We start from the raw sequence: 55,333 nt of genomic DNA on the forward strand, positions 1-55,333 counted from the left end.
CTTTTTATATACTCAGAAACCCACAAACAGCTCTGTTCAGGATCATTAGCGACTCTCTTAACTCTGCCACAGAGCAAAAGATCTTTGTCCTTGTCTATATTTTTCATCATTTTTGCCAATACATTATTGCTATTAAATAGATCGCCAGAACCCTGAAAATTAATATAATCACCAGTCGCCAATTTAATGCCCTTGTTAAAAGCATCGCTAATACCTGTATCTTTTTCACTTAGCATCTGAGCTATCGACAATGCGTATTTTTTGAGTATACTTGAGGTCTCATCAGTAGATTCACAGTCAACAACAATTAATTCTTTATTTTCATAATCCTGTTCAATAAAACTGATGATAGTTTGTTCAAGCTCAACCGAACAATTACACGTAGCAATAATGATACTTACCTTTGGGCTACTCATATACGTAGATAATTTATCAGACATACTTAAATATGCCTTTATTATAAAATTTCATTTTTATCAATATCAAGCCAGACAACAGGCTAAGTGAAAAGAAAAATGTAATATACCAAACATTAAAATTAAGTTTTTCTAACACAATGTACGCAATATTATTGGTATAGGGGTGGAAAATAAATAATAACATCGTATATTTCCCTAATGGACTTAAAGCATTCAACATTGAGGTGTTTTTTAACAATAAACAGAGCGAGCCTATAAACGCTGTAGCCCAAACAAAATTCACAGGGATATAGCTATAATTTTTATTCGCTATATCTAGACTGGGAAAACCATACAAAACAAAAACACCCAAAGCAAGCAATGGAAAAACATTTAGCCATTTGCTATTTTGGTAATAATTAAAATAAATATAACCCAAAAGAATCCAGAGCATTGCATTACAGGCATTATCTATTGCAAAGGGTAAGTCAATATAAAAACTAGCAGAAAACAAACTCATGCTAAGAATAAACACGTAAAGTATTTTATGCGTTATTTTGTAAAGAACCAATACGAATAATCTTGAAAAAAATAGTGCCGGCAAAAACCACAAAACTAAGCCATAATGATTCATAAGACCACTCATATCCATAGAAAACAAAATACCCTTTATTTCTATAAACACATCTAATTCTTCTCTATGTAAAATCAACCTTTTCAATATTTCAACAGCTAGGCCAATTAATGAAAAAATAAAATAAGGGATCATTAGGCGCTTAAAATCTTTCCTAGCTGCCTCCTGCAAAGGCCGTTCTAGCTTAAGAAAAAAACCAGAAATCATAAAAAACAAAGGCATGTGCCAGGAAAAGATAAATTGACCAAAAGGTGATGCTATATGACCCAATATAACAGAAAAGATAGCAACAACTTTTAATGTCTCCCCCCAGAGTAATTTTCTCTTTAGTTTCATGATAAAAATCTATTACGTGCCCAAGTGCATTGATTTTTTCCAAAAAACAAGTTCAGTTTTAAATATCTAATACATAATGAATAAAAATAGTCAAACCGGTCTTTAAAAAAAAAGTTTTTTGTAGTCTTTAAAGTTTTAATTTCTTCTAAAATAATTCTTTTATCATAACCTTGCACACTAAATACACTATCCTCTAAATCTAAAATATATTCTTGATTACCCATAAAGCTCCGCCATTTTTAGGAGCTTTCCATTCATAGGTGGCGTTTTCATCGCCACGCATAAAAACCTTGGCATCATGTCTTTTAAGTTAAAGCGTCTATTAAACCGATAACAAAATTCAGCAAGATACCGAGGTAAATGTTTTGAGTTAATGGAATGATAGCTTCCCTTCATAGAGTTTTTAATATTACCTATCATAGTGTTAACCCAGATAAACTCAATTTTATCAACACTTGCCGCACCACCACCCGTGACGATTGGAACATGCTTACAGTCAGCTTCTTTAACCGCAGGAAAACAATTTAACCCATCTGAGTAAACAGTACTTCCAGGTGTTAAATGAGTTTGTGCCCATCGTTTTATTTCACTGGATTTAAACCCTTTAAGCACATTTAAATTCATTGCAATCGGGTGTCCATCTTCATTAGTAGAAACGGCTGCAACGAACGGTGTTTTATTTTCTGAACCACGACCTCTGGAGCCGCCTCTGTGCTCACCACCCCAGTAGGCATCATCAATTTGAATGATGCCTGATAAAGGTTTACTGTCATCACGTTCTTTCATAACCTGCATGATCTTTTGTTTCATACTCCAGGCTGTATTGTAGCTTACCTTAAGCTGTCTCTTTAATTCTAATGCTGAAACCGCTGTCTTCAATTGAGTCATAAGATGAATCGCTAAAAACCACTTAGATAAAGGCAGTTTGGTACTATCAAATATTGTCCCACAGGTTGCTGATGTCTGATGATGACAATGGTGGCACTGATAAAGATGGCGATGTTCTAGAGTGCAATAAGTCTTATTGCCACACTCTGGGCAAACAAATCCATCAGGAAATTTCCATTTAAATAAGGCTTGTCGGCACTGTTTGTCAGTGCCATAATCATTAAAAAGCTCAAATAAACTATAACCTTCTTGAAACTGAATTTTATTTTTTGACATCATTCTACTCCACACATAATCTATACTTTAATTATAGTATAATTATAGTATAATTATAGTATAATTATAGTATAATTATAGTATAATTATAGTATAATTATCGAAATATGGCGGAGCTTTGTGGGTAATCAAGAATATATTTATAAGCCACTTTTTTTCTAAAAGTCGAATCAAATGTATTTTTCCACTTATGCAAAGATTTTTCACTGATAAAGCTTTGTTCTCCTGTAGTGTCACCTATTAAAATATTGCCTTCCGTATTTTGATGAGAAAAATCATCTAGCATGGATATATCAAATTTAATTTCTAAATATTCACAAATTTCTTTAGTAATTTTTTTTGGATCCTTTACAAAATCCTCATATCGGAGTGCATAAGATTTATTCTTAAGTAGCTCATAGCCTTCTGATAGCAATCTAGGGCCTTGCTTTAAGTCCCGTTCAAAAGCATAAAGATATTTTAGGTTTCCTTTACTCCAAGTATTCATCATAGAGCTCATTATGTGTACAGGATTTCGAAATAAAAAAATAAATTTAGCATCGGGAAAAACCTCATGGATTTCTGGTATAATATTGTAATATCTAGGAGTTTTATCTAAAAAATATTTTTCATTTTTTGAACATTGCTTCTCATAGAGCCCCCCTAGAAATTCACCCAATGCATCATAGTAATCACTTCTTTTATTTTCTAAACCATTGATAAATTCATTCACTGCTGAGTATGAAATTTGGTGACCATATTCAGCCAACACGCCTATCTCCCTATGAGCATAGAGATGAGGAAGTAAAAGCCAGGGTTCTGCTGTACTAGCAATAGCATGATGACTCATTAACACTTTTTGTAAGAGGGTAGACCCTGAACGAGGTAATGAAAATAGAAAAATAGGTAACTCCATTATTTTTCTCTTTTAGTTGTTATTTTTAGAAATTGAATACATTGGTTGGAAAAATATGACATTAATTTTCTCACATGATTTACAAGTAAAAAACAGAATCTATAATAAATTTTATAAAGATGGAAATATAAAAATAATCCATGTAGAGCTTATAAATTCTATTTTAATAATTTACATATAGCTTGCTCAATTATTATTTTCTAAAGTTAATAAAAAACATAGGATTAATTGCTTCCATCATCATTAACGTGCTTGATCGCAGTGGTTTCCATAGAAAAGAAAAAAGCCAAACACTTAGTGATTGGGTTAAAAGTGTCGCTATAGCCGCTCCATCAATACCATAAAGTGGAATTAAAATATAATTCATTATAACATTTAATGTCACCGATATGATAATGCTATAAAGTCGATATTTTTGTAAATTTTCACATATTAACCATATACCTCTAACCATTCCATGTGATATTGCAATTCCACTCCATATGTTATAAACCAAGGCACTATATGCACCTTCATAAACTTCACCAAACAGCAATACAATAAAACCTTCTCCAAAGAAAAGAACAACAATGCCTATAAAAATTCCCATCCAAAACATAAGTGAATAGAGCTGCATTAATCTAAAATAATATAATTTATTATTGGTTTCTCTAAGACTTACAAGGTAAGGCATGAATGTACTTATCATTATTCCAGGTATAAACAACCAGAATTCCGATAACCTTACTGCGACGCTATAAATACCCACCTGTTCAGCATCAAGCATACTTCCAATCATAACTTGATCAATCTTCATATAAATAGCAATAAGAAATGAGGCTAACGCTAATGTCCACGATAACTTTATGAGCCTTATAGCTATTTTTTTACTAAAACGCCAATCAAGGATTTTTCCACCTCTATTAATAAAAATCATTAATAGAAAAAGTCCCGATAATAAAAAATCTATAAGATATGCAACAGCAAAATAGACAATAGAATATTCATAAACAATAAAATAAATTTTCAAAAACAAACTTAATATAAATGCACTATCCCTTGTAATAACTACATACTTTGAAAGAATGCGTGCTTGATAATAAAAATCAATAACATCTAAAGTTTGAAAAATAAAACCCAAACTTATAATAACAATAACAACCTTTGTGACACTATCCATATCTACAAAGCACAAAGAAATTATAATGCTTAAAACCGCAATAACCGAGCCAAAAAACTTCAATAAAAAAGCAGTACCAAGTAAAAAATTTGTTAACTTTGGTTTTTTAACAATTTCTCTAACAACTATTTGGTTAAGACCAAGTTTTACAAAAAGTAAAAAAAGTGTTGTATATGCAATAGCATAGTTCAGCACCCCAAAATCATATGGTCCCAAATACCTCGCAATCCATATACCGACTATTAATCCACCCCAAAATCTTATAACTTTGTCAATAAATAGCCATGATAGATTATTTAATAATTGTTTTTTCATAAAATATTAATGAATTGAGATATCAATTTCTTTATAATTAACATTTTTTCATCACAGATTAAATTCCATAAAAATGTTCTCATTTTTCTAAATACACCTATCTTAGTAAGTCATAGCCAAATTTTTCAATCTCCAATGCATATAAATTTCGAACAATCTGTTCAGTCTCATTATCATAATAATCCTGAATTTTAACATTGTGATGCCTGATTCCTTTCTTGAACTCTGGGATTCGTGAAGGTTCAAACGGTATTGAAAGGTCGTTACAGACATCTCTTACACCCTTATGTAGATTCTCAAACCGAATAAAGTAATTAATACAGTATTCTCCATCAATCAAATACTTATCCCTATCAATAATTTTACCTCCTTTACGAATCCAACACCTAAACCTTTCAACTTCAGTATTACCTGATATTCGATCGATTGCCCCTCCACGGTCTAATGTTTTTTTAACAAAAGCCCTAAATCGTCTAATAGAATTGTAATTTTCTTTTCTATTTTCAAACATAAAAAATCCCGATATTAATTTATCAAATGGATTTCTAACCACAGTAAATTTAAAATAACTATCCCAAGTTTCTCGGCCTAATAAATCACGTATTTTTTCAGCTGACATATGATTGTACCATATTGAGTCATCCTCTCTGGAACCGCGATGTCCTATAATTCCTGTTTCCGAAATATATTCATCACGAGCATGTAATTCATGCCAATCTCCATCAGGCATACAATATTTCTCAAAGTAAGATTCAATAGATGTTCCTGCTGTTTTAACAGTTTTTGTAAAAATGAATTTTTTTCTATGACTAATGAGCATATATTACCAACCTTAACTTTTATAATTTGCTTTATTAGAATTTATCATAACAATTATTTTTCCTCTCAGCATGAGTAATTTTTTACTCTAATTAAACTACAATATTTGAGAATTCAAACAAAATAAATATTTTTGTCGAGCTAAGTAAATATTATCAAATTCATTCCCAGCAAGGATTCTATTTGTAATATATATTTAATTCGAACACATCAAAAACAGTAGAAAGAACATAAAAGAAAAACTAAATACCTATCATAGGTAGGTACTTAAGAAAAATACCTTTATTTTTCATGTAAATACTACCTGATTTGGAACAAAATTCAGCAAGATATTTTAATATTACCTATCATAGTGTTAACCCAGATAAACTAAACTCAATTTTATCAACACTTGCCGCACCACCACCCGTGACGATTGGAACATGCTTACAGTCAGCTTCTTTAACCGCAGGAAAACAATTTAACCCATCTGAGTAAACAGTACTTCCAGGTGTTAAATGAGTTTGTGCCCATCGTTTTATTTCACTGGATTTAAACCCTTTAAGCACATTTAAATTCATTGCAATCGGGTGTCCATCTTCATTAGTAGAAACGGCTGCAACGAACGGTGTTTTATTTTCTGAACCACGACCTCTGGAGCCGCCTCTGTGCTCACCACCCCAGTAGGCATCATCAATTTGAATGATGCCTGATAAAGGATTTACTGTCATCACGTTCTTTCATAACCTGCATGATCTTTTGTTTCATACTCCAGGCTGTATTGTAGCTTACCTTAAGCTGTCTCTTTAATTCTAATGCTGAAACCGCTGTCTTCAATTGAGTCATAAGATGAATCGCTAAAAACCACTTAGATAAAGGCAGTTTGGTACTATCAAATATTGTCCCACAGGTTGCTGATGTCTGATGATGACAATGGTGGCACTGATAAAGATGGCGATGTTCTAGAGTGCAATAAGTCTTATTGCCACACTCTGGGCAAACAAATCCATCAGGAAATTTCCATTTAAATAAGGCTTGTCGGCACTGTTTGTCAGTGCCATAATCATTAAAAAGCTCAAATAAACTATAACCTTCTTGAAACTGAATTTTATTTTTTTGACATCATTCTACTCCACACATAATCTATACTTTAATTATAGTATAATTATAGTATAATTATAGTATAATTATCGAAATATGGCGGAGCTTTGTGGGTAATCAAGTATATATTTAATTCGAACACATCAAAAACAGTAGAAAGAACATAAAAGAAAAACTAAATACCTATCATAGGTAGGTACTTAAGAAAAATACCTTTATTTTTCATGTAAATACTACCTGATTTGTTATCACAATTGATATAAAATGCTGGCTCCAATGCATATTGTAAAATGCCTGATTGCCGATCACGTTTAGGATGTGCTCGCTGGGCATTTTCTTTTAAAAATTCACACGCTTCAGTCATTTGATTCACTAAACCTTTTCTGCGTTGCTGAACAATCGCTTCTAATAAACCATACCACCAGCTTACCGTTGTTTTGGATACAATCATGGTCGACATTTCGACTTTAAATATCAATTCAATACAACCACTAAGAAATCGTTTTAATGTCGTTGCTATTAAACTGCCCCAAATAAGTGATTCCTGTAAGGTCGCACTTTGCGTATTAAATCCATGCAAGCTATTATGGGATTTACATTCCTTAAAAAGTATCTCAACTTGCCAACGCATACGGTAAATATTACTAATATCCTGCATTGAAAACTCATCTCGTTTTAAATTAGTGATGAGATAAGTGTGCCGCTTTTCTTTCAAACTCCAATAAGCAACCAGCCTGACAATTTCCCTTTGATTTCAACATCCATATCTACTGCTTGTCTTTTGGGTAATCGCTTTTGCAATACCGATAACTTAGGTGATTTTTTATTAATCAGTTGTCTACTATCTTCTTGGATAGCACTATGGATAAGTACTCGTTTCAAGCCTTTAGCTCTTAAAACATAGTAACCACCTGCTTCATCGAGCTCCAATATAAAATCACCAGAATAGTAACCTCGATCAGCCAAAAATAAATTCCCCTTGAGTTCCTTAACAGTTGGGAGCTCTCCACGCTCTGAAAAAGTATCCGGTGTGATGCTGGCACTTTCAAATCCACCATTTTTAAATTAATGGTGGCATGCAATTCAACAGAAGCGGGGCTGATTTTTGTAAATCGACCAGGCCAAATATTACTTAAACAATCTTTGACTGAAAAAGAACTGCCATCTTGAATAAACACTTTATTAAATTTAGAAAAATGTCCTTTTGGTACTGCAGAACATTATTGATGTGTCAACACTTTTCCGGACAGTTTTCTAAATATTTTTTGGCTGTACGATAGAGCCGTTCCATTCACACAAGGTATTTTCACAACGGTAATGATCCTGTTACAATATCTTCACGGCACAGGCTGAGGAGCCGATGGCCGTCAACGGTAATGGGCGGCATTTATGTCGCCTTTTACCCCTCTTCAATCAATCGATTTAAGCTATTTCCTGCTGTATTTCATAATCGACTGGTGACAAATAATCATTAGCCGAATGAAGTCGCTCCCGATTATAAAATACCTCAATATATTCAAATATTGCCTGCTTTGCTTCTACTCTGGTTTTGAATCGACAATGGTGCGTCAATTCAGTTTTCAAACTATGAAAGAAGCTCTCTGATACAGCATTGTCCCAGCAATTTCCTTTGCGGCTCATAGACTGAATTATGTTATGATCCGACAATATTTTTCTATGACTATCAGAGGCATATTGGCTACCTCGGTCAGTATGCCAAAGCAATCCATCCATTGGTTTACGCTTCCATATGGCCATCAGTAAAGCATCATTGACTAGCTTGGCTTTCATTCGCTCATCCATCGACCAGCCAACAATTTGCCTAGAGAATAAGTCAATGACAACCGCTAAATATAACCAGCCTTCCTTGGTGGCAATATAGGTAATATCACCCACATAGTAGCGATCAGGTTGAGAGACAGTAAACTCTCTTTCCAGTAAATTTGGAGATATACGCTTATTATGCTTGGAATTAGTCGTCGCTTTAAAGCGTCTCTTCGTTTTACAAAACAAACCGGCTTTTTTCATTAATCGACCAATTCTCCGGCGGCTTATATGAACGCCTTTTTCAGCCAGTTTTCTTTTTTAAGACGACGGGTTCCATAAGTCTTGCGACTGTCTTCAAACAGTTTTTTAGCTGCTCAGTAAGCGCTTCATTTTCTTTCTCTCTATCCGTTTTAGGAGAGCTAACCCAATCATAATAGCAACTACGGGAAACATCCATAAAACGGCACAGAATCGTTACCGGGTAATCTTTAGCCTGATCAGTTATCCATGCGTACTTCACAAAGTTTCCCTTGCAAAGTACGCTGTGGCCTTTTTAATAAATCACGCTCCTGAATCACTTTTGCCAATTCTTTTTCAGACGTTTTACTTCATCATAAATGTGTTCATCACTTCTATTGGCTACCGTCTTCACCGGTTTGGAATATTTACTGATCCAGGTATGTAGAGTATTTACATTAACACCTAGCTCCCTGGCAGTCTGAGAAACGGGTACCGTCTCATTAGCTAATTTGAGAAAGCTGATCCGGGTTTAATTTTTATTATTATAGCTTTTATTCGTCATTCATTTTAGGTCATTTTTATCTTTTAGTTATTTTAAGATGTTAGGTCGCATTATGATGATGTTCATTTTTTTTCTAATTATAGAGATTATATTCACTTGCTCTTCTCTACTCAAACCTGGGTACAAAGGCAGTGCTAAAATTCTTGAAGCAATAGTTTGAGAATTGATCATCTTTTCTGCATCGATAATATAAGGAAGGGTATCAAGTGATGGATAAAAATAGCGTCTGGGATATATCCCATTCTCATGTAATGCACTCTGAACATCTAGTGTCTGTTGCTCTGACTTAAACAAGGCAGGAAAATAACTATAGTTTTTACTACTATGTAAATTATCTATTGGCAAAGTTAAAATATCACACAAAGAAGACTCATAAAAATCATAAATTACTTTACAATCATGAAGAACTTTATCCATATCGTTCAAAACACATAAGCCCATCGCTGCCTCAAACTCGTTCATTTTAGCATTGGTTCCCAAGGCTTTAACAGAGTCACGACCATCGATGCCAAAATTAATGAGATATCGTGCCTCTTCTACCAAAGAATCATCATTAATGATTAAGGCTCCACCTTCAATTGTATGAAATAGCTTGGTCGCATGAAAGCTTAAGGTCGATACATCACCATGATTCAAAAGGCTTTCCCCCTTGTATTGCACACCAAAAGCATGGGCAGCATCATAAATGACTTTTAAATTATTTTTTTCTGCGATTGCCTGTATTCTGTCAACTTCACAGGCGTTACCAAACACATGCACAGGGACAATTGCACTCGTTTTATCTGTAATCCGATCCTCAATATTATCTGGATTAAGCGTTAAAGTCTTGGGATCGATGTCTGCAAAAATGGGCTTTAATGCATTTGAAACCAAAGAACTGGTCGTAGCAACAAAGGAAAAGGGAGTCGTTATTACTTCGCCATCAAGTTTAAGCAAGCGGTAGGCTATTTCAAGCGCAATTGTACCATTGGCAACAAGGACTATATTTTTTATACCTAAATAATCTGCGAGACGTGCTTCTAGTTCTCTAACTAGCATACCATTATTAGTCACCCAGCCACTTTCGAAAATTTGATCGACATAAGCTAAATATTTCGCTTTATCCGGCATGTAGGTTTTTGTGACGTTAATCATTTATTACAAGCCTCAGTACAAATTGTTTTACAATACATTCGGTGCAATTTCTATGCGTTCCTTTTTATTACACATTTAAATTCTTCCTGTGCTGATGTGATTCATTCCCTTGAAGCTATTCTTTTAATATTACCCAAGATAGCAATTTTAACATGCTACTTAGCGCATTGCGCCAATCAAGCGTTGAAATATTCAGTTTTTTTACAAATATTTCTCCTTCCCTATATATTTGCTATTTTATTGATTATTAATAGCCTGTAGCATCGTGTTCAGATCAGCTTTCCAGTTAGCAGGGCTGATATTGAAATGCTTTTGCAGCTTTTCACCATTGAGTTTTGAGTTTGCTGGGCGTTTGACTGGCGTTGGAAATTCTGACGATGGGATGGGCTTTAATTTCATTGTTTTTGTGATGCACCCTATGTCATTTGCTTGCTGAAAAATCGCCTGAGCAAATTCAAACCACGTCACCCCCGGATCGCTTTGAAAATTATAAACACCCCAAGGGCATTGGCTGGCATTGAAATGCTGGGACTGCAAAATATCGAGTAAACAGGTGCTGATTGACTTTGCGGAGGTGGGAGCGCCAAATTGATCAGCAACGATACTGAGCTCATCTCTTTGCTCTGCTAGCCTTAGCATGGTTTTAACAAAATTATTACCCTGCTCTCCAAACACCCAACTGACACGTAAAATAATGTGTTTTGGGCAAATTTGTTCAATTTTTTGATCCCCTTTCAGTTTGGAAGCGCCGTATACACCCGTTGGCTTGGGTTGATCGGTTTCAATATAGGCTGATTTTTTTTCACCATCATACACATAGTCGGTGGAGATATGCAGTAAGGGGATGTCCAATTTTTTGCACACCAGTGCCAGATTCTCGCTGCCCTGAGCATTCACGGCATAGGCCAAGTCGCGTTCAGTTTCTGCCTTATCCACTGCGGTATAGGCGGCAGCATTGATGATTACATCAGGCTTGAGCGCAGAAACGGTTTTTTCTACTTGTTCAAAATTGGAAATATCCAGTTCTTTTGAGCCAAAGGCATGAATCTCATGACCTCGATCAGTGGCCTGGGTCACTAATTCTGTACCCACCTGGCCTTTAGCACCGGTAATTAAGAGTTTGTTGCTTATCATTATTGGCATACTCATGAAATTGATTATTAATATCCTGACGTGTTTTTAGGGAAATTGCAAAACTCGATGCATTGAGGGTAATATTTCTTAATTTTAATGTGAAACATTTTGTGTTTTATATATTTGGTTGTATAGCACTCAGATATATTATCTTATATGGCTTATTTTATGTTAGCACGAAGTATTACAAAAAAATTAGAACTCGCACTTAAAATATCACCGGTCATTTTATTGAGCGGTGCTCGACAAATTGGCAAGTCAACCTTATCCCTATCATTATTTAAAAACTACCTAACCTTTGATGATGGAGAACTAAAGCTTCAGGCAAAAGAAAATCCAAAAGGTTTTTTAAGAATGATCGATAAGCCCATTTGTCTGGATGAAATACAAAAAGCCCCCTTATTACTGGAATATATTAAAATTAATGTGGATCAAAACCGTACAAATGGTGACTTTCTACTCACTGGTTCCGCTAATATTCTGGACAACAAGGAAGTCAAAGATACCCTGGCGGGCAGAATTATCGAGTTGGTGCTCTACCCCTTAAGTGTCAAGGAAAAAAATAAGCGGGAAAATGACAACATTGTTGATAATTTGTTTAAGCATGAATTTAGAGTAGACACTTATGATTATTATGATCAGCTAATTCAGCATATCTTATCCGGTGGCTATCCCGAAATGCTAAAACTTCAGGCGGGCATGGAAAAGTCATTATGGTTCAGCTCATATATTTCTACTTATATTGAAAGAGATGCGAGAGATCTAGGAGAAATTCGCGACATTGATAGCTTTATAAAATTTGTTAATGTGCTTTCTACCCGAAGCGCCTGTATTTTAAATAAATCAAATTTGAGCACGCAAATCGGAATAACCAATAAAACAACGAAAAACTATCTGGCTATTTTACAACGCATTTATCAGGGGTTTTTAGTCAAACCTTATTTTGAAAGCATCGGCAAGCAATTTATTAAAAGCCCTAAGTTTTATCTGGGCGACACAGGCTTATTAACTCATTTTGTGAAGATTGAAACAAAAAAAGAGTTACTTAACTCCCACTATTGTGGTGCTGTATTTGAGACCTTTGTCATGACTGAGTTACAAAAACACCTCAGTTATAGCCACCATGAATATGACTTGTACCACTACCGTACCAATGACGCCAAAGAAATTGATTTTCAAAATAACAGCAAACAAGATATTATTGGAATAATTTTTTATACTGGTGATAGAACAATAGAGCTGAGTGACAAACTAGTAGCAATCCCCATGAGTTTCTTCTTATGAGCAAGGCTGTGCCAATGTAATGTTGAGTGTGAAATCGGGTGTTGTTGGAGAATTAATCACTAAAAACGTGTTTATCGACTTTTTTGATTACTATACCAAAGTACATTCATAGTGTTTGAATTTTTTATCTCTCGTCATGATTGGAAATTCTTGGCAAAGACTTTGAGCTATTAGCATTCTATCAAAGGGATCTTTATGGTGTAATGGCAATTTTTTAAGGTAACTGGCATCTTCTCCTTTAAAATCAAGAATTTTCAGGCCACTTTTTAAAGCCATATCAAGAGGTTCATAGCCGAGATTTAACTTTCCAATGCTTGATTTAATCATTATTTCAGCAATGCTGATGGAGCTCAAAAAAAAATCATGGGGTGACTTTAAAACTTGGGTATGTTCAGCGCCTAGTCTTTCAGGATCTTTTAAGAGCCATATAAAAATATGAGTATCAATAATAATATTCACTTTGGAAAAGTTTCACTTTCATAAAACAGTTCATTAACTTCTTTGCTTTCATTAATAATTGCTTTATCCAATTCATCAACGCCTTGATCAACAAGTAAACCAAAAATAATTTTACTTTTTGGTTTATGCACGACAAGCTCAACCAAGGGTAAGTTATTTTTTGCAATAATAATTTCTTCACCTTGAAATGCAAGATTTATTAGTTTTGATAGATGCGTCTTTGCTTCTGATACGTTGACAATCATAATCCTGCTCCTTTCCTTCTACTAGACCAATAATACCAAAGTAAACCAAGTTGGTCAACCTAGAGGGTTTTCGGTCTAGTCTGACGGATAAGAATGGATATTATAGTCAAATAAATCCGTTACGTTTTCTAATGAAGGCTGAGATTTATCTTTTTCAGAAAGCTGTAATTTATCAGGCTCTATTTGCCAGTCAATATGAAGACTTGGATCGTCAAATTGGATGCCACGATCGCATTCTGCTGAGTAAAAATTGTCTACTTTATAGGCAAAGATAGCCGTTTCTGAGAGGACGACAAAGCCATGGGCAAAGCCTCTGGGAATAAAGAGTTGCTGTTTGTTTTCTGCTGAAAGCTCTACAGAAACATGTTGGCCAAAGGTGGGTGAGCCTTTTCTGATATCTACAGCAATATCAAGGACTTTGCCTTCAATCACACGCACTAATTTGCTTTGAGCATGAGGTGGTAGTTGATAATGTAGCCCTCTAAGCACACCATGGCTGGAACGTGATTCATTATCTTGCACAAAGGTGGTTTTTATTCCGGTTTCTTTGGCGAATAAATCACTGCGAAAAGTTTCAATGAAATAGCCGCGTTCATCACCAAAAACTTTTGGCTCAATGAGGATAACATCGGGAATATTAGTTTGGGTAAACTTCATGTTTTTATAGTAACACCTCTTCTTCTGCACGACGTAATAGATATTGCCCATATTGATTTTTCTTCAATGGTTGAGCCAATTCAATGAGCTGTTCTTTGTTAATATAACCCATTTCATAGGCAATTTCTTCCAGACAGGCCACTTTTAAGCCTTGGCGTTTTTCGATGGTTTGAATATAATTTGAAGCTTCCATCAAACTTTCATGAGTACCGGTATCCAGCCAGGCAAAGCCGCGTCCCATTAATTCCACTTTGAGAGCACCTTGTTGCAGGTATGCCTGATTCACTGAGGTGATTTCTAGCTCTCCACGGTGGGAGGGCTTAATGGATTTAGCGATTTCGATAACATTGTTGGGATAAAAATAGAGACCCACGACGGCATGATTGCTTTTTGGCTGTTCCGGTTTTTCTTCAATACTCAGGACATTGCCATTTTGGTCAAATTCTGCCACGCCATAGCGCTCAGGATCACGTACATAATAACCAAAGACGGTGGCTTTTGCCTGCTCGGTGACATTTTTGATCGACTGTCTGAGCATTTTTTTAAAACCGTGACCATAAAAGATATTGTCACCTAAAACCAAGCAGACATCATCATTACCGATAAATTCTTCACCGATAACAAAGGCTTGTGCCAAACCATCGGGTGATGGTTGCACTTTGTAGGAAAATTGCATACCAATATCATGACCATTGCCCAATAAGGCTTCAAACTGCGGCAAATCATGGGGCGTTGAGATAATTAAGACTTCAGTGATTCCGGCCAACATCAGGACTGACAACGGATAATACACCATGGGCTTGTCATAAATAGGCATTAATTGCTTACTCACGCCTTTGGTAATGGGGTAGAGACGAGTGCCTGAACCACCGGCTAAGATAATACCTTTCATGTATTTTCTCCCACTTCGGACGATCCCAATCGCTCGCGCTGATAACTACCGTCTTGCACATGTTGACACCATTCACGATTATTCAGATACCAATGAATGGTTTTTTCGATGCCTGACTCAAAGGTTTCGACCGGCAACCAGCCTAAATCACGATCAATTTTATCGGCATCAATGGCATAGCGTAAGTCATGGCCTGGGCGGTCACTGACATAGGTGATTAATTGTTCATGGGGCTTATAAGGTGATTCAGGTACTAATTTATCCAATAAGGCACAGATTGTTTTTACTACTTCCAGATTGGTTTTTTCATTATGCCCGCCAATATTATAGGTTTGAGCATTTTTGCCGGTTTCCAGCACTAATCTTAAGGCTCGTGCATGATCATCAACATGCAGCCAGTCACGTATTTGTTGGCCATTGCCATAAATAGGCAGAGGCTTACCTTCCAGAGCATTGAGTGTGACCAGTGGTATGAGTTTTTCAGGAAATTGATGGCTACCATAATTATTGGAGCAGTTGGTAATGACGATGGGGAAGCCATAGGTACGATGCCAGGCTCTTACTAAATGATCAGAAGATGCTTTACTGGCAGAATAGGGGGAGCTGGGTTCATAGGCGGTTTCTTCGGTGAAAAGTCCGGTTTCATCCAGATCGCCATACACTTCATCGGTGGAAACATGATGAAAACGAAATTTAGCTTTTCGAGCTTCATCTAAGTCATTCCAATAATGACGCGCCACTTCCAATAAGTTGCAGGTGCCAACGATATTAGTCTGGATAAAATCAGCAGGGCCATCAATGGAGCGATCAACATGGGATTCAGCCGCCAAATGCATGATGGCATCCGGTTGATACTGCTCAAAGACGCGGGTCATGGCCTCATTATCGCAAATATTGACTTGTTCAAAATGGTATCGGGGGTTGTTTTCAACTTCTGCCAAGGATTCGAGGTTGCCTGCATAGGTCAGGACATCGACATTAATGATAGTATGTTCGGTATCGCTTATGTATTGGCGTATAACCGCCGAACCAATAAAACCAGCGCCGCCAGTGACAATAATATTCAAATCTAACTCCCGATAATCCATTTTTAATGGACGAATTATAGGGTTATTTTGCTTATCTTACAATTTTAGGCGCTGTTAATGTTGATAGGCCCAATTCCTCATAGGCACTGAACTTTCCATCCTGGCTCACTAAAATGTAATCATTCAAAAGACAAAACCCGATCACAATCCGATCAAATGGATCTTTGTGCTTATCTACTTTTTTTAATTGATGAAAACTGGCCATTGTTTTGCTCCCCACATCAAGCACTTCGATATCCATTTGAGCTGCGATGTCAGGTAGTTCTTCAGGGGATATACCATTTAATTCAAGCTTCCCTAGATTAAATTTTAACGATATTTCCCAAAAGCTAATCGAGCTGATACACACTTGATTTGAACTATTTTTTAGCGTATCAATAATATTTTTTGATAACTTGCCTGGCTCAAAAATTAGCCACAAAAAAATATGCGTATCAATTAAGTACTTCATATATCGAGAAACTCTTCATCCGTTATTTCAAAATCATCCTGAAACTTGAAACTCCCTCGATTTTTATAACAACCAAAAGCTCTGTCTTTTTGTTTTTCATAACATTTATCGTAGGGGATGTCAGGGGTCTCCTGAAAGTGTCCTAATCTTGGCCATTTGAAAATGTCATTTCTTCTTCTGCTTTTTCTTCCCAATTTTTAAAAAAATCTTTTGTTCTACTTGGATTTTCTTCTGTCTTCTTCCGTTCTTTTCTTTGCTGTACTTTTTCTTGCTTTTCCTCAACTATCTCAGGTAGAGGAAATACTCAATGCCACGTTCAGGAACTTGCAAGTGCTTGCACTGCCACACTTTTTTCAAACCCAACCCCCGCTCTAAAGGTCGTCAGAAATTCTGCTCAGCACCTGAGTGTCGACAAGCCAGTAAGGCCGCCAGTCAAAAAAAATGGCTGCAAAAACCTCAAAATAAAAACTACTTCTGTGGCACTGTCAATGTCCAGCGTGTTCAGCAATGGCGTTCCCAAAATCCAAAATACTGGAAAATTGTACAACAATCATTGGATAACCCATTACCGTTACAAGATACCTTAATCACGCAAGCGATTGATATAAAAGAGAAAACAGACGATCTTAACGCCAATGCGTTACAAGAGATCTTAAAGTCCCAACCCACTGTTTAATAGGATTAATTGCACATCTTATCGGTAGTACGTTACAAGATGACATAGTCGAGAGTGGTCTGAAACTGCGAGAATTAGGCGAGGATCTTTTACTCAACACTCACCTAAAACATGGAGAAAACAATGACCGAGCATCCTATGCCCAATCCAGGGCAATTACGTCAAATCCCCTCTCAGTTCAGTTGGATCGATCACCGCCTGGTTCGTGATGGCCACTTTGAGTTAATGTGGAGTAAAACGTCTGAAAAAAGAATTGGCAAAAGTGATTCAGGAGCGTGATTTATTAAAAAGGCCACAGCGTACTTTGCAAGGGAAACTTTGTGAAGTACGCATGGATAACTGATCAGGCTAAAGATTACCCGGTAACGATTCTGTGCCGTTTTATGGATGTTTCCGTAGTTGCTATTATGATTGGGTTAGCTCTCCTAAAACGGATAGAGAGAAAGAAAATGAAGCGCTTACTGAGCAGCTAAAAAACTGTTTGAAGACAGTCGCAAGACTTATGGAACCCGTCGTCTTAAAAAGAAAACTGGCTGAAAAAGGCGTTCATATAAGCCGCCGGAGAATTGGTCGATTAATGAAAAAAGCCGGTTTGTTTTGTAAAACGAAGAGACGCTTTAAAGCGACGACTAATTCCAAGCATAATAAGCGTATATCTCCAAATTTACTGGAAAGAGAGTTTACTGTCTCTCAACCTGATCGCTACTATGTGGGTGATATTACCTATATTGCCACCAAGGAAGGCTGGTTATATTTAGCGGTTGTCATTGACTTATTCTCTAGGCAAATTGTTGGCTGGTCGATGGATGAGCGAATGAAAGCCAAGCTAGTCAATGATGCTTTACTGATGGCCATATGGAAGCGTAAACCAATGGATGGATTGCTTTGGCATACTGACCGAGGTAGCCAATATGCCTCTGATAGTCATAGAAAAATATTGTCGGATCATAACATAATTCAGTCTATGAGCCGCAAAGGAAATTGCTGGGACAATGCTGTATCAGAGAGCTTCTTTCATAGTTTGAAAACTGAATTGACGCACCATTGTCGATTCAAAACCAGAGTAGAAGCAAAGCAGGCAATATTTGAATATATTGAGGTATTTTATAATCGGGAGCGACTTCATTCGGCTAATGATTATTTGTCACCAGTCGATTATGAAATACAGCAGGAAATAGCTTAAATCGATTGATTGAAGAGGGGTAAAAGGCGACATAAATGCCGCCCATTAAAGATATTGTAACAGGATCATTACCGTTGTGAAAATACCTTGGGTGAATGGAACGGCTCTATCGTTCCAGAGGGCAAAGCCCTTTCTCTTCATCTGTTTAAAGTTAACATGAGAAACTAAAATGATAGGAAATACAAAATGACAAAAATCACTTGAAACAGCCAAAAAAATATTTAGAAAACTGTCCGGAAAAGTGTTGACACATCATTGTTGTCCGGTGATATTCATCAGGTCATCTTCACCCTTTGGCCATTTGAACTTTTCTTCTGAGAGACTTTTGTAATAGAGTACAAAACCGGTATTATCCCAGAAGAGGCATTTAATTTTATTACGCTGACGATTGGTAAAGGCATACAGATGGCCTGCAAAAGGATTATGACCTAATTCACATTCAACAATGGCACTGAGGCCAATAAAACTTTTACGAAAATCAACAGGCTTCAGATAGAGATACACCTGTGGCAGGCTGAGTGATGGAAGTATGGCTGACTTCATTGGAACAATCCTGCTAATTGTTTTACCAGCTGTACATTATCGGCAGTCACCCCTTCAATGCGTAGCTGATTGGGTAATTCTACAATTAATGCTGAGGTGCGGGCTGAATAGTGTGTCGGGGAAGATAGTTGAATAAAACCATTCCCCTTTGTCATCGCACTGGTTTGCGTTGTTGCACCCAGCAACTTACGCTTGTAATAGCCAAAACGTTTGATGGGTAGCCCATGTTCCTGACAATAGGATGCCTGGCTGATACTGTTTTCATTCCATTGATTAACGTGGTCTTGCCAAAATTGTTTTGAGTTGGCTTGGGTTTCTGGTTTCATTGATGTGCCTCATAATTAATCGATGGATTGATTATGAGGCAGGGGAGATATTTTTTGAATAACGCTAGATGGTTAAGCGCTTACGAACAACTTATGACTCAACCATCCAGTTTGAAACAAAACAATCAAACAAAGAAGAAAAGTGAAGCCATTCAAATGATGCTTGATATGCCCACTGATAAAGAAGTCGAAAGACTACTTGAACAGTTGAAATACTTTAAGTTGCCTGGTATTGCCGAGCATTATGAAGAGACGGCTTTAAAGGCTAATAAAGACAGTTGGTCTCATGTTAATTACCTGACTCAGTTAATTGAGTTGGAAAATAATAGGCGACAGGAAAGAGCAATTGAACGTAAAGTGAAAACGGCTCGATTCCCATTTGTGAAAACACTACAGCAGTTCAGTTGGAACTGGCCAAAGAAAATTAATCAACTGCAGATCAAGGATCTCTTTCGGCTACAGTTTTTAAAGCAACACACTAATATTATTTTACTGGGTGGCGTTGGCTTAGGAAAAACGCATCTGGCCACCGCCTTAGGTCATCATGCCTGTCTCAATGGAAAACGGGTCTTGTTTACAAATACGGTGGATGCCATTAACTCACTCATTGTGGCACAGAAATCGGGTCGTTTGAAACTGGAAATGCGCAAATACATTAAACCTGAAATCCTCATTTTAGATGAACTGGGCTACTTACCCATTGATAAGAATGGAGCCGATATGCTGTTTCAAATCATCTCTGGTCGTTATGAAGTGGGCTCAACGGTGATCACCACCAATCGTGCCTTTAAGGACTGGCCAGAGATCTTTAACAATGACAGCACATTGACCTCAGCATTGCTGGATAGATTACTGCATCATGCTCAGACAGTGGTTATTGAAGGAAAAAGCTATCGTATGAAAGATCAGATTGAAAGTTAAAGGGAAGTCATTCAAATCCCAGATCATGACTTGATCTGGGAGTCATTGAGGTGATCTGGCCGAAACAATTTCAAATGGCCAACTCTTTACAAATTCACGAGACCGCTGTCAGTAGGGGATCAATATGGCTACTTTTTCATGCTTTTTTCCATATTCAATCACATATTTTTCTCCTGATACTTGTATTTGCGTTAAAACATCAGAAAAATTTTTTTCAACTCACCGACTTGTATTGCTTTCATAATCATCGACTCTTTGGCTAGTATTAGCACACACTAGCATCGTTCTTGACAAGTTATCAAGAACGTTTCATTTCATATTTTGACCGAAAAGAATAGCGAGTATTCAATATCGAACTGACATCCCCTAAAGTGATATGTTTATCTTCTCTTTCTTTCGTCACAAGCTGAGCAAGTATTAATAATGCCTGATGATAAGATAACTCCTTTACCTCATAACTTTGGCTCATGTATTCAAAAAAATTCATCTCATTATCCTTAATGATTGGCGCCATCCTTCTTTAACCTAAAATAATCAGTTGAATCGTAGCGAGAGCGACTTAGGTGCTGAAGATTAAGGGTTTTACAGGTTATTTTGGCTTTATTCGTAGTCACCCTACGGGTGAAGTCAAAATGTTCTGGAAAATCCTTAAGGTTCAGTGCATAAGGCGGTCGCAGTAGGTTCAACTGATTTTTTTAGGTTTAACTCTAATTGAAAGCCGTTAAAGAAAGAAGTGCGACTTTTCTAAATGCAGTGGCTCAAAACTGAATGTCGGTTTTATTTTTTTCCAATGTTTTTGGCCAATGCCTTTGACGTTTTCTAAGCTGGCCAAATCCGTGAAATTACCATTTTCAGTGCGCCAGGCAATAATCGCTTCCGCTTTTTTAAGCCAATGCCATTCAAACTAGCAGCAATGGTTTGTGCATCTGCCGTATTGATATTAACTTCTTGTGCCGTTGCCAACGAAGAAAAGGTCAGTAGCATGGTTAATACGAGGGCTTGTAATATAGTGGTCATTCCATTTTTTAATAAGTTCATTGTTTCTTCCTTAAAATATTTAAATTAATTCGTTACCCTGTGTAACTGCTTAAGCATTCTACAGAAAAATATAATCCATACTGTCATCATATCAGGGTAGGATTTGTCGGAGTTTTTAGTTTTAAATTGTAGGATATTTTTTACAGATGACTTATTCAGTAATCAGAATTTTCATTTGATATTGGTACTATTTTCATATAAAATAGTTTTTCAACTTGATTAAATAAGGATATTTATGAAACACGCTATTGATCCCACTATCGACTGTGTCTTTAAGGCAATTCTTGGTTCTAACGAGCACATCAATTTATTGCTCAATTTCTTAAATGCTATTTGTAAGGATGACCTCCAGTCTCCCATCCAAGATCTCACGATTGTTAACCCATATAACGACAAAATTTTTCTCAATGATAAATTAAGCATCGTTGATATTAAGGCTAATGATAAGGATGGCAATACATTTCAGATTGAAATTCAAATCTCAGTGCCACAAAGCTTAAAATACCGTATGCTGCACAATTGGGCTGAATTATATAGTCGCCAATTAACCGAAGGAGAAACCTGGAATAAATTACAACCGGTCATTTCTATTTGGCTGGTATGTGAACCTATTTTTCGGGATTATTCTGGATTTCATAGTTGCTTCACTTTCCGAGATGAAAAAAATAATCTAGAATTAGCAGAACATGCTAAATACACGTCATAGAGTTATCTAAATGGAACAAATCTCAGATTGAAAATGATCTGGATCTTTGGACGTATTTCTTTAAAGACGGTAAAGCCTTCAGCGTTGATGGCTTACCTCACAATATGCATACTCAAGAGATGGAAGAAGCAATGGCCATATTAAAACAATTTTCTGAAAAAGAAAAAGCCTATGATCGCTATATGCTCCGCGTTGAATATTTGCGCGAGCAAAACACCATGCGTGAGGACAAAGAAATTGCTGAGGCTGAACTTAAAAAGACCATGCAAGACTTGCATCATTTTGAAAACAAACTTGAACAATCTGAAAACAAACTTGAACAGTCTGAAAACAAACTTGAACAGTCTGAAAACAAACTTGAACAATCTGAAAACAAGCTTGAACGCTCTGAAAGCAAGCTTGAACAGTCTAAAAGCAAACTCGAGCAGTCTGAAATGGATTTAAATCAATTACGACAATCCACTGAAGAAAAAGACAAAGAAATTGAGAAGCTGAAGCAACAACTCTTGAACAAATAGAGGGTGCAAGGATAGCCAATATATCGTTGGCTTATACCCGTGATACTAGGCTAACAAGCCAACCAAGAACGCAATTAAAGCAACAACTCTTTTACGGCAGGATGCCCAAGAAAATGCTCTGGACTGGCCGATTTGCCATAGGCGCCGGATTGTAAAATCACCACCAAATCACCGATTTCTGCTTTTGGAAGATCCATCTTGTTGGCGAGGGTATCAAGCGGCGTACAAAGAGGCCCAACAACCGTTGTATTCTCCAATACGGATGACTCTTTTCGCTGGCTGATGCGCACCGGATAATTTTTTCGTATCACCTGGCCAAAGTTACCTGAATTGGATAAATGATGATGTAAGCCACCATCAGTAATTAAGTAATTCTGACCACGGGAGTCTTTTTTATCAATCACTTTACTGACATAGATACCCGCTTCACCCACCAAATAACGCCCCAATTCGATAATAATTTCTTTATCTTTAAACTGAGGATATGCTGTTAATAAGCGTTGCAGGTTTTCTGCCACCGGTTGCAAATCCAGCACTTTATCGCCAGGGAAATACGGAATACCAAAACCGCCACCAATATTGATCTGTCCAAAGTCACCCTGCACTGATTCACTGAGTTGTGCTGCTAACTCAAAGGTTTTATTGTGGACATCCATTAAGGCTTCACTATTGAGGTTTTGCGAGCCGGAAAAGATATGAAAACCAACAAAATGAACTGAAAATTCAGCCAAACGTGTCAACAACTCCGGTAATAGCTCGGCATCAATACCAAATTGCTTGGCACCACCGGACATTTTCATTCCCGATGATTTCAGCTCAAAATCAGGATTCACCCTCAAAGCAATATCGGGAGTTAAGCCCAGCGCTTTGCCAAAAGCATCAATACGCCTAAGCTCATTTTCTGACTCAACGTTCAGTACAATTTGAGCCGCGATGGCCGCTTTTAACTCCGCATCCGTTTTCCCTGGCCCCGCAAAACTAATATTACCCGGCGGCATTCCAGCATTAATGGCCGTCAGCATTTCACCCTGTGAGGCGACATCTAGGCCATCCACTAAACTCGCCAGATGCTGAACGACGGCGGGCATAGGATTGGCTTTCATCGCATAATGCAGCTGAATTTTTTCAGGGAGTATTTCACGTAACGATGTCATTCGTTCAGTGATAAGCTGTCGGTCATAAATATAGAGAGGTGTTTGTCCCACCATTGCAACCACTTGCTCCAATGGCTTATCGCCAACAAACAATCGTCCTTTTTTCATAGGAAAGTAGTTTAAAGACACATGGTGAGCTGACTTTTTTTGCGCTGATTGTTTTTTCATTGGCAGTTTCTTTTTATTTTTTCAACTCAGAAAACAGATCGCTATATTGTAAACTCAATCCTTTACGATCTATTTTACCATTTTGGTTACGCGCTAAAGCTATGTTAATCTCAATACAAGCAGGCTGCATAAAATTGGGTAGATTTTTTTTACAATAAGAGACAAGCGTCTTATTTTCCAGCGCCTTATTTTCCGGCACGACTAATAAAACAATAGCCTGTCCCAACATTGGATGAGCAACTCCCAGCGCTACAACTTCTTTAACCAGCCCTGAATGATAGACTAACTCTTCCACTTCATTGGGGCTCACACGATAGCCCGATGTTTTTATCATGTCATCCTTACGCCCAACAAAAGATAAAAAACCATCCTTAGCGCGTATCACCGTATCGCCTGACCATAAAGCCCAATTGGATGCAGGCTTACCTGATGCTGTCGCTGGAATGGCTTTGAAACACTCTGCCGTTTTTTCGGGTGAATTCCAATAGCCCAATGACACCAGTTCACCACTATGCACCAACTCACCCGGCTCATTATCGTCACATTCACTGCCGTCCTCATGCAATACTCTAACATCCGCATTAGGTATGGCGATACCGATAGAAGCCTGATGAGAATCAAGTGCTTCTGGTGGCACATAAGTGGAGCGAAAAGCTTCTGTTAAGCCGTACATTAAAAATGCCTGACTATTGGGCAGCTTTTGCCTCAGAGCATTTAATATTTCTACGGGTAATGTGCCACCTGAATTAGTGAAGTAACGCAACGATTGCCTCGCCTCTTCTGGCCAGTCTAATGGTGCTAATTGAATCCAAAGCGGCGGCACGGCAGCCAAGCCCGTAATCTGGTAACAAACTATGGCTTTGATGACATCGCGTGGTAGTAAATAATCCATCAATACGACCGTAGCACCCACACTAAAGGCCGTAGTCAATTGGCTTAAACCATAATCAAAGCTCAAAGGTAACACCGCCAGAATACGATCATCCGCCGTATTATTGAGATACTTAGCAACACTTTTTGCACCCAGTAGCAGGTTTCGATGAGAGAGCATAACCCCTTTAGGATGACCTCGACTCCCTGAGGTATACAAAATCGCCGCCACATCCGTATCATGACGACTAAATTCCGGCTGTTCTATACATTTTGATTGAATGTCATCCCATTGAATGATATTTATCAGTGGCAAGCTGATAGCATCGACTTTTATCCAATCCACTAAAACAACAGTCTGCAGGTGAACACATTGAGATAAAACACCTTCAAGCTGCTTTAAACGTGCACTCGATGTTATAAGAATACGCACGCTACAATCTGCAAGAATATGGTTGACTTGTTGGGCGGTTAAGACAGGATTGATCGGCACAAAACATGCGCCCGTCACCGAACACGCAAACATGCTGACGACAGACTCAATACACTTGGGCAGGTAAATGGCAATACGCTCAGAAGGCTTTATTCCGAGGGCTAATAAACCCTTAGCGGTAACTTTAATACGCTCATTTAATGTTTGATAATTGACCACCTCTGTTTTAAACAGAAGCGCCTCTTTATGAGCAAAATTTCGAGCAGCATGCTGAGTTAAATCATGTAATAAATAAGGCATAGGGCACTCTTAGCTAATCTTATAATCAGTCATTATCAATATCAAACTGCTTATTATGTAACTGCTTATAAAAACCATTATTGCTGATGAGCTCATCATGACTGCCCATTTCAAGAATAGCGCCCTTGTCCATCACCACAATTAGGTCCGCATTCTCAATTGTCGATAATCGATGCGCAATGACTAGGGTCGTACGACCGGTCATGACATTTTCCAATGCGGCCTGAATTTTTCTCTCTGACTCGGTATCTAAAGCCGATGTTGCTTCATCCAGAATTAAAATCGGTGCGTCTTTTAATAAGGCCCTAGATATGGCTAGGCGTTGCCTTTGCCCCCCCGAAAGCAAGACCCCATCTTCACCAATCAAAGTGTCTAAACCATCAGATTGCTCGACAATAAACTCCATCGCATAGGCTGACTCTGCCGCCTGCTCCACGGCTTCTCGGCTATGCTGACTCAAGCTGCCATAAGCAATATTTTTTTCTATCGTATCATTAAAGAGCGTCACATCCTGGGTGACTAAGGCAATTTTTGAGCGCAATGTTTGTAGAGAATAATCATGTACCGATCGACCGTCTAATAAAATATCACCCTCTTTTAGATCATAAAATCGGGATATAAGACTCACTAAAGTTGACTTTCCACTACCCGAACGCCCGACAAAAGCCACCGTTTGACCTGGCTCAATGATAAGACTTATATTTTTAATCACCGTTTTATCGGTATAGGGATACTTAAAGCTCACGTCCTTAAATTCAAGACGCCCTTCAATTGAGCTCGCCTCAAGTGTTCCCTTATCCTGTTCAGGTGTCTCATCAATGATCCGAAAAACACTTTCTGCTGCTGCAATACCCTTTTGAATCGTAGCATTCACTTCACTCAATTGACGAATAGGCTTAGGCAACAAGCCCGCTGCAACGATATAGGCAATAAAATCATCCGACTGCATCTCATCAAGAAAAGTCAGCGCTAGAAAGACTAGCGTGGCCAAGGCTGAAGCGACGATCATTTGTAACACAGGGGTATTTATGGCAGAAGTCAGTACCATTTTCATATTCTGACGATAATTTTTCCTACTGGCCGATAAAAACCGTTCTTGCTCATACAATTCACCACCAAAACTTTTCACTTCTTTATAGCCATTGATGGCCTCTGAAGAAATATGGGTAATATCGCCCATGGTCACTTGAATTTTTTTGCTGAGTTTTTTAAATCGCTTGCTCGCATACGCAACAACAAAGCCAATTAAAGGCGTAATAGCCAAAAAGGTAAGAGATAAAAGCCAATTGGAATAAAACAAAAAACCTAATAGAGCAATCACGGTAATGCCTTCACGGACAATGACTTTCACCGCATCAGTGGCCGCACCAGTGACTTGAGCCACATTGAAGGTCAGCATAGAAATTAAATGGCCTGAATTATTTTGCTCATAATAACTATTAGGCAGGCGCACCATGTTATCAAACATCTCGGTACGTAAGGTATGAACAACTGAAAAAGACACTTTGGCGATGAAATAAGTACCGATAAAGCCCCCTAGACCACGCACAAAATAAATGGCCAATAAACTCAAGGGGATTAGATAAACAGCTTCTGCATCTTTGGTGTAAACAGCATCGGTCAACCAGCCAGTAACTTTAGCCAATAACGGCTGTGAACCTGAATAAAGCAAATAGCCCAGCACACTCAGGACAAATATTTTCCAGTGGGGTTTGACGTATTGCAGCAAGCGAAGATAGACCTTGAGGCCTGATGGCTGAGTTTCTGAGTTCACAGCATTTCCATTTAATTAATCAGATATAAAAAAGATGATCATAGCATATTTGATACCAATATTTTTTACCTATTTTAACTTGGCCTAGTCTGGATTGGTGAGAAATATGTTATTATCGTCAGAAATAACAAACGATTTCACATGTGACTGACCATGAAAGAAAGATACATCAATCCTTTTACTGATTTTGGCTTTAAGAAACTTTTTGGCACGGAATTCAATAAACCTTTACTTATTGACTTTCTCAATGAAGTCATTGGCTCAGAAACCGGTACCATTATTGAACTCAATTATTTGAGCACCGAACAATTGGCACCTTGCCACACCGATCGCAAGGCGATTTTTGATATCTATTGTGAAAACGAGAGCGGTAAGAAATTTATCGTTGAACTACAAAAAGCCAACCAAAACTACTTTAAAGATCGTAGCGTCTACTACTCTACCTTTCCAATACAACAACAAGCTGAACGAGGTGATTGGAATTTTCAACTCAAAGCAGTCTATACCATCGGCATATTGGATTTTATCTTTGAAGAAGACAAAACTGACAACGAGGTTTTTCATCATGAAGTAAAAATGGTCAATATCAAAACTGGCCAGGTATTTTTTGACAAGCTCACTTATATCTACCTTGAAATGCCCAAATTCAATAAAACAGAATGCGAACTCGAGACACATTTTGATAAATGGCTTTATATCTTGAAAAATCTAAACCAATTGACTGATCGGCCCAAGAAATTACAAGAAAAAATATTCTCTCAATTATTTGAACAAGCTGAAATTGCTCAATTTGATCCACAAGAATATGAGCAATATGAGGAAAGCCTAAAACAATACCGCGATCTAAAAAATTCACTCGACACCGCCTATGATGAAGGTATTGAACAAGGTATTGAACAAGGTATTGAACAAGGTCTTGAGCAAGGTATTGAACAAATGATGGCAAGCATGCATCAAACTGGCGTAGAACTGAATATTATTGCTCAAGTGGCTGGTTTAAGTATCGAAGAAACAAAGCGTATTTTAGGACTTTAAAAATAATTATTAATGAAAAAGCTAACACTCGATGAATTTAATAAGTTAAGCCAAAATGCACTAGTTTTAGCCGATGATGAATTTGGCAAAAAAGTGCTTGAACTCAGTGATCACACCATTATTAAACTTTTTCGAGTCAAGCGTTTCATCTCTCAAGCCACCATTTACTCACCAGCCCGTCGCTTTGCCAAAAATGCCCAAAAATTAATACAATTGAATATTCCAACAGTGACAATACTGGCGCTTTATAACATTAAAAACATTAAACGCACAGCCGTGCATTATCAACAATTAGAGGGCGTCATGGTGAGAGAATATCTGCAACAGCACTCTCACTGCAATAATGATGAGTTCTTAGGGCAGTTGGGAGAATTTATTGCAATTTTACATGCCAAGGGCATTTATTTTCGCTCTGCTCACTTTGGCAATATCATTTACACGCCAGACAAACAATTTGGTCTGATTGATATTTCAGATATGAGTATTAGCCCTTTTTCATTGGGTATGTTTAAACGCCTGAGGAATTTAAAGCATATTTTTCGGATTGATGAAGATATTAAATTCATTCAACAGAGTCACGCCTTAGAAAACACCTATTTACAACATTACAAAATTAACAATAATCAACTTAACAATTGGTTCAAAAAGCAATTTTTTCAGACCTGCAGCAAACTTAAACTTAAGCATCAATAATTCGGATATCTGTAAACACATGGAAAGCAAATCTCCCTTGGTTAGCATTATTGTTTCTTGTTATAACCACCAGAACTATATTACCGCCTGTGTTGAAAGTATTGTTCGCCAAACATATGACAACATTGAACTAATTGTTATTGATGACGGTTCAACTGATAATAGTGCAGATATATTGGAGCAACTGAGCAAAAAACATCAGTTTTCTTTTGAACGGCAGGAAAACAAGGGCTTGACCAGAACGCTTAATAAAGCCCTAAAAAAAGCACAAGGGAAATATATTGCTCCCATTGGTTCTGATGATATTCTCATGCTAGATAAAACTGAAAAGCAGGTGGCTTTTCTTGAGCAACGTGAAGATATTGCCGTTGTTGGTGGCAGTATTATCTGTATAGATGATCAAGGTACTATTAAACAAAAACAACGGATCAACACTTACCATGAAGCTGATTTTGAAATGCTTTTTTTAAAACCCAAACAAATCCCACCCGCCCCAACGGTGATGATTCGCACTGATATATTAAGGAAAGTTAAAGGGTTCAGCACCGAGTGCAATTTAGAAGACTTGGATTTATGGCTAAAAATCACTCATGCAGGGCATACAATTGCAGTCCTTAACGATATATTTGCTTATTACCGTCAACATAGCAGCAACTCATATAAAAACTATCAGTTTATGACTGAAAGTTTGATGCAAACTTATTCAAAATACAAAAACGAGCCAAATTACCTTGATGTTAAAAATCAGGTACTTTTACGTATGTTTTTAAAGGTGTCCAAAAAAGATCGCCGTTATGCCTGGAAAATTCTTAAACAAATCGCCCCCCAATATTATAATTTAAAATTTTTCCGTGGACTATTTCATTTATGCTTACCCAAACCATCAATTAAGCGATAACATCATGATGAAAACATCTGAATATATAAATAATACAAATACAATTATTAGTCGCTACATTTTACTCTTGGGATTTTTTTTCTTTTTAACAGGTATCTTATTTTTCAAAAGCATCAGCGCATACCATACACAAATTTATCTTTTTTTAATATTACCAAGCCTTGTCTTACTCACAACTCAATATAAAACATTCATTCCTATATTATCATCTAAAAGCTTTAAAACATTACTTATACTTATGTCTTATGCCTTAATTAGCGTATTCTGGAATGATCCATCAATAGAAGACTTGAAATATTTTAAACGTATGCTAATTGTACTCTTATTTATATTTTCTCTCATTGTAATCAACAAAGAAAACTCACAACGTCTACTACAATTATTATTAGTGGCCGCAATCCTATATTCACTTGCTGCTTATTATAGTATTTATTCTGAATACCTCAGTCAAAGTAAAACTATTGAGATTAGAATAATTGGTATGGGTAACCTATCAAACCCATTACTTTCCTCACATATTTATGGCGTATTTAGCGTTTTTATTATGACCTATTACTTTTCAAAGGATCTAAAGTTAATAGAAAATATCGGACTGGTTTTAATATTTGTCGGTCTCATCAGCTTTATTATTTTAACGCTATCTCGGACTCCCTTAGTTGGCCTTAGCGCAGCATTGGTACTTTTACTTTGGATGCATCGTAGCAAAAAAACACTCTATTTTTTATTTATAATAGGATGTTTAGCTAGTATTTATGCCTTTTTTAATTTTGAGCAACTCACTTCAAGAGGATTATCATTCCGTCCAGAAATCTGGTCAATAGCGTTTGATAAAATTAGCCATAAACCCTTTTTTGGCTATGGCATAGGAACCAACATCAATATTTATATTGACGGATTAAAGACATTATTCTCAGACACTCATAATATCCACATTGGTCTCACATACAACTTAGGGCTTATCGGCTTAGTTATATGGGTAAGCTTACTCATTTCTTTATTTTTCATCTATCTGAAAAACAAGTCATCTATTTATGCACAACTGGGCACAGCAATATTAGTTTACGGCATGAGTGCCGGCATGACAGAAGGAATGAGTTTCTTCTCACGCCCTAAAGAAGTCTGGTTTCTCACTTGGTTACCCATTGCCTTATTATTTGTTGCTGAATACCAGCGATTAACCTCTCAGTCACAACAACCACATAAAGACCTATGAATTTAATCAACAAGATATTACCCTGGCGAAAAAAAAGAAAAAAATTATCAAAATTTGAAAGGCAAACAAGGCGTTTCAAAAAAAAATACCCTAAATATAGCATTGGAAAAGGCTCCTATGGTGTACCTGAGGTACATGATTGGCATGAAGGAAGTACTCTTAAAATTGGCGCATTTTGCTCCATTTCTGCCTATGTACAAATCTATCTCGGCGGTGAACATCGCCTAGACTGGGTCACCACTTCCCCCTTAAATGTTATGTAAACGTCAATTATGAAGCAACACATAGAAGTAACTTAAGCCAGGCAGTTTATTGTCAACAACATAAGATACCCTCTCATATTTTTAGCTATTATCGAAAGAAGTTGGGTTATGTTAGCTCATCAAAACAGGTCAACACTGAATTCCCCACAAGCAATGCAATTAAAGTAAGCCATTCCAATGGTTTCAGTTTGGAAATCAATTCTGATACAACCTGAATCAGCTCAAGTCTTCTGGATTTGCTCAGGACTGTTTCATGATAACGGGCATCACAGTCAATCAGGTTTATCTGGTTTCTGGTGTTACCGATATGAGAAAAAAGCAACCAATGGGCTATCACTGATTGTCTCAGAGCAATTGGAACACAATCCCTTTGATGGCAGTGTCTTTGTTTTTGTAATCGTCAGCGAGATAAACTTAAAATACTGTACTGGGAGCGTAGTTTCTGGCTTTACTATCGTACACTTGAAAAGGGAAATTCCAGTGGCCGATGGAAAAAGAACAACCCACTCTTTCGTTAACACTGAGAGAATTACAGTGGTTACTGGATGGTTTATCTTGCACACAACACCATGCTCACCCTGAAATTCATGGTCTGGAAAACAACTAAAAAAGTCCCTTTAGATGCGCATTAAACAGAATAAATACAAGCATTTAACGCTCATTTTAGTATAATATAACGCATGAGTTCAACAGACAAAATACTACCAGAAGAGATACCAACGCTCAAAAACAGGGTGCTTGAACTCCAGTCAAAAGTGGACTGGTATGAGGAACAATTTCGTCTGTTGCAACATAAACGGTTTGGTACTTCCAGTGAAAAAGAAGTTCACCCCGACTTCTTTAATGAGGCAGAAACGTTCGCCGAAGAAGCACCGGAAGTCCGTGAAACCATTACTTATGAGCGTAAAAGCCCGGTCGTAAGCCTTTACCTAAAGACCTACCTCGTAAAGTTGTTCGTCATGAGTTATCTGAAGCAGAACAAGTCTGTGACTGCGGTCATCACTTGCATGAAATTGGTGAAGAGACCTCAGAGCAACTGGAAATTGTTCCTGCTCAGGTATATGTTGTAGAACATGTTCAGGTTAAATATGCCTGTCGTGCTTGTGAGGAAGGCGTTAAAACTGCTCCTAAGCCTGCACAGCCCATTCCTAGAAGTTTTGCATCACCCAGCCTGCTGGCCTATATCATTGTTTCTAAATTCCTAGACAGCTTGCCTCTCTATCGACAGGAAGCGATATTTAAACGCTATAAGATAACACTTTCCAGAGCCAGTATGTCCAACTGGGTGCTTAAATCAGCTGAATTACTCAAACCCTTTTTATAATCGGTTGTTGTATTATCTCATTAGGCAGAAAATCATCCAGGCCGATGAAACAACGATGCGAGTGATCCATGATGGACGTGAGAATTGCCCTAAATCTTATATGTGGCTCTATCAAAGTGGCGGCTATCATTCCAAGTGTCCCATTGTTTTGTATGAGTATCAGCCTACTCGTGCAGGCCAACATGCCAAAACCTTTTTAACGGGGTTTTCAGGTTACCTGCAAACGGATGGCTTTCCCGGTTATCATATATTCGAAAATGAGAACAGTGAAGTCACTTTATTAGGCTGCATGGCACATGCTCGTCGCAAGTTCCATGATGCCTTAAAGCATTACCCAAGAACAGTCAGAAAAAGCCTGGCATGGTACAAATGGCGATCAGTAAAATTGCTAAATTGTATGCGATTGAAAAACAAATCAAACCGCTCAATGCTGAACAACGTTACCTGATCCGTCAGGAAAAAAGCAAACCACTACTGGATGACTTTAAAAAGTGGTGTGATGATAAAGTGACTAAAACAACAAAAGACAGTAAGTTGGGTGTCGCTATTCGTTATGTGATCAATCAATGGAAGTATCTGACTGTCTATCTTGAAGAGGGCAACCTCCAGATTGATAATAATATGGCAGAGCGGCGGATCAAACCCTTTGTGATTGGGCGCAAAAACTGGGTCATGAACCAAAATCCTCGTGGTGCTGAGGCCAGTGCTATTTTATATTCAATCGTGCAAACAGCGAAAGCAAACAACCTAGAGCCCTTTGCCTTTTTAACACACATTCTGACTGAGTTACCTAAGCTGGGCAGGCATTATGATGATGAGGCTTTAGAGCAATTGTTGCCATGGAATTTGACTGAAAAAATTCAGCCTTTAAATAAAGTGGAATGATACGTCAACGTGGGAAGTTTTGACGTATACTTATTATTGGTAATGATGTTTGGATTTGTGGCAATGCAATAATTTTATCAGGAGTCACTATTGGTGATGGTGCAGTAATAGGTAACAGTGCGGTGGTTACTCGTAATGTAAAACCCTATAGCATCGTTGCAGGGAATCCCGCTAAACATATAAAATATCGTTTTGACTCTGAAACAATATCAGAATTATTAAATATTAGGTGGTGGAATTGGCCAGAAGAAAAAATTAAAAAAACATTCATCTTTTTCTTGACCATAATATTAAAAATTTTATTCAGAAAGCAAAATAATAAACCTTAACATGAACAACTTTAACGAATATTCTCTCGAATAACGTTTTTTAATGCCTGAGTCCTTATTTTAACACCCTCCTGATTAAGATGTTTAGAGGTATCAAAAAAGAAATCTTGAGTAAAATGAACATCCTTTAGCTCACCTTTTATGTCAATATCAATACCTATTTTATTTAAGTTAGCTTTAAAGTTCTGTACTTTTTGTCTATCTTCAAAATCATCTAAATTAAACAATGCACTTTTCAATGATACTGACCAAGTAAATATTAATTGAAGATTTCTCTGCTGAGCTAATTGTAAAAGTATTTTATAGTGTTCAATGAAATATTCAGATGGCTCTAATAACAAACTATCATATGCATCGGCTTCAATTTCTTGACTATTTTCTTTAAAATTCCAAGTTAAATCACCCCATTGATTCATAGACAGATAGGTATAGGGACTCTTTTTATTTTTTTTTCAATTTTGTTTTTACCTGACCAAATATTTTTAAGACTATCGGTTAATTCTTTTCTCGTTTTAAATCGACTATTAATTTTGTTTCTTTTCTTTGTTATAAAGCGGTTAGAGATATTTCTAAAAACCAGCTCCATAGGTGCCATAGACATAAATTTTAACTTCTTATCCCATGTTAAATTATAAAAAAAAATCTTGATGCCAATTAAAAACTTGCTTCATCAACCATCGAGAATCTCGTTTTAAATCGACTATTAATTTTGTTTCTTTTCTTTGTTATAAAGCGGTTAGAGATATTTCTAAAAACCAGCTCCATAGGTGCCATAGACATAAATTTTAACTTCTTATCCCATGTTAAATTATAAAAAAAATCTTGATGCCAATTAAAAACTTGCTTCATCAACCATCGAGAATAATCTTCATCTTCCAAGCGAGTATAAATATCGGTTTCCAATGGCAGGACAACAATATCTCCTTGTTTAGCTATTTTTCTAACTTATGGATCATATCAGAAAAAGGCAGTGCCGCATGTAAGCCATAATTAATTGTTTTGATTCCAGTAAAGGCTTCAATTTCTTCACTATTAATACCCAACAAAGAATTAGATCCTGAGAGAATTATAATTCGTCGCGTTTCATCCTGACTTTGCTCTGCAATAAAGTTTTTGCTTCAATTACTTCACGCAACCAAAAATTATTTTTTAGATCCGTACTAATAGCAAGATAAAAAAAGACCACCATAAATTATGATTAGTGCAATCAAACTGACTAGAAAAGCGCGAATAAATTTCTTAGCGGGTGATTTCAAGAAAACATCCTTTTATTTAAAAATTAAAATACAGAAATTTTGTTTGATGTTTTGTTTCAGCTAAAGCGAGAAGACAAATTAAAAAAACAAGTGCAGCAAGAAATGCCTTAAAATAATTAAATTTGAAATCAGCCATAATTTCCTGACGCGGATTCAACTCTGAAGTGCAACGCAGGAAATTCCAGTTCTTGCAAATGATTTTTTCATTGCCTGGAATGGTGTTTGAAAGCCGAGTGCCTTTCTAGGTCTATTATTAAGTTTTTCCATCATGTTGTAAACCTCTTTATCAGTCACTTCTTTAAAGTCTGTATCTTTAGGAAAATATTGTCTATAATGTGGCTATACTTAACCGGACACACAACTTAAAATAACTAAAAGATAAAAAGTGTGACCTAAAATGAATGATCAAACAAAAAAAACCGGGAAACTTTGTGAAGTACGCATGGATAACTGATCAGGCTAAAGATTACCCGGTAACGATTCTGTGCCGTTTTATGGATGTTTCCCGTAGTTGCTATTATGATTGGGTTAGCTCTCCTAAAACGGATAGAGAGAAAGAAAATGAAGCGCTTACTGAGCAGCTAAAAAACTGTTTGAAGACAGTCGCAAGACTTATGGAACCCGTCGTCTTAAAAAGAAAACTGGCTGAAAAAGGCGTTCATATAAGCCGCCGGAGAATTGGTCGATTAATGAAAAAAGCCGGTTTGTTTTGTAAAACGAAGAGACGCTTTAAAGCGACGACTAATTCCAAGCATAATAAGCGTATATCTCCAAATTTACTGGAAAGAGAGTTTACTGTCTCTCAACCTGATCGCTACTATGTGGGTGATATTACCTATATTGCCACCAAGGAAGGCTGGTTATATTTAGCGGTTGTCATTGACTTATTCTCTAGGCAAATTGTTGGCTGGTCGATGGATGAGCGAATGAAAGCCAAGCTAGTCAATGATGCTTTACTGATGGCCATATGGAAGCGTAAACCAATGGATGGATTGCTTTGGCATACTGACCGAGGTAGCCAATATGCCTCTGATAGTCATAGAAAAATATTGTCGGATCATAACATAATTCAGTCTATGAGCCGCAAAGGAAATTGCTGGGACAATGCTGTATCAGAGAGCTTCTTTCATAGTTTGAAAACTGAATTGACGCACCATTGTCGATTCAAAACCAGAGTAGAAGCAAAGCAGGCAATATTTGAATATATTGAGGTATTTTATAATCGGGAGCGACTTCATTCGGCTAATGATTATTTGTCACCAGTCGATTATGAAATACAGCAGGAAATAGCTTAAATCGATTGATTGAAGAGGGTAAAAGGCGACATAAATGCCGCCCATTACCGTTGACGGCCATCGGCTCCTCAGCCTGTGCCGTGAAGATATTGTAACAGGATCATTACCGTTGTGAAAATACCTTGGGTGAATGGAACGGCTCTATCGTTCCAGAGGGCAAAGCCCTTTCTCTTCATCTGTTTAAAGTTAACATGAGAAACTAAAATGATAGGAAATACAAAATGACAAAAATCACTTGAAACAGCCAAAAAAATATTTAGAAAACTGTCCGGAAAAGTGTTGACACATCAAGTCATTTTAATTGCTTTAGAAGCATTGTAGCGACGCTTAACGGCTTTTTCTTGAGCTTGCTTAAATCGATAGCCACGTAAACCAGCGTTGCGTTTAATTTCACGGCATATAGTAGATTTACTCACCTCAATCGCCTGAGCAATTTTAGACTGGGAAATGCCATTTTTAATCTCAGTCGAAATGTAGTATCTTTGTTCTTGTGTCAATTGCTTGTAAGTTCTCATAAGTCACTTTACTCTTGCAGGAGAAAATGGCCGATTTTACAAGCAATTGGCCATTTTTTCGAGCAAATCATTGCTGTACTTATGATTTTTTTAGTAGCGCCGTCAGGCGCGTCGCTGGCTCATGAAATTCCCGGGGTGGCCATCGCTACGCTCGGCCACCCCGGGAATTTCATGAGCCAGCGATAAACCAGCAAATATCACAAATACAACCAAATAGTGTTGCACTTATGAGTTGAATCTAAGCTATTTTGTCTGTTTTATTTGGCATATTAATACATTTGAAAATTGAGAAGCCAATGTTAAAAACAATGAGAAAAACAATGAAAAAAAAAGCCTGACAACCTCTTAATGGACTCTTCTCTGCTTTAATGATTGATGTTTTTATTGAAAATCAATATATTAGCTTTTTAGAATATTTTAGTACCAATACAAACATTAAAGATATTTATGATAAAACGAATTAAAGTATTACACCTTCAACAACAATGCAGTGTACGTATCGCTGACTTACAAGAAGAAATTATTGCAGCGCTACCTACCACTCATTATGAAGTTATTACGGCATATTTAACCGATACACCGGAAACAAGTACTAGTGGTGTTCACAGTAGCAGTGAAAAAGTTAAATATTTCAACTTCAAGAAAAAAGATATCAAGGGCTTACGCCTTCATCTGATGAAGACATTATATGCTTATTGCAAAGAAGAGAAGTTTGATTTAGTCATTACACATCGATTTAAACCACTCGATATTATGCTCAAGTTAAATAAGCTACTCAATATTCCTCATTGTATCTGTGTTGTTCATAATCTTGATGATTTTAATCGTTTTTACCGTAAATTAAATGCCCGAATTTTTATAGATGGGCGATGGATGTTTGTTACTGTATCTGAAGCAGTTAATCAATATTTAATTAATATTGGCCAACCCTTCACACAAAAAAATGTTATTACAATAAACAATGCAATTGATACAGATAAACTGCTCAATCGAATTTTATCTAAAGAAGAAGCCCGTAAACAGCTACATTTGACTAAAAACAGCTTCGTTTTTGGCACTACAGGTCGAATAGTGACAGTAAAAGGCTACATATATTTAATACAAGCCTTTGAAAAAGTTTATTCCAAGCACCAAAATGAAGATATCAAACTCATTATTATTGGTGATGGGAAGTTAAAAAAACAATTACAAGAATATGTTAATAATAAAGGACTTAATGAAACAGTTATTTTTCCTGGTGAAATTATCGATGCCAAACTGGTAATGTCTGCATTTGATGTATTTGTTTTATCATCTTTATCCGAAGGTCTACCACTAGTTTTACTTGAAGCTATGGCTGCTAAAATACCGGTCATAGCAACAAAAGTCGGGGGAGTACCTTCTGTCATCACAGATCAAGGTGAGCTTATAGAACCAAAAGATATTGATCAATTATGCCTCGCAATGGAAAAATACTATCTCATGAACTCTCAACAAAGAGAATTACTAGGGAATAAATTATTTATGCGCCTAATAAAAAAATTTGATATCAAATTATACCGAGAACAATACTTAAAGCTCATAACAAAACACATGGGTAATCTTGCATCCTAAATTAAAAAAAATCGATGCGGATAAATTACCTAATACAGGGTGATTGTTTGTAATGCTACAGTTGCAGAATTTTAGCATAGAAAAACAACACTCTATTTTACTGTCAATTCCATATTTAAATAGCAAAGTGTATAATTAGATACTGTTTAATCCACATCCTAGCTTTGGAGAATATTTAATGAGAATTGCTATTTATGTTTCTTCCTTGAAGGGTGGTGGCGCAGAGAGAGTCATGTTAAATTTGTCTCAGGGCCTTATAAATCAAGGCCATCAAGTTGATCTATTGCTTTCACGTTATGAAGGTGATTATATTAAACAGCTTCCTAAATCAATCCATATCATTCCTCTAAAAAAAACAAGCAGACTCTTTGGCTTTATTTTGATATTAATTCAATCGCCTTTGCGCTTAAAATTTTTGGCTTTGTTTAAATTACCTCGATTCTTCACTCGCCTATCCTCAGTCATTCATTACATCAATGAATATAAGCCTGATGCAATCATATCTGCACTGCACAATAGCAATCTATCCGCTGTTTTAGCTAAAAGTTGTACCCAAAGCAATGTACACATTATTGTCACTGAACATATAGCCTTATCAAGCTTTATAGAATCAGTCCCAAAGCGGAAGAAAAAGCTTTTACCTCTAATCAAGTTACTGTATCCATTAGCCAATAACATTGTTGCCGTATCTGATGGGGTAAAAAATGATTTGAGTGATATAGCAAGTATAGAAAACAAAAAAATTACAACCATATTTAACCCCGTTATTACACCAGAAATATTAGAAAAAATGCGATTACCTGCCGAACATTCTTGGCTCAATTCAAAAAAAGACTATAAATTATTAGCCGTTGGACGACTATCAAAACAAAAGGACTTTATCACTCTCATAAAAGCTATTAGTATTTTAAAAAATGAAATACCCATTAAACTAATCATTTTAGGCGAGGGTAAAGAAAGAAAAGCACTCGCTAGCTTAATTGTAGAACAGAACTTATCTGACACCATCGATCTCCATGGTTTTGTGGATAACCCATTTTCATTTATGTCAAACTCAGATTTGTTTGTCTTATCTTCTACTTTAGAAGGCCTACCCACTGTATTATTAGAAGCCTTAGCGGCAAATTGTAATATAGTCAGTACAGACTGCCCTTTTGGCCCATCAGAAATATTGAAAAATGGAAAATATGGAAAACTTGTACCTATGAATAACCCAACTAAGTTAGCAGATGCCATTAGAAGTTCTTATTTTGAGAAATCTGCAAATGATGAGGGTAAACAATATGCCCTGCAATTTAATTTAGAAAAGGCAAGCACAGAATACATTGAACTCATTGAGCAGCAATAAATTATCATTGATTAAAATTCACCTAAAAAATAATAATTAAGACCCCCAAAGAGATAAGGCAACTATAATGTTAATGCTTAAATTACGCGCCCAAACAGGCAATAACATGTTTCAATATGCTGCATGCAAGACACTTGCTGATAAAAAAGGCTACCAATTTTGCTTTCGTGGTGGAAAGAAAGGGTCTTTATTTAATGACTTTGAACTTTCAGGTGAAACAAAGTTCTCTCTTGGTATTCAACGATTTTTATATGCTCTCAAACCTTGGGCAAAAAAGCGACTATTTCGGTTCGATAAAATAGCTTATACCAGCAAAAAATCAGATGAAAAGTTTGACCCTTCTTTTTTTGAATTAAGTGATGGTTACACTGTTCAAGGCACCTTTCAATCAGAAAAATACTTTCTCGAAAATCGAGATAACATTTTAAAATGGTACACACCAAGACCTCCCTATAAAGAACAAATTGATAAGATTAATCACGAAATATCTGCGCCTATTGAAAAACGTTGTTGTATACATATTCGTCGTTCTGATTATCATGACATGGAAGAAAAAGAGGATGGTCTTGGTTGGATTTTACCCATTGCTTATTATCAGGAAGCATTAAAACAACTACCCAACGATCTTTTTTATATCATCATCAGTGATGCGCCCGATATTGCAGAACAAATATTTAAAGATTTACCTAATAAATATATTTCACGAGGCAATCCAGCGGTAGTTGATATGTTTTTACTTACCTTATGTCGTTACAACATTATCGCTAATAGCACTTTTTCATGGTGGGGGGGGTGGCTTAACAATATAGAAAATAAGGTCGTCATTGCGCCCAAATACAATTTAGGTTGGCCAGATAACATCTGGTTTCCCGATCAAATCTCAGTTAATAACTGGCAATACATTGATGTTAATTCTACGCTCACACATTACAACGATATTGACCGCATAAAACTTCAAGATAATCCAGATTAATTAATACTAGCAGGAGCCCCCTTCGTTCTAAACTTTTAGTTAACTTAAATAATATATTATATTTAACCAATATGCGCATTTATATATTAATAAATTGTTTAATAGCTTAAAATAATTTCATCTTTTCTAACATGTTCAGATAAATTGATAAGTAATATTTAAACAACAAATGAAACTTTATACCATGAATACGACAATTGCGTTTGATAACAATAACTTAACTTAATTAACTGTAACTTCTCAATAAGTCTGTGCATTTAAACAGCACAAACTTTTAATGTGGCTATACTTAACCGGACACACAACTTAAAATAACTAAAAGATAAAAAGTGTGACCTAAAATGAATGATCAAACAAAAAAACCGAATAAAAGCTATACATCAGAATTTAAAGAATCAGCTGTCAAATTAGCTAATGAGACGGATCAACCCGTTTCTCAGACTGCCAGGGAGCTAGGTGTTAATGTAAATACTCTACATACCTGGATCAGTAAATATTCCAAACCGGTGAAGACGGTAGCCAATAGAAGTGATGAACACATTTATGATGAAGTAAAACGTCTGAAAAAGAATTGGCAAAAGTGATTCAGGAGCGTGATTTATTAAAAGGCCACAGCGTACTTTGCAAGGAAACTTTGTGAAGTACGCATGGATAACTGATCAGGCTAAAGATTACCCGGTAACGATTCTGTGCCGTTTTATGGATGTTTCCGTAGTTGCTATTATGATTGGGTTAGCTCTCCTAAAACGGATAGAGAGAAAGAAAATGAAGCGCTTACTGAGCAGCTAAAAAACTGTTTGAAGACAGTCGCAAGACTTATGGAACCCGTCGTCTTAAAAGAAAACTGGCTGAAAAAAGGCGTTCATATAAGCCGCCGGAGAATTGGTCGATTAATGAAAAAGCCGGTTTGTTTTGTAAAACGAAGAGACGCTTTAAAGCGACGACTAATTCCAAGCATAATAAGCGTATATCTCCAAATTTACTGGAAAGAGAGTTTACTGTCTCTCAACCTGATCGCTACTATGTGGGTGATATTACCTATATTGCCACCAAGGAAGGCTGGTTATATTTAGCGGTTGTCATTGACTTATTCTCTAGGCAAATTGTTGGCTGGTCGATGGATGAGCGAATGAAAGCCAAGCTAGTCAATGATGCTTTACTGATGGCCATATGGAAGCGTAAACCAATGGATGGATTGCTTTGGCATACTGACCGAGGTAGCCAATATGCCTCTGATAGTCATAGAAAAATATTGTCGGATCATAACATAATTCAGTCTATGAGCCGCAAAGGAAATTGCTGGGACAATGCTGTATCAGAGAGCTTCTTTCATAGTTTGAAAACTGAATTGACGCACCATTGTCGATTCAAAACCAGAGTAGAAGCAAAGCAGGCAATATTTGAATATATTGAGGTATTTTATAATCAGGAGCGACTTCATTCGGCTAATGATTATTTGTCACCAGTCGATTATGAAATACAGCAGGAAATAGCTTAAATCGATTGATTGAAGAGGGGTAAAAGGCGACATAAATGCCGCCCATTACCGTTGACGGCCATCGGCTCCTCAGCCTGTGCCGTGAAGATATTGTAACAGGATCATTACCGTTGTGAAAATACCTTGGGTGAATGGAACGGCTCTATCGTTCCAGAGGGCAAAGCCCTTTCTCTTCATCTGTTTAAAGTTAACATGAGAAACTAAAATGATAGGAAATACAAAATGACAAAAATCACTTGAAACAGCCAAAAAAATATTTAGAAAACTGTCCGGAAAAGTGTTGACACATCACTTTACCTTTCAGCAACTCAGGCAGATATGGGATCAAATTTCTCTTGCTGATCCGGTCATTAATAAAATCCCAGAATGAAATTCCTTGTTTCAAACAAGTTTTCTTTAAACTGACAAAGGTATCTCTGCAAAGTTGCCCATCCTTTGAGCGTGTACTACCACTAAGTTTACGCTTAATAACATATTCTCGAATATCATTTTCACTCAAATTATTATGAAGAGGAATATCAGGCCGTTCCAATACCAGCAGTAATTCTGTTTTATTTCTTGCCAATCGTTTCAGTGCCTGATTCAACGTTTCAAAGCTTGTTTTAGTCCGGCACAATTCATCAAAATGTTCAGCAATCGCTGACTTCAACGGTAAACGTCAATTAAAACCCACGTTCACAATAAGCTTCAGTTAGCTCAAACTATGATCTTCAATTCGTAATTTGGAGATACAAATGAGCAACCATTCAAAAGATGCTTCGATGAAGCAACACATAGAGGCCTGCCAAGCCAGTAACTTAAGCCAGGCAGTTTATTGTCAACAACATAAGATACCCTCTCATATTTTTAGCTATTATCGAAAGAAGTTGGGTTATGTTAGCTCATCAAAACAGGTCAACACCAACAATCAACTCATTCCCATTAATTTACTGGCCAATTCCCCCACAAGCAATGCAATTAAAGTAAGCCATACCAATGGTTTCAGTTTGGAAATCAATTCTGATACGAACCTGAATCAGCTCAAGTCCATTCTGGATTTGCTCAGGACTGTTTCATGATAACGGGCATCACAGTCAATCAGGTTTATCTGGTTTCTGGTGTTACCGATATGAGAAAAGCAACCAATGGGCTATCACTGATTGTCTCAGAGCAATTGGAACACAATCCCTTTGATGGCAGTGTCTTTGTTTTTGTAATCGTCAGCGAGATAAACTTAAAATACTGTACTGGAGCGTAATGGTTTCTGGCTTTACTATCGTACACTTGAAAAAGGAAATTCCAGTGGCCGATGGAAAAGAACAACCCACTCTTTCGTTAACACTGAGAGAATTACAGTGGTTACTGGATGGTTTATCTTGCACACAACACCATGCTCACCCTGAAATTCATGGTCTGGAAAACAACTAAAAAAGTCCCTTTAGATGCGCATTAAACAGAATAAATACAAGCATTTAACGCTCATTTTAGTATAATATAACGCATGAGTTCAACAGACAAAATACTACCAGAAGAGATACCAACGCTCAAAAACAGGGTGCTTGAACTCCAGTCAAAAGTGGACTGGTATGAGGAACAATTTCGTCTGTTGCAACATAAACGGTTTGGTACTTCCAGTGAAAAGAAGTTCACCCCGACTTCTTTAATGAGGCAGAAACGTTCGCCGAAGAAGCACCGGAAGTCCGTGAAACCAGTACTTATGAGCGTAAAAGCCCGGTCGTAAGCCTTTACCTAAAGACCTACCTCGTAAAGTTGTTCGTCATGAGTTATCTGAAGCAGAACAAGTCTGTGACTGCGGTCATCACTTGCATGAAATTGGTGAAGAGACCTCAGAGCAACTGGAAATTGTTCCTGCTCAGGTATATGTTGTAGAACATGTTCAGGTTAAATATGCCTGTCGTGCTTGTGAGGAAGGCGTTAAAACTGCTCCTAAGCCTGCACAGCCCATTCCTAGAAGTTTTGCATCACCCAGCCTGCTGGCCTATATCATTGTTTCTAAATTCCTAGACAGCTTGCCTCTCTATCGACAGGAAGCGATATTTAAACGCTATAAGATAACACTTTCCAGAGCCAGTATGTCCAACTGGGTGCTTAAATCAGCTGAATTACTCAAACCCTTTTTATAATCGGTTGTTGTATTATCTCATTAGGCAGAAAATCATCCAGGCCGATGAAACAACGATGCGAGTGATCCATGATGGACGTGAGAATTGCCCTAAATCTTATATGTGGCTCTATCAAAGTGGCGGCTATCATTCCAAGTGTCCCATTGTTTTGTATGAGTATCAGCCTACTCGTGCAGGCCAACATGCCAAAACCTTTTAACAAGCCGATAAACAAAGGTGTTGATATTTTTGTATAAAAACACCCATATTTGCTCAAAGTAATGAATTTCCAAGTTTAGAAATAGTTTTTAACAATGCTTGTCTTTTGATTTTGTTATCTTCATTATGTGCTACTTCACTTAATGCTGATAACTCTTTATGTTTCTTATTATCTGCATCAAATTCTGGTAAATTCATGTGTTTAAACACATTACCCACTTGAATTGAAATATTATGACTATCAATAAAAGCTTGTACTGTAGAGCTGTTTAGTAAACCACAAAGATAATAGGCTGGCTCTGAATCATAAAAATCAACAAAAAACAATTTGTGGTCGGGAACAAAAACTTTTTGACCACTGATAGGATCGTTACCTTTTGTAATGACTGCCGCTCTAAATGATTTATTGCCAGGCTGTTCAGGCCATACCACTTTAAATGGTGCGAAAGTATAACTGCCAACATTTGAAATACAGAAATAAGGTGCGTGTTCTGTCATTCGTTTGCTATATGTTGATCTTAAAATAAGCTGGTCTTGATAGGTGCTAAAAATCCTTCACACTTTGGTTTGTCTTCCATGTCATTTTCACAATCTTCTAATAACTGTTTTGTGATCCCTTATTAGGCACCAGTACATATAAATCTTTTTTGATTGAGACATAACATTCCTGTATATCTCCAGCCCCTTAACTAAAGGATATAGAAAATCAGGTTCTATCCAAACTTTCTTGCTGGTTTTACTTTTCATTTCTTCCAAAGTCAGGGCAGGTTTCAATTTGCACCAAATTATTATTTTTATTTGTATCAATAATTTTACAAAATAAATACCATTTAATTCTGTGGTTACTCCTTTTCTGCCGTTAACCCAAGTGCTTGCACCAGTGATCTTTTAAATGCTTTAAAACCACCTTTCGGTGTAATAGCCCATGGTGAATCACCTCCCGTAACAGGGGTTGCCTCACACTTATCAATGTCAACTGAATCAAGAGCTTCTTGTTTTGTGAGGTGAGCAGGGATTGCTTTTTTATTTCCTTTAGCCGCTTCCCATATAGCATAGGGTATAGGATATTTTATTGTGTTACCTTTGCATTTTTAGCAATAAAAATAGCTGTTTTATTGGCTGCATCAGGAAATGGCTTTAAAGCTTTTAGATCATCAATCCCTACAGGTTGAATGATCTGATTATTTCCGATATAAAATGATCGAAAACCTGCTGAAGATGGTGATTGAAAATGAGTTTGCGTGATAACAAATGCTAAAATTCCGTCTTCATCTTTGAGCCATTTATCTGCAACGGTATAGGTGATCATTCCTGATATATCAAGTTCATTTCCACCATGAAATTTTGTTTTGAGAAAATTCCATAATGATCACAGGTTGGCTTTATACGTTCACGGTATAATTCGGGTAATTTTGACCATCTGACCCAAGGTGGATTACCAACAACCACATCAAACTTTCCTGCAATAGCAGACCAGAAGAAATTACGCACTATACGAAACCAGATACCATTCCAGTTTCTTTCATGTAAATCCAGAATTTTTTCATAAGTATGCTTGAGTGGTGATCTCCATTCTTTCATTTCATTGGATGTAATTAATTTTTTTGTATTAATTTTTTTCTGTCTCACGCCACTGAGTACTTTTTGAAACTAAATTATCCATTAGTAAAAATACGGAATCTAAACGACTTCTATCAAAAGCCAATTCTGAAGGCAATAAAATTTCAAGATCGGCTACTTCACTACCAATTTTATAAGAGACAATCAATTCATCTTTTTTAGGATTTCGAGCTGGGGAATACACTGCATCCGCTAAAAGAATCGGTATTTCTATATCTGTTCCTTTGTTATTGTCTAATAAATCAGAAATAGCGATTAATATATTCACTCGGGCAGTCTGGACTGCTAAAGGATTTAAATCAAAGCCCCAGACATTGTTTATGATGTGTTTTAACACTTCTAAATCACCCCACCCATCATCTGTTGCTTGTATTTTTATTTTCCTGATTAAAGCCAGTAAGAAAGAAGCTGAACCACATGTTGATCAAGAAATCGTTGAGTTAAAAAATTTTTACATTGATTCTATCCAGAGTGACTTCAACCAACCATTCTGGTGTATAAACTTCACCCAGACTTTTCGTAGCTCATTTGGCACGAGATCTTGATAAAACGACTTAAGAACATCTTTTGAACGTGCGGAAGTTAATTTATCCGCTCTATACATGGAGAATGAAAGCAAAATACCTTTTAATCCATCAATTATTTTGGCTTGATGTTGTTTCAATCTTGCAACATCAAGATACCAACTGAAAATAACTTCTTCTCCAAACCCATTTATTCCAGCACCAGAAAAGAAATTACCCTGTTCAATTTCATATTCCATTCGGTCAATTAATAATTGACCATCAAGGCTGACTGTTTCTCTGATAAATCCTTTATAAGTGGTTAGTGCATGTTCGGCAACAACTTCTGCACCAAGAATTTTTATCAAAAGAGAGTTGTAAGTATGTATGACAAAAAGTGCAACAGGGATCTTCAATTCTTCAGACTTTTTTGTTCAGAGAAATTGACTTGAAATCCAATATTATCAAGAATCCCATTCACTTGGCTGATGGAAAGATTTGATGTTTGTCCATAAAGAGCTTTCCACTCTTCAAAGATCATTTTTATTTTATTATTATTTTTCTTTTCCAGTCGCTCTGATAATGCGTCAGATAAAGCCTGTAACATATTACAGCCAGCATCAGAACTATGACCAAAATCAGTGATTAGATTTTCTGATGTAACAGGAACCCATTTACAATCAGTCAGAGCCTTAACTATCAAAGATACACTGGATTCACTTAATGGTAATAATGCATCATGAACTATTTTTCCTCGGCTGTACCGTGCAAATGCAATATGCTCTGCATCGGTAACTATTCCAATATAATCCTCATTGTCGAGGGATTCGAGTTTAGCACGAGTCGGGATATATTTTTTAAGCGATCAAACACCGCATTTTTAAATGCAGAACTGGAAGTACTGCCATTAAATAAGCCCTTATCCTTAAATTCAATAATAACTCTGTTATAACTGGCATCAACTCTTTGCCTCTCCATTTGAAAAGGAATATTTAAAGCATCACCAATAATCTTTATCCATCCCTGGCGTACTTCTGTTTCATTGAGCCAGTTACCTTTGTCTTTCTTAAGTTGTTTGAAAATTGTTTTATTCATAATGGCTCATAGTTAATTAGGTGAAAAATAAATGATGTCTTCTGACTAACAATGCCTTTTGCCAGACCTAAACGCATAGCGGGTGTTTTTTTGTCTTTTCCTGCAATACAATAATTATAATAAACTCGGAATATATCGAGTAACTTAACAATGTTCTTTGGGTTGTAAGCAGAATACCCATACCACCTTCTGCCAGAACTGCTGGCAGATGAAATAGCTCGCTCTAATAATGATAATCTACGTCTAACCTGCATAAAAAATTATCAATCCCATGCATGGAGGCTTTGTTATATAACCATGCCTGATGGTCTTCATCATAGTGATGTGTCAACACTTTTCCGGACAGTTTTCTAAATATTTTTTGGCTGTTTCAAGTGATTTTTGTCATTTTGTATTTCCTATCATTTTAGTTTCTCATGTTAACTTTAAACAGATGAAGAGAAAGGGCTTTGCCCTCTGGAACGATAGAGCCGTTCCATTCACCCAAGGTATTTTCACAACGGTAATGATCCTGTTACAATATCTTCACGGCACAGGCTGAGGAGCCGATGGCCGTCAACGGTAATGGGCGGCATTTATGTCGCCTTTTACCCCTCTTCAATCAATCGATTTAAGCTATTTCCTGCTGTATTTCATAATCGACTGGTGACAAATAATCATTAGCCGAATGAAGTCGCTCCCGATTATAAAATACCTCAATATATTCAAATATTGCCTGCTTTGCTTCTACTCTGGTTTTGAATCGACAATGGTGCGTCAATTCAGTTTTCAAACTATGAAAGAAGCTCTCTGATACAGCATTGTCCCAGCAATTTCCTTTGCGGCTCATAGACTGAATTATGTTATGATCCGACAATATTTTTCTATGACTATCAGAGGCATATTGGCTACCTCGGTCAGTATGCCAAAGCAATCCATCCATTGGTTTACGCTTCCATATGGCCATCAGTAAAGCATCATTGACTAGCTTGGCTTTCATTCGCTCATCCATCGACCAGCCAACAATTTGCCTAGAGAATAAGTCAATGACAACCGCTAAATATAACCAGCCTTCCTTGGTGGCAATATAGGTAATATCACCCACATAGTAGCGATCAGGTTGAGAGACAGTAAACTCTCTTTCCAGTAAATTTGGAGATATACGCTTATTATGCTTGGAATTAGTCGTCGCTTTAAAGCGTCTCTTCGTTTTACAAAACAAACCGGCTTTTTCATTAATCGACCAATTCTCCGGCGGCTTATATGAACGCCTTTTTCAGCCAGTTTTCTTTTAAGACGACGGGTTCCATAAGTCTTGCGACTGTCTTCAAACAGTTTTTTAGCTGCTCAGTAAGCGCTTCATTTTCTTTCTCTCTATCCGTTTTAGGAGAGCTAACCCAATCATAATAGCAACTACGGAAACATCCATAAAACGGCACAGAATCGTTACCGGGTAATCTTTAGCCTGATCAGTTATCCATGCGTACTTCACAAAGTTTCCCTTGCAAAGTACGCTGTGGCCTTTTTAATAAATCACGCTCCTGAATCACTTTTGCCAATTCTTTTTTCAGACGTTTTACTTCATCATAAATGTGTTCATCACTTCTATTGGCTACCGTCTTCACCGGTTTGGAATATTTACTGATCCAGGTATGTAGAGTATTTACATTAACACCTAGCTCCCTGGCAGTCTGAGAAACGGGTTGATCCGTCTCATTAGCTAATTTGACAGCTGATTCTTTAAATTCTGATGTATAGCTTTTATTCGGTTTTTTTGTTTGATCATTCATTTTAGGTCACACTTTTTATCTTTTAGTTATTTTAAGTTGTGTGTCCGGTTAAGTATAACCACATTATAGTCACCATAATCAGTAAGATAACAAATCGCTTTTTCTGGTTCAGACATATTAGGAAAAGGGTGTAAAAGCCATTTATCTTTCCAGTTTCCAATTTCCTGCATGTTTTCTAATCGATCTTTTATTATTTTTAATTTTATTTTATTTTTGATAAATCAGGGTGTTCTTTTTGCTGATCTGAAAAATAGTTCCTGGAATCATTTAAAGTTCTCCGCTTTTCATCAACAGTTAAATCCTTTGTTATTCGAACATAAAAAGCATCACAGCTTCTATTTTTTATTTCGTTATGGAAAGCTGTTAAGCAGGTTGCTCTCATTCCAGAATCTTGATCTAAAAGAATCTGATTTTTCAACACCACTGAACAATTTATGTATAAAAAGAAATGTCCATACATCGTATATTCAGAATGGATCTGCATTCCATTTTGAGGCAATTTTTGTACTTGATAGAGAGCTTCTGATTCTTCTATATCATCACGAGAAATTGCATCCTTGTATGTTGCTGATATATCGGCACTTAAAGATGATCCATTTGTCTTTTGGATCTTGAATTTTTCACACTCTCTTTATAATCACCATTCAACCAGAATCTTGCATGTTTTCGATAGGCGTATTGGGCATTATAATCATTAACAGATAAAGCATTTTCTTCTATTTCAATAGGGCTAATACAAGGATCATAGTTTAAATTCATTTGAAATACGTAGCCCGTTTCATTGTCAGCACTACCGATTGCTGAAAGTTTAATATTTCGTTTATCTTCTCGTCTTGTCCAATTAACAATATATTCCTGTCTATCCACGCTAACATAAAGTCGCTTTATATTGCTTTTAATTAACCTCTGTTCTCTTTCTGATACAAAGGTCATGCACTGTTTATGCAGAAAATCAATTTTTGCATAAACAGTCGCCATACTAACATCAGCAACTTCACAGATTCGCCTTAAAGGATTTATTCATTAGAAGTTTGAAAATAAGATTGTTTTTATGAGGCTGTTTTGACCAGTTGTAGATTGTTTAACTGAAAATGTTTTCTTACAAGACTTGCATCGATAACGACTAGAACCTGATTTTGTTTTCCCAAAAGACTGGTAAAATTCTTTTCCTAACTTAATACTAATGAGATTATTTTTACATGAATTATCAGGGCATGACACCTCTGGAGTTTCTTTTAAATATTCTTCAATTCGCTGTAATTCATCCCAAATTCCTTGATTGCTCTTAACTGGGAATAACTCATTACAAGACTTGCAAATCAGTTTAGTAACTGGCTTTCGACTACCACTTGATAATTTGTAGCAGTCTTTTTGTGATTTATGGAGTTTAACTTGGCTTTCTGTGCTGGCAGGAACACCATAATTTTGGCACAATGGATTTTTGCAAAAATTAACCTGAATATCGTTAATTTCAACTGGAATTCTTGGTTGTTTTATATCAGAAGATATTTTATCCATTTAGATATCCCCTTAAATGTTGATTTTACAAGAATAATAGCTTAATTTATCGCATTTATCAACACCTTTATTTATCGGCTTGACTCTTAACCAGGGGTTCATACTAGCAGAGTTTTGTGATTTCCTATCGGCTTTACTGGTTTTAAAGGGTGAAAAAATATACTTAGGTTTTTTCATTTTTATCGCATATTTATGTAATAATTAGACTTATGAATATAGATACAATATCTCCGCTGAAACAATCAGAAAAAAGCGTTAATAATTGCTCCGATATTAGCCCGAGAGTTTCAAGAATACCAGCCTTTGATGATAATTATATCTGGTTTATTCATGGATTAGCGAATCTTCATGCGGAACAACAAATAATCATTGTCGATCCCGGTGAAGCAGCACCGGTTATTGAGGCAATCAAGGCCAATGACTATCAGCCACAGGCTATTTTTATTACTCATCACCATGCAGATCATACCGGCGGCATCAGTGAATTGCTAAAAACTTACAATATTCCAGTCTATGGCCCGCAAAACGAAACCATTGAGTCGATTAATTTCACTCTCAATGAAGAGCTTTCTATCAATATGCCCGATATGGGTCTCAGTTTTGATGTGTTGGATGTCCCTGGGCACACGCGTGGTCACATCGCTTATGTTGGTCATCACTTACTTTTTATTGGAGATACTTTATTTGCTGGAGGTTGTGGGCGGATATTTGAAGGCACAAGTGAACAAATGCACCATTCTCTGGCCAAGTTGCTCAAGCTAAGTGATGAAACAATGGTTTATTGCGCGCATGAATACACTACAGACAATCTTGTCTTCGCCCAGCGAGTTGAACCAGATAATCAACAACTACAACAACGCATTGAAGATACACAAATTTTGCGTAATAACAATCAGTCCACTGTGCCTTCAAATCTTGCGCTAGAAAAACAGACCAACCCCTTTTTACGTTTTGATATGGCTAGCGTACGCTCAGCCGCTGAAAATTTTGCAGGCCACCCGCTTACTACGCCTGCTGAAGTATTTAAAACTGTACGCTACTGGAAAGACACTTTAGACTAAAAATAATATAATATCTCAATCACTCTATGCCCCTAAATAATGACCCTGAATAATGACCCTAAATAAAATTAATCTCGTTTTTTTGCTTTTTGTTTTTCTTCAAGGATGTAGCACAACAAATATACAGAACACGTCTACTGCTGACTCAAAGTCTTCTTTTGATATTAAATATTTATTTGATTTCAATAGTGACGATCCCATCATCAACTCCACCAGTGAAATACTCCAATCATCAGCAGTAGAAACACAGGCCAGTATTGAACAACAGATGAGCGATTATTTAGCAAACCCTGAAACTAAACCATCATCGCCAGTGCAATATAATGATGTCTGGCAGCGTTTAAATAGCCTATATCAATTATCTGCTATTGATAATCAACGCATTAGAAAACAGGAAATGATTTTTTTAAAAAATCCACTTAGAATTGAAACAATTTCTAAACGTGCCAGTCCTTTTTTACATTTTATAGTCGAAGAAGTAAACAAGCGGAATATGCCGGGAGAAATTGCCTTATTACCCATCATTGAAAGCAGTTTTAAAACCAATGCTTATTCATCCATGAGAGCCTCTGGCTTATGGCAGTTTGTGCCTGCCACAGGCAAGCATTTTGGTTTAAAACAAAACTGGTGGTATGACGGACGTCGTGATATTTATCATTCAACTCTCGCTGCTCTTACTTATTTAGAACAATTAAATCGTTATTATAAGGGCGATTGGTTGTTGGCCTTAGCGGCCTATAATGCTGGTGCAGGTAATATTAACAAGGCCATTAAAAAGAATTTAAAACTCGGTAAGCCGACTGATTATTGGTCTTTATCATTACCACGAGAAACATTCAAATATGTGCCTAAATTGTTGGCCATCGCTAAAATCATTAATAATCACGCCGCATTGGGCATTCATTTAAACCCCATTGAAAACCAGCCACGTTTAATGATCATTAATACACATTCGCAAATTGATCTATCCAGAGTTGCGAAAATGGCCAATATTAGTTTAAAGGAATTACGTCACTACAACCCCGGATTCAAACAATGGGCTACCGATCCCGAAGGGCCACATCATTTGTTTATTCCTATTGAAAATGTGACTCAGTTTGAACAACAATTGGCACTACTTGATGATAAGGATCGAGTGCAATGGTATCGACATAAAATTCGTTCTGGTGAAAGCCTCAGTGTGATTGCCCGAAAATACCGAGTATCCGTCTCTGTCTTGAAAACAGCTAATCATTTAAAAAACTCTCGTATTCGTGCCGGTAAATACCTTATGGTACCTTCTCGTGGTGATAATAATAAGGGATTATTAGCAGAAAGCTCTAAGGGCAGAATCAAGAAAAGTTCTCTCACAGCCAAACAAAGAAAAAACCTGCAGACTTATAATGTTAAAGCGGGCGATTCTTTTTGGAAAATTGCACATCGTTTGCAAATCTCCCATAAGAAATTAGCTTCTTTAAATGGCTTATCAACGCGTGACACCTTATCACTTGGACAAGTACTTTACATTCAACCTCAGGATAACGGGCAAGCACTAGCTCATAACAAGCAAACATCCAACAATCAATCAACACATTACAAAGTAAAGTCAGGTGATTCACTTTATACTATTTCCAAACAGTTTAATGTCTCCATTAATGATCTCAAGCGCTGGAATCATGCCACCTTGAAAAAGTATCTCAAACCCGGTCAAGAACTAAAGATAGTTGAATTAGCATCGGCCAAGGTAAACTAATGCCAACTTATACATTCAAGGTTTGTCAGGATGTGAATCATAAAGCGTGTCAAACTTATCCCCTGGAACGCGCACAAAGTATTTTTAAAAACCTACAACTCCAAGGGGTTTCAACACAGTCTAAATGTGGTGGCAAAGCCCTTTGTGGTGGATGCCGCATTCAGATCTTATCAGATAACAAATATTGCAATGCCCCTGTTGCAGAAGAAAAAAGCCAGCTATCTTCGGAGCAATTAGCGCAAGGCTGGCGGCTTTCATGCCAACTTTATAGTCTCAGAGACATTGAGTTTTCCCTACCAGTGGCAATAGATTAAAGTTATCTGTTAAAACAAGCTAAAACAATTTGTATTTATTTAAACCATTGCCTATACTTTTTTCATGTTAACTTCTTCCTACAAACGCTTTCTGGCGACTTGCTTTATTAGTATTTCACTAATTATACTTTCTGCCTGCTCATCGATGCTGTCATCTACGGCCAATAAACTGGCAAGCAATTTATCCTATACCATTTTAAATTCTGATGATCCACAAACAGTAGCAGACGGTGCTCCAGCCTATTTGTTATTGATGGATAGCTTTTTGCTGGAATCTAATAATAATCCTAAACTGCTTCAATCTGCAGCCAGTCTCTATAGTGCCTATGCAGGTGTGTTTGTAAACAGTGAAACACGTGCTGCAAAAATGACGGATAAAGCGCTTAATTATGCACTTGAAGCTTTATGTATTGAAAACAAAAAAAACTGTCATATTCGCAAACTGCATTATCACGATTTTGCTCAACAAGCTGCCACAATCAATAAAACTAATCTTAATTCATGGTATGTTCTGGGTTCGACCTGGGCAGGTTGGATTAAAGCCAATAGCAGTAATATGTCAGCCATTGCAGAACTACCCAAAGTCACCTTAATCATGGAAAAAATCATTGCCATAGACGAAGACTGGCAAGATGGTCAGACGCATTTATATCTGGGCGTATTGAAAACTCTATTGCCTCCCGCATTGGGCGGCAAACCTGAACAAAGTCAGGCACATTTTAAGAAAGTCATTAACCTATCTCAAGGTAAAAACCTGATGGCTAAGGTACTCTATGCAGAGAAATATGCTAGGCTTTTATTTGAACAAGCACTGCATGACAGGCTGTTAAATGAAGTGATTGCAGCTGATCCTTATGCAGAAAATTTAACCTTGATGAATGTTCTCGCACAAAAAAAAGCCCATGAGCTACTTGCTACTTCAAATGAATATTTTTAATTAAATTACAACTAGAGCTATC

The 55,333-nt window shown here is 36.8% G+C and carries 72 protein-coding genes and 6 pseudogenes; 34 read left to right on the forward strand and 44 right to left on the reverse strand.

Going from position 1 to position 55,333, the window contains the following annotated elements; translation table 11 throughout:
- The 13 genes and pseudogenes from JEU79_RS19965 to rfbD form a co-directional block, all read right to left on the reverse strand.
- Positions 1-440, reverse strand: a 440-nt coding sequence (locus JEU79_RS19965; RefSeq protein ID WP_198265485.1) for a glycosyltransferase, incomplete at its 3' end; no start/stop codon positions are given.
- A complete protein-coding gene (locus JEU79_RS19970; RefSeq protein ID WP_198265486.1) occupies positions 433-1,368 on the reverse strand; it encodes an acyltransferase family protein in 936 nt (311 codons plus the stop codon). The genes JEU79_RS19965 and JEU79_RS19970, both read right to left, overlap by 8 nt.
- Positions 1,365-1,592, reverse strand: coding sequence for a hypothetical protein (locus JEU79_RS19975; protein ID WP_198265487.1), 228 nt, complete (start codon positions 1,590-1,592; stop codon positions 1,365-1,367). Before JEU79_RS19975 ends, JEU79_RS19970 begins: the two co-directional genes overlap by 4 nt.
- Positions 1,585-2,532: an IS1595 family transposase gene (locus JEU79_RS19980; protein WP_198262526.1), complete on the reverse strand. Its 948-nt coding sequence runs from the start codon at positions 2,530-2,532 to the stop codon at positions 1,585-1,587. The genes JEU79_RS19975 and JEU79_RS19980 overlap by 8 nt, the downstream gene beginning before the upstream one ends.
- 97 nt (positions 2,533-2,629) lie before the next feature.
- Positions 2,630-3,427: a sulfotransferase family protein gene (locus JEU79_RS19985; RefSeq protein WP_198265488.1), complete on the reverse strand. Its 798-nt coding sequence runs from the start codon at positions 3,425-3,427 to the stop codon at positions 2,630-2,632.
- Positions 3,428-3,620: 193 nt separating this feature from the next.
- Entirely contained in the window at positions 3,621-4,901 is a 1,281-nt protein-coding gene (locus JEU79_RS19990; RefSeq protein ID WP_198265489.1) for a flippase, read from the reverse strand.
- Positions 4,902-4,998: 97 nt separating this feature from the next.
- Positions 4,999-5,721, reverse strand: a complete 723-nt coding sequence (locus JEU79_RS19995; RefSeq protein ID WP_198265490.1) for a sulfotransferase family 2 domain-containing protein — start codon at positions 5,719-5,721, stop codon at positions 4,999-5,001.
- A gap of 326 nt (positions 5,722-6,047) precedes the next feature.
- Positions 6,048-6,806: pseudogene (locus tag JEU79_RS20000) on the reverse strand (IS1595 family transposase); the annotation flags it as partial.
- Between the two features lie 169 nt (positions 6,807-6,975).
- Positions 6,976-7,515, reverse strand: coding sequence for a transposase (locus JEU79_RS20005; protein WP_198265491.1), 540 nt, complete (start codon positions 7,513-7,515; stop codon positions 6,976-6,978).
- The gene (locus JEU79_RS27735; RefSeq protein ID WP_281401084.1) at positions 7,512-7,835 is read right to left on the reverse strand and encodes a transposase; all 324 of its coding nucleotides are present in this window, start codon (positions 7,833-7,835) and stop codon (positions 7,512-7,514) included. Before JEU79_RS27735 ends, JEU79_RS20005 begins: the two co-directional genes overlap by 4 nt.
- Before the next feature lie 387 nt (positions 7,836-8,222).
- A pseudogene (locus JEU79_RS28915) lies at positions 8,223-9,330 on the reverse strand (IS3 family transposase).
- A gap of 66 nt (positions 9,331-9,396) precedes the next feature.
- Positions 9,397-10,503, reverse strand: a complete 1,107-nt coding sequence (locus JEU79_RS20030) for a DegT/DnrJ/EryC1/StrS family aminotransferase (protein ID WP_198265494.1) — start codon at positions 10,501-10,503, stop codon at positions 9,397-9,399.
- Between the two features lie 237 nt (positions 10,504-10,740).
- A complete protein-coding gene (rfbD, locus tag JEU79_RS20035; RefSeq protein WP_246540430.1) occupies positions 10,741-11,646 on the reverse strand; it encodes a dTDP-4-dehydrorhamnose reductase in 906 nt (301 codons plus the stop codon).
- A gap of 159 nt (positions 11,647-11,805) precedes the next feature.
- On the opposite strand from rfbD, the gene JEU79_RS20040 reads away from it, so the two are divergent.
- Positions 11,806-12,921, forward strand: a complete 1,116-nt coding sequence (locus JEU79_RS20040) for an ATP-binding protein (RefSeq protein ID WP_198265496.1) — start codon at positions 11,806-11,808, stop codon at positions 12,919-12,921.
- A 90-nt stretch (positions 12,922-13,011) separates the two neighbouring features.
- Here JEU79_RS20040 and JEU79_RS20045 read toward each other — a convergent pair whose 3' ends face one another.
- The 6 genes from JEU79_RS20045 to JEU79_RS20070 form a co-directional block, all read right to left on the reverse strand.
- Positions 13,012-13,380, reverse strand: coding sequence for a type II toxin-antitoxin system VapC family toxin (locus JEU79_RS20045; RefSeq protein ID WP_198265497.1), 369 nt, complete (start codon positions 13,378-13,380; stop codon positions 13,012-13,014).
- Entirely contained in the window at positions 13,377-13,625 is a 249-nt protein-coding gene (locus JEU79_RS20050) for a type II toxin-antitoxin system Phd/YefM family antitoxin (protein WP_198265498.1), read from the reverse strand. Before JEU79_RS20050 ends, JEU79_RS20045 begins: the two co-directional genes overlap by 4 nt.
- A 75-nt stretch (positions 13,626-13,700) precedes the next feature.
- Positions 13,701-14,282, reverse strand: coding sequence for a dTDP-4-dehydrorhamnose 3,5-epimerase (rfbC, locus tag JEU79_RS20055; RefSeq protein WP_198265499.1), 582 nt, complete (start codon positions 14,280-14,282; stop codon positions 13,701-13,703).
- Between the two features lie 4 nt (positions 14,283-14,286).
- The gene (gene rfbA, locus JEU79_RS20060; RefSeq protein WP_198265500.1) at positions 14,287-15,174 is read right to left on the reverse strand and encodes a glucose-1-phosphate thymidylyltransferase RfbA; all 888 of its coding nucleotides are present in this window, start codon (positions 15,172-15,174) and stop codon (positions 14,287-14,289) included.
- Entirely contained in the window at positions 15,171-16,241 is a 1,071-nt protein-coding gene (gene rfbB / locus JEU79_RS20065; RefSeq protein WP_425511154.1) for a dTDP-glucose 4,6-dehydratase, read from the reverse strand. Before rfbB ends, rfbA begins: the two co-directional genes overlap by 4 nt.
- A gap of 52 nt (positions 16,242-16,293) precedes the next feature.
- Complete coding sequence (locus JEU79_RS20070) at positions 16,294-16,713, reverse strand: type II toxin-antitoxin system VapC family toxin (protein ID WP_198265502.1); 420 nt, start codon at positions 16,711-16,713, stop codon at positions 16,294-16,296.
- Between the two features lie 307 nt (positions 16,714-17,020).
- Here JEU79_RS20070 and JEU79_RS20075 point away from each other — a divergent pair, with 307 nt between their 5' ends.
- The 3 genes from JEU79_RS20075 to JEU79_RS20085 all read left to right on the forward strand — a co-directional run bounded on the left by JEU79_RS20075 (position 17,021) and on the right by JEU79_RS20085 (position 18,572).
- Complete coding sequence (locus JEU79_RS20075; protein ID WP_198265503.1) at positions 17,021-17,389, forward strand: hypothetical protein; 369 nt, start codon at positions 17,021-17,023, stop codon at positions 17,387-17,389.
- Positions 17,390-17,512: 123 nt separating this feature from the next.
- Positions 17,513-17,668, forward strand: coding sequence for a hypothetical protein (locus tag JEU79_RS20080; RefSeq protein ID WP_198265504.1), 156 nt, complete (start codon positions 17,513-17,515; stop codon positions 17,666-17,668).
- A gap of 94 nt (positions 17,669-17,762) precedes the next feature.
- On the forward strand, positions 17,763-18,572 hold the full coding sequence (locus tag JEU79_RS20085) for an IS3 family transposase (RefSeq protein ID WP_198263365.1): 810 nt from the start codon (positions 17,763-17,765) through the stop codon (positions 18,570-18,572).
- Between the two features lie 252 nt (positions 18,573-18,824).
- On the opposite strand, the gene tnpB (JEU79_RS20090) is transcribed toward JEU79_RS20085, so the two are convergent.
- Complete coding sequence (tnpB, locus tag JEU79_RS20090; protein ID WP_198265505.1) at positions 18,825-19,115, reverse strand: IS66 family insertion sequence element accessory protein TnpB; 291 nt, start codon at positions 19,113-19,115, stop codon at positions 18,825-18,827.
- Positions 19,112-19,441: an IS66 family insertion sequence element accessory protein TnpA gene (tnpA, locus tag JEU79_RS20095; RefSeq protein WP_198262442.1), complete on the reverse strand. Its 330-nt coding sequence runs from the start codon at positions 19,439-19,441 to the stop codon at positions 19,112-19,114. Before tnpA (JEU79_RS20095) ends, tnpB (JEU79_RS20090) begins: the two co-directional genes overlap by 4 nt.
- Before the next feature lie 159 nt (positions 19,442-19,600).
- Here tnpA (JEU79_RS20095) and istB point away from each other — a divergent pair, with 159 nt between their 5' ends.
- Positions 19,601-20,362, forward strand: coding sequence for an IS21-like element helper ATPase IstB (gene istB, locus JEU79_RS20100; RefSeq protein ID WP_425511178.1), 762 nt, complete (start codon positions 19,601-19,603; stop codon positions 20,360-20,362).
- A 298-nt stretch (positions 20,363-20,660) separates the two neighbouring features.
- Here istB and JEU79_RS20105 read toward each other — a convergent pair whose 3' ends face one another.
- The 3 genes from JEU79_RS20105 to JEU79_RS20110 form a co-directional block, all read right to left on the reverse strand.
- Positions 20,661-20,876 carry a hypothetical protein gene (locus JEU79_RS20105; RefSeq protein WP_214660637.1) on the reverse strand — a complete coding sequence of 72 codons (216 nt, stop codon included), beginning with the start codon at positions 20,874-20,876 and terminating at the stop codon, positions 20,661-20,663.
- Between the two features lie 207 nt (positions 20,877-21,083).
- Positions 21,084-21,194, reverse strand: a complete 111-nt coding sequence (locus JEU79_RS28920; RefSeq protein WP_425511155.1) for a hypothetical protein — start codon at positions 21,192-21,194, stop codon at positions 21,084-21,086.
- Complete coding sequence (locus JEU79_RS20110) at positions 21,182-21,400, reverse strand: ComEA family DNA-binding protein (protein WP_246540431.1); 219 nt, start codon at positions 21,398-21,400, stop codon at positions 21,182-21,184. The genes JEU79_RS28920 and JEU79_RS20110 overlap by 13 nt, the downstream gene beginning before the upstream one ends.
- 235 nt (positions 21,401-21,635) lie before the next feature.
- Here JEU79_RS20110 and JEU79_RS20115 point away from each other — a divergent pair, with 235 nt between their 5' ends.
- Both JEU79_RS20115 and JEU79_RS20120 read left to right on the forward strand, forming a co-directional pair.
- Entirely contained in the window at positions 21,636-22,106 is a 471-nt protein-coding gene (locus JEU79_RS20115; protein WP_198265507.1) for an Rpn family recombination-promoting nuclease/putative transposase, read from the forward strand.
- A gap of 104 nt (positions 22,107-22,210) precedes the next feature.
- Positions 22,211-22,624, forward strand: a complete 414-nt coding sequence (locus JEU79_RS20120; RefSeq protein ID WP_198265508.1) for a hypothetical protein — start codon at positions 22,211-22,213, stop codon at positions 22,622-22,624.
- Between the two features lie 74 nt (positions 22,625-22,698).
- Here JEU79_RS20120 and JEU79_RS20125 read toward each other — a convergent pair whose 3' ends face one another.
- The 3 genes from JEU79_RS20125 to msbA are packed head-to-tail and all read right to left on the reverse strand — an operon-like array spanning position 22,699 to position 27,323.
- Positions 22,699-23,946 carry a pyridoxal-dependent decarboxylase, exosortase A system-associated gene (locus JEU79_RS20125; protein ID WP_198265509.1) on the reverse strand — a complete coding sequence of 416 codons (1,248 nt, stop codon included), beginning with the start codon at positions 23,944-23,946 and terminating at the stop codon, positions 22,699-22,701.
- Between the two features lie 13 nt (positions 23,947-23,959).
- A complete protein-coding gene (locus JEU79_RS20130; RefSeq protein ID WP_198265510.1) occupies positions 23,960-25,549 on the reverse strand; it encodes an acyl-CoA ligase (AMP-forming), exosortase A system-associated in 1,590 nt (529 codons plus the stop codon).
- A 25-nt stretch (positions 25,550-25,574) separates the two neighbouring features.
- Positions 25,575-27,323 carry a lipid A export permease/ATP-binding protein MsbA gene (gene msbA, locus JEU79_RS20135; RefSeq protein WP_198265511.1) on the reverse strand — a complete coding sequence of 583 codons (1,749 nt, stop codon included), beginning with the start codon at positions 27,321-27,323 and terminating at the stop codon, positions 25,575-25,577.
- 153 nt (positions 27,324-27,476) lie between these two features.
- On the opposite strand from msbA, the gene JEU79_RS20140 reads away from it, so the two are divergent.
- The 5 genes from JEU79_RS20140 to tnpA (JEU79_RS28925) all read left to right on the forward strand — a co-directional run bounded on the left by JEU79_RS20140 (position 27,477) and on the right by tnpA (JEU79_RS28925) (position 31,640).
- Entirely contained in the window at positions 27,477-28,358 is an 882-nt protein-coding gene (locus JEU79_RS20140; RefSeq protein ID WP_198265512.1) for an Rpn family recombination-promoting nuclease/putative transposase, read from the forward strand.
- Positions 28,359-28,370: 12 nt separating this feature from the next.
- Positions 28,371-29,051, forward strand: a complete 681-nt coding sequence (locus JEU79_RS20145) for a BUD32 family EKC/KEOPS complex subunit (RefSeq protein ID WP_198265513.1) — start codon at positions 28,371-28,373, stop codon at positions 29,049-29,051.
- A 37-nt stretch (positions 29,052-29,088) separates the two neighbouring features.
- On the forward strand, positions 29,089-29,949 hold the full coding sequence (locus JEU79_RS20150) for a glycosyltransferase family 2 protein (protein ID WP_198265514.1): 861 nt from the start codon (positions 29,089-29,091) through the stop codon (positions 29,947-29,949).
- A gap of 7 nt (positions 29,950-29,956) precedes the next feature.
- On the forward strand, positions 29,957-31,162 hold the full coding sequence (locus tag JEU79_RS20155; RefSeq protein ID WP_198265515.1) for an O-antigen ligase family protein: 1,206 nt from the start codon (positions 29,957-29,959) through the stop codon (positions 31,160-31,162).
- Between the two features lie 229 nt (positions 31,163-31,391).
- The gene (gene tnpA, locus JEU79_RS28925) at positions 31,392-31,640 is read left to right on the forward strand and encodes an IS66 family insertion sequence element accessory protein TnpA (protein ID WP_425511189.1); all 249 of its coding nucleotides are present in this window, start codon (positions 31,392-31,394) and stop codon (positions 31,638-31,640) included.
- Here tnpA (JEU79_RS28925) and JEU79_RS20160 read toward each other — a convergent pair.
- Positions 31,532-31,762 carry a hypothetical protein gene (locus JEU79_RS20160; protein ID WP_198265516.1) on the reverse strand — a complete coding sequence of 77 codons (231 nt, stop codon included), beginning with the start codon at positions 31,760-31,762 and terminating at the stop codon, positions 31,532-31,534. The genes tnpA (JEU79_RS28925) and JEU79_RS20160 overlap by 109 nt on opposite strands.
- Positions 31,763-31,847: 85 nt before the next feature.
- On the opposite strand from JEU79_RS20160, the gene JEU79_RS28930 reads away from it, so the two are divergent.
- From JEU79_RS28930 to JEU79_RS20190, 6 genes are all read left to right on the forward strand, one after another.
- Positions 31,848-31,943, forward strand: a complete 96-nt coding sequence (locus JEU79_RS28930; RefSeq protein WP_425511190.1) for a hypothetical protein — start codon at positions 31,848-31,850, stop codon at positions 31,941-31,943.
- A 162-nt stretch (positions 31,944-32,105) separates the two neighbouring features.
- Entirely contained in the window at positions 32,106-32,495 is a 390-nt protein-coding gene (locus JEU79_RS20170; RefSeq protein WP_198265517.1) for an IS66 family transposase, read from the forward strand.
- Positions 32,429-32,749 carry an IS66 family transposase zinc-finger binding domain-containing protein gene (locus JEU79_RS27740; protein ID WP_198266090.1) on the forward strand — a complete coding sequence of 107 codons (321 nt, stop codon included), beginning with the start codon at positions 32,429-32,431 and terminating at the stop codon, positions 32,747-32,749. Before JEU79_RS20170 ends, JEU79_RS27740 begins: the two co-directional genes overlap by 67 nt.
- A gap of 4 nt (positions 32,750-32,753) precedes the next feature.
- The gene (locus JEU79_RS27745) at positions 32,754-33,197 is read left to right on the forward strand and encodes an IS66 family transposase (RefSeq protein WP_198265518.1); all 444 of its coding nucleotides are present in this window, start codon (positions 32,754-32,756) and stop codon (positions 33,195-33,197) included.
- Complete coding sequence (locus tag JEU79_RS27750; protein WP_198265519.1) at positions 33,119-33,634, forward strand: IS66 family transposase; 516 nt, start codon at positions 33,119-33,121, stop codon at positions 33,632-33,634. Before JEU79_RS27745 ends, JEU79_RS27750 begins: the two co-directional genes overlap by 79 nt.
- A gap of 35 nt (positions 33,635-33,669) precedes the next feature.
- Complete coding sequence (locus JEU79_RS20190; RefSeq protein WP_425511191.1) at positions 33,670-33,963, forward strand: CatB-related O-acetyltransferase; 294 nt, start codon at positions 33,670-33,672, stop codon at positions 33,961-33,963.
- A gap of 11 nt (positions 33,964-33,974) precedes the next feature.
- Here JEU79_RS20190 and JEU79_RS20195 read toward each other — a convergent pair whose 3' ends face one another.
- The 3 genes and pseudogenes from JEU79_RS20195 to JEU79_RS28935 form a co-directional block, all read right to left on the reverse strand.
- Positions 33,975-34,379: a hypothetical protein gene (locus JEU79_RS20195; RefSeq protein ID WP_198265520.1), complete on the reverse strand. Its 405-nt coding sequence runs from the start codon at positions 34,377-34,379 to the stop codon at positions 33,975-33,977.
- A gap of 238 nt (positions 34,380-34,617) precedes the next feature.
- Positions 34,618-34,842 (reverse strand): hypothetical protein, encoded by a 225-nt coding sequence (locus JEU79_RS25815; protein ID WP_214660638.1) that lies wholly within the window; start codon positions 34,840-34,842, stop codon positions 34,618-34,620.
- Positions 34,843-35,372: 530 nt separating this feature from the next.
- A pseudogene (locus tag JEU79_RS28935) lies at positions 35,373-35,549 on the reverse strand (IS30 family transposase); the annotation flags it as partial.
- A gap of 101 nt (positions 35,550-35,650) precedes the next feature.
- Between JEU79_RS28935 and JEU79_RS20200 the strand changes: the two are divergent.
- Entirely contained in the window at positions 35,651-36,514 is an 864-nt protein-coding gene (locus JEU79_RS20200; RefSeq protein WP_198263029.1) for an IS3 family transposase, read from the forward strand.
- A gap of 287 nt (positions 36,515-36,801) precedes the next feature.
- On the opposite strand, the gene JEU79_RS20205 is transcribed toward JEU79_RS20200, so the two are convergent.
- Entirely contained in the window at positions 36,802-37,029 is a 228-nt protein-coding gene (locus tag JEU79_RS20205) for a helix-turn-helix domain-containing protein (RefSeq protein WP_198265521.1), read from the reverse strand.
- Between the two features lie 447 nt (positions 37,030-37,476).
- On the opposite strand from JEU79_RS20205, the gene JEU79_RS20210 reads away from it, so the two are divergent.
- The 6 genes from JEU79_RS20210 to JEU79_RS20235 all read left to right on the forward strand — a co-directional run bounded on the left by JEU79_RS20210 (position 37,477) and on the right by JEU79_RS20235 (position 42,441).
- The gene (locus JEU79_RS20210) at positions 37,477-38,622 is read left to right on the forward strand and encodes a glycosyltransferase family 4 protein (RefSeq protein WP_198265522.1); all 1,146 of its coding nucleotides are present in this window, start codon (positions 37,477-37,479) and stop codon (positions 38,620-38,622) included.
- A gap of 178 nt (positions 38,623-38,800) precedes the next feature.
- Positions 38,801-39,970 carry a glycosyltransferase gene (locus tag JEU79_RS20215; RefSeq protein WP_198265523.1) on the forward strand — a complete coding sequence of 390 codons (1,170 nt, stop codon included), beginning with the start codon at positions 38,801-38,803 and terminating at the stop codon, positions 39,968-39,970.
- Positions 39,971-40,037: 67 nt separating this feature from the next.
- A complete protein-coding gene (locus JEU79_RS20220; protein WP_198265524.1) occupies positions 40,038-40,943 on the forward strand; it encodes an alpha-1,2-fucosyltransferase in 906 nt (301 codons plus the stop codon).
- Between the two features lie 341 nt (positions 40,944-41,284).
- Positions 41,285-41,527 (forward strand): transposase, encoded by a 243-nt coding sequence (locus tag JEU79_RS20225; protein ID WP_198262486.1) that lies wholly within the window; start codon positions 41,285-41,287, stop codon positions 41,525-41,527.
- Between the two features lie 52 nt (positions 41,528-41,579).
- Positions 41,580-41,732: a hypothetical protein gene (locus tag JEU79_RS20230; protein WP_198263055.1), complete on the forward strand. Its 153-nt coding sequence runs from the start codon at positions 41,580-41,582 to the stop codon at positions 41,730-41,732.
- 55 nt (positions 41,733-41,787) lie between these two features.
- Positions 41,788-42,441 carry an IS3 family transposase gene (locus JEU79_RS20235; protein WP_281401085.1) on the forward strand — a complete coding sequence of 218 codons (654 nt, stop codon included), beginning with the start codon at positions 41,788-41,790 and terminating at the stop codon, positions 42,439-42,441.
- 232 nt (positions 42,442-42,673) lie between these two features.
- Here the strand turns inward: JEU79_RS20235 and JEU79_RS20240 are convergent, their stop codons facing one another.
- Positions 42,674-43,090, reverse strand: a complete 417-nt coding sequence (locus JEU79_RS20240; protein WP_198265525.1) for an IS66 family transposase — start codon at positions 43,088-43,090, stop codon at positions 42,674-42,676.
- 85 nt (positions 43,091-43,175) lie between these two features.
- Between JEU79_RS20240 and tnpA (JEU79_RS20245) the strand changes: the two genes are divergently transcribed.
- The 5 genes and pseudogenes from tnpA (JEU79_RS20245) to JEU79_RS27765 all read left to right on the forward strand — a co-directional run bounded on the left by tnpA (JEU79_RS20245) (position 43,176) and on the right by JEU79_RS27765 (position 44,763).
- Positions 43,176-43,499 carry an IS66 family insertion sequence element accessory protein TnpA gene (tnpA, locus tag JEU79_RS20245; protein WP_198262602.1) on the forward strand — a complete coding sequence of 108 codons (324 nt, stop codon included), beginning with the start codon at positions 43,176-43,178 and terminating at the stop codon, positions 43,497-43,499.
- Between the two features lie 50 nt (positions 43,500-43,549).
- Positions 43,550-43,848: pseudogene (tnpB, locus tag JEU79_RS28940) on the forward strand (IS66 family insertion sequence element accessory protein TnpB).
- A 73-nt stretch (positions 43,849-43,921) separates the two neighbouring features.
- Positions 43,922-44,161: an IS66 family transposase gene (locus tag JEU79_RS28170; RefSeq protein ID WP_343074993.1), complete on the forward strand. Its 240-nt coding sequence runs from the start codon at positions 43,922-43,924 to the stop codon at positions 44,159-44,161.
- 70 nt (positions 44,162-44,231) lie between these two features.
- A pseudogene (locus JEU79_RS28175) lies at positions 44,232-44,564 on the forward strand (IS66 family transposase zinc-finger binding domain-containing protein); the annotation flags it as partial.
- Positions 44,565-44,568: 4 nt separating this feature from the next.
- Positions 44,569-44,763: an IS66 family transposase gene (locus JEU79_RS27765; RefSeq protein WP_198265527.1), complete on the forward strand. Its 195-nt coding sequence runs from the start codon at positions 44,569-44,571 to the stop codon at positions 44,761-44,763.
- A 53-nt stretch (positions 44,764-44,816) separates the two neighbouring features.
- On the opposite strand, the gene JEU79_RS20270 is transcribed toward JEU79_RS27765, so the two are convergent.
- The 11 genes and pseudogenes from JEU79_RS20270 to JEU79_RS20320 all read right to left on the reverse strand — a co-directional run bounded on the left by JEU79_RS20270 (position 44,817) and on the right by JEU79_RS20320 (position 51,267).
- Positions 44,817-45,260 carry a hypothetical protein gene (locus JEU79_RS20270; RefSeq protein WP_198263622.1) on the reverse strand — a complete coding sequence of 148 codons (444 nt, stop codon included), beginning with the start codon at positions 45,258-45,260 and terminating at the stop codon, positions 44,817-44,819.
- Positions 45,261-45,831: 571 nt separating this feature from the next.
- Positions 45,832-46,071 (reverse strand): hypothetical protein, encoded by a 240-nt coding sequence (locus JEU79_RS20275; RefSeq protein WP_198265528.1) that lies wholly within the window; start codon positions 46,069-46,071, stop codon positions 45,832-45,834.
- Positions 46,068-46,343, reverse strand: a complete 276-nt coding sequence (locus JEU79_RS20280; protein WP_198265529.1) for an Eco57I restriction-modification methylase domain-containing protein — start codon at positions 46,341-46,343, stop codon at positions 46,068-46,070. The genes JEU79_RS20275 and JEU79_RS20280 overlap by 4 nt, the downstream gene beginning before the upstream one ends.
- Positions 46,344-46,371: 28 nt before the next feature.
- The gene (locus JEU79_RS20285) at positions 46,372-46,719 is read right to left on the reverse strand and encodes a hypothetical protein (protein ID WP_198265530.1); all 348 of its coding nucleotides are present in this window, start codon (positions 46,717-46,719) and stop codon (positions 46,372-46,374) included.
- A 114-nt stretch (positions 46,720-46,833) separates the two neighbouring features.
- Positions 46,834-47,253 (reverse strand): cupredoxin domain-containing protein, encoded by a 420-nt coding sequence (locus JEU79_RS20290; protein WP_198262481.1) that lies wholly within the window; start codon positions 47,251-47,253, stop codon positions 46,834-46,836.
- Positions 47,254-47,297: 44 nt separating this feature from the next.
- Positions 47,298-47,588, reverse strand: a complete 291-nt coding sequence (locus JEU79_RS20295; protein WP_198262482.1) for a hypothetical protein — start codon at positions 47,586-47,588, stop codon at positions 47,298-47,300.
- 92 nt (positions 47,589-47,680) lie between these two features.
- Positions 47,681-47,980 (reverse strand): hypothetical protein, encoded by a 300-nt coding sequence (locus tag JEU79_RS20300; protein WP_198262483.1) that lies wholly within the window; start codon positions 47,978-47,980, stop codon positions 47,681-47,683.
- A 610-nt stretch (positions 47,981-48,590) separates the two neighbouring features.
- Positions 48,591-49,749 (reverse strand): annotated as a pseudogene (locus JEU79_RS20305) (IS3 family transposase).
- A gap of 202 nt (positions 49,750-49,951) precedes the next feature.
- Positions 49,952-50,209 (reverse strand): hypothetical protein, encoded by a 258-nt coding sequence (locus tag JEU79_RS20310; RefSeq protein ID WP_214660639.1) that lies wholly within the window; start codon positions 50,207-50,209, stop codon positions 49,952-49,954.
- Between the two features lie 122 nt (positions 50,210-50,331).
- Positions 50,332-50,727, reverse strand: a complete 396-nt coding sequence (locus JEU79_RS20315) for a hypothetical protein (protein ID WP_198265532.1) — start codon at positions 50,725-50,727, stop codon at positions 50,332-50,334.
- A 45-nt stretch (positions 50,728-50,772) separates the two neighbouring features.
- Positions 50,773-51,267, reverse strand: coding sequence for a hypothetical protein (locus tag JEU79_RS20320; RefSeq protein ID WP_198265533.1), 495 nt, complete (start codon positions 51,265-51,267; stop codon positions 50,773-50,775).
- Between the two features lie 209 nt (positions 51,268-51,476).
- Between JEU79_RS20320 and gloB the strand changes: the two genes are divergently transcribed.
- The 4 genes from gloB to JEU79_RS20345 all read left to right on the forward strand — a co-directional run bounded on the left by gloB (position 51,477) and on the right by JEU79_RS20345 (position 55,311).
- Positions 51,477-52,328: a hydroxyacylglutathione hydrolase gene (gloB, locus tag JEU79_RS20330; protein WP_198265535.1), complete on the forward strand. Its 852-nt coding sequence runs from the start codon at positions 51,477-51,479 to the stop codon at positions 52,326-52,328.
- A 268-nt stretch (positions 52,329-52,596) separates the two neighbouring features.
- Entirely contained in the window at positions 52,597-54,060 is a 1,464-nt protein-coding gene (locus tag JEU79_RS20335; protein ID WP_198265536.1) for a LysM peptidoglycan-binding domain-containing protein, read from the forward strand.
- A complete protein-coding gene (locus JEU79_RS20340) occupies positions 54,060-54,374 on the forward strand; it encodes a 2Fe-2S iron-sulfur cluster-binding protein (protein ID WP_198265537.1) in 315 nt (104 codons plus the stop codon). The genes JEU79_RS20335 and JEU79_RS20340 overlap by 1 nt, the downstream gene beginning before the upstream one ends.
- A gap of 145 nt (positions 54,375-54,519) precedes the next feature.
- The gene (locus tag JEU79_RS20345) at positions 54,520-55,311 is read left to right on the forward strand and encodes a TRAP transporter TatT component family protein (protein ID WP_198265538.1); all 792 of its coding nucleotides are present in this window, start codon (positions 54,520-54,522) and stop codon (positions 55,309-55,311) included.
- Positions 55,312-55,333 lie beyond the last annotated feature (22 nt).

It is taken from the genome of sulfur-oxidizing endosymbiont of Gigantopelta aegis, assembly GCF_016097415.1.
Taxonomy (GTDB): domain Bacteria; phylum Pseudomonadota; class Gammaproteobacteria; order GRL18; family GRL18; genus GRL18.

What these genes read in the sequence shown, in the direction of transcription:
- tnpA (WP_198262602.1), top strand. Translation starts at nt 43,176, where the DNA reads ATGAGCAACCATTCAAAAGATGCTTCGATGAAGCAACACATAGAGGCC.
- JEU79_RS20315 (WP_198265532.1), bottom strand. Translation starts at nt 50,727, where the DNA reads ATGGCGACTGTTTATGCAAAAATTGATTTTCTGCATAAACAGTGCATG.
- JEU79_RS20220 (WP_198265524.1), top strand. Translation starts at nt 40,038, where the DNA reads ATGTTAATGCTTAAATTACGCGCCCAAACAGGCAATAACATGTTTCAA.
- JEU79_RS20225 (WP_198262486.1), top strand. Translation starts at nt 41,285, where the DNA reads ATGAATGATCAAACAAAAAAACCGAATAAAAGCTATACATCAGAATTT.
- JEU79_RS20110 (WP_246540431.1), bottom strand. Translation starts at nt 21,400, where the DNA reads ATGAACTTATTAAAAAATGGAATGACCACTATATTACAAGCCCTCGTA.
- rfbC (WP_198265499.1), bottom strand. Translation starts at nt 14,282, where the DNA reads ATGAAGTTTACCCAAACTAATATTCCCGATGTTATCCTCATTGAGCCA.
- JEU79_RS28170 (WP_343074993.1), top strand. Translation starts at nt 43,922, where the DNA reads ATGAGTTCAACAGACAAAATACTACCAGAAGAGATACCAACGCTCAAA.
- JEU79_RS19985 (WP_198265488.1), bottom strand. Translation starts at nt 3,427, where the DNA reads ATGGAGTTACCTATTTTTCTATTTTCATTACCTCGTTCAGGGTCTACC.
- istB (WP_425511178.1), top strand. Translation starts at nt 19,601, where the DNA reads ATGCTTGATATGCCCACTGATAAAGAAGTCGAAAGACTACTTGAACAG.
- JEU79_RS20125 (WP_198265509.1), bottom strand. Translation starts at nt 23,946, where the DNA reads ATGAAAAAACAATCAGCGCAAAAAAAGTCAGCTCACCATGTGTCTTTA.
- JEU79_RS20300 (WP_198262483.1), bottom strand. Translation starts at nt 47,980, where the DNA reads ATGAATAAAACAATTTTCAAACAACTTAAGAAAGACAAAGGTAACTGG.
- JEU79_RS20120 (WP_198265508.1), top strand. Translation starts at nt 22,211, where the DNA reads ATGCATACTCAAGAGATGGAAGAAGCAATGGCCATATTAAAACAATTT.
- JEU79_RS20075 (WP_198265503.1), top strand. Translation starts at nt 17,021, where the DNA reads ATGCCACGTTCAGGAACTTGCAAGTGCTTGCACTGCCACACTTTTTTC.
- JEU79_RS20275 (WP_198265528.1), bottom strand. Translation starts at nt 46,071, where the DNA reads ATGATCACCTATACCGTTGCAGATAAATGGCTCAAAGATGAAGACGGA.
- JEU79_RS20070 (WP_198265502.1), bottom strand. Translation starts at nt 16,713, where the DNA reads ATGAAGTACTTAATTGATACGCATATTTTTTTGTGGCTAATTTTTGAG.
- JEU79_RS20115 (WP_198265507.1), top strand. Translation starts at nt 21,636, where the DNA reads ATGAAACACGCTATTGATCCCACTATCGACTGTGTCTTTAAGGCAATT.
- JEU79_RS20195 (WP_198265520.1), bottom strand. Translation starts at nt 34,379, where the DNA reads ATGAATCAATGGGGTGATTTAACTTGGAATTTTAAAGAAAATAGTCAA.
- JEU79_RS20335 (WP_198265536.1), top strand. Translation starts at nt 52,597, where the DNA reads ATGAGCGATTATTTAGCAAACCCTGAAACTAAACCATCATCGCCAGTG.
- JEU79_RS20270 (WP_198263622.1), bottom strand. Translation starts at nt 45,260, where the DNA reads ATGACAGAACACGCACCTTATTTCTGTATTTCAAATGTTGGCAGTTAT.
- rfbD (WP_246540430.1), bottom strand. Translation starts at nt 11,646, where the DNA reads ATGCCAATAATGATAAGCAACAAACTCTTAATTACCGGTGCTAAAGGC.
- JEU79_RS19995 (WP_198265490.1), bottom strand. Translation starts at nt 5,721, where the DNA reads ATGCTCATTAGTCATAGAAAAAAATTCATTTTTACAAAAACTGTTAAA.
- JEU79_RS19990 (WP_198265489.1), bottom strand. Translation starts at nt 4,901, where the DNA reads ATGAAAAAACAATTATTAAATAATCTATCATGGCTATTTATTGACAAA.
- JEU79_RS20050 (WP_198265498.1), bottom strand. Translation starts at nt 13,625, where the DNA reads ATGATTGTCAACGTATCAGAAGCAAAGACGCATCTATCAAAACTAATA.
- JEU79_RS19970 (WP_198265486.1), bottom strand. Translation starts at nt 1,368, where the DNA reads ATGAAACTAAAGAGAAAATTACTCTGGGGGGAGACATTAAAAGTTGTT.
- JEU79_RS20105 (WP_214660637.1), bottom strand. Translation starts at nt 20,876, where the DNA reads ATGGCGCCAATCATTAAGGATAATGAGATGAATTTTTTTGAATACATG.
- JEU79_RS20040 (WP_198265496.1), top strand. Translation starts at nt 11,806, where the DNA reads ATGTTAGCACGAAGTATTACAAAAAAATTAGAACTCGCACTTAAAATA.
- JEU79_RS20155 (WP_198265515.1), top strand. Translation starts at nt 29,957, where the DNA reads ATGAAAACATCTGAATATATAAATAATACAAATACAATTATTAGTCGC.
- JEU79_RS20130 (WP_198265510.1), bottom strand. Translation starts at nt 25,549, where the DNA reads ATGCCTTATTTATTACATGATTTAACTCAGCATGCTGCTCGAAATTTT.
- JEU79_RS27750 (WP_198265519.1), top strand. Translation starts at nt 33,119, where the DNA reads ATGGCGATCAGTAAAATTGCTAAATTGTATGCGATTGAAAAACAAATC.
- JEU79_RS20080 (WP_198265504.1), top strand. Translation starts at nt 17,513, where the DNA reads ATGACCGAGCATCCTATGCCCAATCCAGGGCAATTACGTCAAATCCCC.
- JEU79_RS20215 (WP_198265523.1), top strand. Translation starts at nt 38,801, where the DNA reads ATGAGAATTGCTATTTATGTTTCTTCCTTGAAGGGTGGTGGCGCAGAG.
- JEU79_RS20310 (WP_214660639.1), bottom strand. Translation starts at nt 50,209, where the DNA reads ATGTATGGACATTTCTTTTTATACATAAATTGTTCAGTGGTGTTGAAA.
- JEU79_RS20210 (WP_198265522.1), top strand. Translation starts at nt 37,477, where the DNA reads ATGATAAAACGAATTAAAGTATTACACCTTCAACAACAATGCAGTGTA.
- JEU79_RS20345 (WP_198265538.1), top strand. Translation starts at nt 54,520, where the DNA reads ATGCTGTCATCTACGGCCAATAAACTGGCAAGCAATTTATCCTATACC.
- JEU79_RS20030 (WP_198265494.1), bottom strand. Translation starts at nt 10,503, where the DNA reads ATGATTAACGTCACAAAAACCTACATGCCGGATAAAGCGAAATATTTA.
- gloB (WP_198265535.1), top strand. Translation starts at nt 51,477, where the DNA reads ATGAATATAGATACAATATCTCCGCTGAAACAATCAGAAAAAAGCGTT.
- JEU79_RS20140 (WP_198265512.1), top strand. Translation starts at nt 27,477, where the DNA reads ATGAAAGAAAGATACATCAATCCTTTTACTGATTTTGGCTTTAAGAAA.
- tnpB (WP_198265505.1), bottom strand. Translation starts at nt 19,115, where the DNA reads ATGAAGTCAGCCATACTTCCATCACTCAGCCTGCCACAGGTGTATCTC.
- JEU79_RS20205 (WP_198265521.1), bottom strand. Translation starts at nt 37,029, where the DNA reads ATGAGAACTTACAAGCAATTGACACAAGAACAAAGATACTACATTTCG.
- tnpA (WP_198262442.1), bottom strand. Translation starts at nt 19,441, where the DNA reads ATGAAACCAGAAACCCAAGCCAACTCAAAACAATTTTGGCAAGACCAC.
- rfbA (WP_198265500.1), bottom strand. Translation starts at nt 15,174, where the DNA reads ATGAAAGGTATTATCTTAGCCGGTGGTTCAGGCACTCGTCTCTACCCC.
- JEU79_RS20145 (WP_198265513.1), top strand. Translation starts at nt 28,371, where the DNA reads ATGAAAAAGCTAACACTCGATGAATTTAATAAGTTAAGCCAAAATGCA.
- JEU79_RS20280 (WP_198265529.1), bottom strand. Translation starts at nt 46,343, where the DNA reads ATGAAAGAATGGAGATCACCACTCAAGCATACTTATGAAAAAATTCTG.
- JEU79_RS20320 (WP_198265533.1), bottom strand. Translation starts at nt 51,267, where the DNA reads ATGGATAAAATATCTTCTGATATAAAACAACCAAGAATTCCAGTTGAA.
- JEU79_RS19980 (WP_198262526.1), bottom strand. Translation starts at nt 2,532, where the DNA reads ATGTCAAAAAATAAAATTCAGTTTCAAGAAGGTTATAGTTTATTTGAG.
- JEU79_RS20170 (WP_198265517.1), top strand. Translation starts at nt 32,106, where the DNA reads ATGAGTTCAACAGACAAAATACTACCAGAAGAGATACCAACGCTCAAA.
- JEU79_RS20340 (WP_198265537.1), top strand. Translation starts at nt 54,060, where the DNA reads ATGCCAACTTATACATTCAAGGTTTGTCAGGATGTGAATCATAAAGCG.
- JEU79_RS19975 (WP_198265487.1), bottom strand. Translation starts at nt 1,592, where the DNA reads ATGGGTAATCAAGAATATATTTTAGATTTAGAGGATAGTGTATTTAGT.